The sequence below is a fragment of the Streptomyces monticola genome, from assembly GCF_042665355.1.
Classification (GTDB): Bacteria; Actinomycetota; Actinomycetes; order Streptomycetales; family Streptomycetaceae; genus Streptomyces; species Streptomyces monticola.
The window spans coordinates 1-57,671 of sequence record NZ_JBHTCF010000025.1 but is presented as its reverse complement, the minus strand read 5'-3'; the positions used below and the strand labels follow the sequence as shown (position 1 = coordinate 57,671).

The window sequence follows — 57,671 nt, the reverse complement described above, 5'->3', positions numbered from 1 at the left end:
GATCGAGAAGCGCGCGGACGGCCAGTACCTGGAGGCCCCGCAGCGGCTGCGCGGCACGAAGATCCGGCTGCCCTACCCCTCGGTGGGCGCCACGGAGCAGGTGCTCCTGACGGCCGTACTGGCCGAAGGCGTCACGGAGTTGTCGAACGCCGCGGTCGAGCCGGAGATCGAGGACCTCATCTGCGTACTGCAGAAGATGGGCGCGATCATCGCGATGGACACCGACCGGACCATCCGGGTCACCGGTGTCGACAAGCTCGGCGGCTACAACCACCAGGCGCTCTCGGACCGTCTGGAGGCCGCCTCCTGGGCGTCCGCCGCGCTCGCCACCGAGGGCAACATCTATGTGCGCGGCGCCCAGCAGCGCACGATGATGACCTTCCTCAACACCTACCGCAAGGTCGGCGGCGCCTTCGAGATCGACGACGAGGGCATCCGCTTCTGGCACCCCGGCGGCCAGCTCAAGTCGATAGCCCTCGAGACCGACGTGCACCCCGGCTTCCAGACGGACTGGCAGCAGCCGCTCGTCGTGGCTCTCACGCAGGCCACCGGCCTGTCCATCGTCCACGAGACGGTGTACGAGTCGCGCCTCGGCTTCACGTCCGCCCTGAACCAGATGGGCGCGCACATCCAGCTCTACCGCGAGTGCCTCGGCGGCTCCGACTGCCGCTTCGGCCAGCGGAACTTCCTTCACTCCGCGGTGGTTTCGGGCCCGACGAAGCTGCAGGGCGCGGATCTGGTCATCCCCGACCTGCGCGGCGGCTTCTCCTACCTGATCGCGGCCCTCGCCGCCCAGGGCACGTCCCGCGTCCACGGCATCGACCTGATCAACCGCGGCTACGAGAACTTCATGGAGAAGCTGATGGAGCTCGGCGCGAAGGTGGAGCTGCCCGGAGGCGCGCTGGTGTAGTACGTCGCGGTTCCTGAAGTCTCAAACGCCGGACGGGCTGACATTCAGCCCGTCCGGCGTTTGAGGACCGCCCGAAGGGGCGCGGGGAACTGCGCGACCAGCCACGACGCACCCGCAGGTGACCGGACTGCCCGCGGAGCGCCTAGCCGACGGCGAACGTCGTCAGCACGGCCGCATGATCCGTGGGCCACGCATTGTCCGCGTGATCCGGATACGGCTTCGGCGAACCCTCGACGATCACCGACGAGTCCCGCACGGACAACTTGCTCCCGGCGTAGTTGATGAAGTCGATCCGGTCCTGCGGCTCGACCTCCCCGGTGGAACCGTCATGCTTCGGATACACCGGCGACCACGTGGTGGCCGGATCCGACGCCGGATCCGGGTGCGCCTCCCGGTAGGAGTCCTTCAGACCGGCGTCCGCGACGATCTTCGTCGCGGGCCAGTCCACCTTCCCGTACCCGCAGTGCTTGTTCGCGTCCGTCCAGTCCAGATGCGAGGGCGAGTTGAAGTCGCCGACGACGAGCACCGGCGTCTCGTCCGCGTTCGCGATCTTGTCCTTGAGCTTGGCGGCCAGCTCCGTGGCCTGCCCCGTACGCCCGGACTCCGCCTCACGCTTCATGATCTCGTCGACCGGCATCTGGTCGAAGCAGGCGTCGTAGGGCCCGTACGGCGTGTAGCCGAGGTGGGCCGTCCACAGCTCGACCTCCTGGCCGCTCGACTCGTCGATCCGGATCCGGACCCCGGCGCCCGCGCCACCGCTGATCGTCTCCGCCTTGGAGGTGATCGGGAAGCGGCTGATGATGCCGAGGCTGCCGTTGGACTGCCAGTGGTCCCAGCCGAGCTTCGCCGCGAGGTCCTTGGCGGAGTGGCCGGAGGTCTCCTGGAAGCCGACCACGTCCGGCTGGTGCTTCTCGATGACGGCGAGCTGCTTGGTGAGCCCGTCGTTGACCTGCGCGCCCCCGTGCCACAAGTTCATGGACAGGACGCGCAGTTCGCCCGCGGCCTTGGGCGCGGGCGCCGGTGCAGGCCGGTCCGCGGGTCCCGCGAGGGCGGTCGCGGTGGTGGCCGCGGCGGCGACGGCGGTCGCCGCCAGGGCCAGGGTGATACGCCGTGTGACAGTCACGAGGTGGGTCACTCCTTGTGGACGGTGCGCTCGGCGATGAGCGCGGGATTGTCGTGCGGGGTGATCGCGCAGCGTGCTCCCGGCGTCAGCCCGGCCGCCTCCCAGCTGGGCAGGTCGGCCTTGAGGGCGACTCCGGAGTCCGTGGTCAGGTGCAGCCGGGTGGTGGCACCGAGGAAGGTGGCGACCCGTACGGTCGCGGGCTCGCCCTTCGCCTCGTCGGCGGCGACGGCGAACCCTTCCGGCCGCAGCAGTACGTCGACCTCGTCACCGGCGGCGAAAGCGGCGTCGCCGTGCACGGGCAGCCGGCGCCCGAACAGCTCGACGGTGCCCCCGTCCCGTACGACACCGGGCAGCCGGTTCATCGTGCCGACGAACTCGGCGACGAAGGGTGTGGCCGGACGGTCGTACAACTCGCTGGGCGCGGCGCACTGTTCGAGCCGGCCGTCCTTCATGACGGCGACGCGGTCCGCCATGGACAGCGCCTCTTCCTGGTCGTGCGTGACGAAGACCGTGGTGATGCCGAGCTCCAGCTGGATCCGGCGGATCTCCTCGCGCAGGGTGAGCCGCACCTTGGCGTCGAGGGCCGAGAGGGGCTCGTCGAGCAGCAGCACGCGGGGCTTGATGGCCAGGGCACGGGCGAGGGCGACCCGCTGCTGCTGGCCGCCGGAGAGCTGGTGCGGGTAGTGGCCGTCGCGCCCCGGGAGCCCGACCAGGTCCAGCAACTCCTTGGCCCGCTCGGCCCGTTCGGCGCCGGAGACACCCCGTACCCGAAGGCCGTACGCGACGTTCTCGGCGGCCGTCATGTTCGGGAAGAGGCTGTACGACTGGAAGACCATGCCGATGTCACGGCGGTTGGCGGGGGTGCCGGTGATGTCCTGGCCGTCCATGAGCAGTTCGCCGCTGTCGGCGGTCTCGAAGCCCGCGATGATGCGCAGGGCGGTGGTCTTGCCGCAGCCCGACGGGCCGAGCAGGGCGACCAGTTCGCCGGGGGCGATGTCCAGGTCGAGGCCGTCGAGGGCCACGGTGCCGCCGAACTCCCGGCGCAGTTGCTTGAGTTGCACGGGGACGGTCATGACGAGGAATTCCTTTGCTTACTTGACTGCTGCTTACTGGACCGCTTACGGGAGCGCCCGCCGGCGAGCGCGGTGAGGAGGAGCAGCAGCCCCCAGGTGAAGAGCAGGCTGAGCATCGCGGCGGCGACGGACAGCTGGGCCTCGCTGTCGCCGACGTTCACCATCCACACGGCGAACGGCTCGAAGCCGAGCACGGACGCGACCGAGTACTCACCGAGCACCATGGCGAGGCTGAGCACCGCGCCGCCCATCACGGCCTGGCGCAGATTGGGCACGATCACCTGCCACAGCGTCTGCACCCGGGAGGCGCCCAGGCTGCGCGAGGCCTCCACGAGGGTGCGCAGATCGACGCCGCGCAGGCCCGCGTCGAGCGAGCGGTACAGGAACGGCAGCGACATCACCGTGTAGACGATGACGAGGATCAGCGGGAAGTCCCGGTCGATGAGCGCCTGGAACGTGCCGTACAGCGGGGTCGCGGCCAGGTCCTGCTGCCAGGACAGCACGGTGGCGACACCCGCGACCAGGGCGATCGGCGGCACCACGAGCGGCATCATGCACAGGATCTCGACGGTCCGGCGGAGGCGGGGCATCCGCAGGGCGACGGCGACCATGGTGGGGACCATCAGGAGCAGTCCGAGCACGACCGTGGCGAGGCCGACGGTGACCGAGCGCAGCAGGCTGGCGGTCAGGCCTTCGGAGCCGAGGCCCTTGCTGTAGACGTCGAAGCTGATGCCGCCGGCGCCGTCGATCGTGAACCACAGGGAGGCCGCGACGGGCACGAGGAAGTAGAGGGCGGCGACTCCGAGTACGGGGCCGCGCGACGTCATCCGAGCCATCGGGCACTCCTGCGCTGCAGCGGTATCTGTACGGCCATCACGAGCAGCGCGATCAGGACCATGTTGAGGCTCATGGCGAGCGCCAGATTCTCCTGCCCGGCGAGGACGTTGCCGTTCAGGGCGTTGGCGATCTGGATGGTGATCAGCTGCACGGAGCCGCCGACGAGAACGGCCGCGGTGGCGTGCGAGGCGAAGGCCGTGCCGAACATCAGGACCGCGCCGCCGAGCAGTGAGGGCGTGAGCACCGGGATGCCGACATGCCGCCAGAACTGCCCGCGGGTCGCACCGCAGGAGGCGGCGGCCTCACGCCACTGGCTGCGCAGGCCGTCGAAGGCGGGCAGCACCGTGACGACCATCAGCGGGATCATGAAGTAGAGGTACGCGAGCACGAGCCCGGTGAAGGTGTAGACGCTGAACCCGGTGGACTCCAGGGAGAGCATCTTGGTGAGCGTGCCCGTGGTGCCGAGGGTCGCGATGAACGCGAACGCCAGCGGCGCACCGGAGAAGTTGGCGAACACCCCGCAGGCCGCGACGACGGCCTTGCGCAGCGCGGGCCGCCGCGAAGCGACCAGGGCCTGGGCGATCACCGCGCCGACGAGGGTCGCCAACAGGGCGGTGACCAGGGAGAGTTCGACGCTCCCCACGAGCCCTTCGGCATAGACACCGGACAGGGCCCCTGTGACGTTCTCGGTGGTGAAACGGGTCGCGCCGGTCGTCGGGTCGGTCGCCGTGAACGCGCCGTACGCCATGGTTCCCGCGGGCAGGCCGAAGCCGACCGCGAGGAACGCGAAGAACGGCACGACGGCGAGCCAGCGGGCCCGGCCCCGGCGCGCGGGGCGCCGGGTGGCGGGCGCCGCCGCGCGCGTCGTCGGCGGCGCTTCGGCCACCGCTTCCACTGCTTGCTCCGCCATGGTCAGCCGACCGCCTTGCCCCAGCCCTGCACGACCTTCTCCTTGGCCTTGGCCTCCTGCTCGGGCGTGGCCGACTTGGGAGTGCCGGAGACCTCGGGGAGCTTGGCGGCGGCGGCCTTGTCGGCGGTGCCGGCCTTCTCCATCCGGTCGAAGAGGGCGGGGCGCGAGTAGCCCTTGAGCCAGATGTTCTGGCCCTCCTCGCTGTAGACGAACTCCAGCCAGAGGCGGGCGGCGGCCGGGTGCGGCGCGTACTTGTTGACGCCCTGGTTGTAGTAGAGCGAGTACTGGCCGTCCTTCGGGACGGTCACCTTCCAGTCGACGCCCTGGGGCTTGAGCTTGTCGCCGTAGCCGAGGTTGAGGTAGTCCCAGTCGATGGAGATCGGGGTCTCGCCCTTCTGGATGGTGGCGAGCGTCGACTCGGCGGGCACGTAATTGCCCTTGCTCTTCAGCTCCTTGAAGAAGTCCAGGCCCGGCTGTACGTCACCGAGCGAGCCGCCGTTGGCGAGCGAGGCGGCGAAGACCGCGGACAGCGCGGAGCTGGACTCGGTGGGGTTGCCGTTGAGGGCGACCTTGTTCTTGTACTCGGGCTTGAGCAGGTCCTTGAAGGTCTCCGGGCACTTCTTGACGGCCTTGGCGTCACAGCCGATCGAGATGTAGCCGCCGTAGTTGTCCATGAAGGACCCGTCGGGCTGCTTCTGCGCGCCCGGCACCTCGTCCCAGCCCTCGACCTTGTACGGCGCGAGCAGCTGCTTGGCCTTGGCGTCCTGCATATAGGCGGTGCCGAGGTCCAGGGCGTCGACGGCGCGTGGCTGGCCCTTGCGCTTGGCCGCGGCGTTGAGCGCCTGCTGGCTGCTGCCGCCCGGGTTCTCGTTGTTGACCTTGATGCCGTACTTCTTCTCGAAGGCCTTGATCATCTCGCCGTAGTTCGCCCAGTCGGGCGCGAGGGCGTAGACATTCAGCTCGCCCTCCTTCTTGGCGGCGGCGACGAGCTTGTCCAGACCGCCGAGGTCGGCCGCGGAGGCCGCCTTGCCCGCCTTGCTGTTCTGGGCGTCGGCGGTGGGCGCGGAGCCGCAGCCGGTGGCCACGGCGGCGGTGGCGAGTGCGCAGACCGCGGCGGTCAGAGCGCGCCTCGAACCACGGGAACGGGATGCCTTCACGATGGGTACTCCTGGATGTTCGGCATGCCACCTGTCTGGACAAGCCACCGTCAGTAAGCCGGATGAAGATAACCGGCAAGTGACCGGCAGGTAAAGCTCGCGGAGAAGAAAAAGTGCAGGTCAAAAGCGTTATGAAGAGAGACGTTTACCTTCCGCAGAAGTGGTGAGACGAAGGGTTCCGCTCAACCACTGTGCGCACATCTGCGCACACCGTGGGGTGCGCGGACCGGGCTCCTGATGACATGATCGAGCCCTCTCACCAGCACGGCTCCACAAGGAGAGCAAGTGACCCGACGGCATGAGCACATCGCCGACGAGCTGCGCCGCGCCATCGCCGACGGCCGCTATCCGGTGGGCGCGGCCCTGCCATCGGAATCCGAACTGGCCGCCGCGCACGGTGTCTCCCGCGGCACCCTGCGCCAGGCCTTCGGCACGCTGCAGGCGGAGGGCCTGATCGGCTCGCGCCAGGGCGCCCGGCGCGTGGTGCTCGCGGCCACCCCCAGCCAGAGCTTCACGGAGCTGCGCAGCTTCGCCCAGTGGGCCAGGGCGGGCGGGCGCGCCCCCGGCGGCCGGGTCCTCACCTCACGCCGCGCGCCGGCCACCGACGCCGAGGCCGCGCAGCTCCAACTCGCCCCCGGTGACGAGGTGTTGCACATCCTGCGGATCCGCACCCTGGACGCCGAGCCGGTCCTTCTCGAACGCACGGTCTACGCGGGCTGGACCGCCGACGCCGTCGAACGCCTCCCGGACGACTGCGAGTCGGTCACCCAGAGCCTCTACGACGCCGTGGGCCTGGTCATGTCCAACGGCGAGCACCACCTGGACGCGGTCGCCGCGGGCACCACGGACGCAAGGGAACTGGCGGTACGCCGCGGCTCCCCGCTCCTGCGCGTACGCCGCACCACGACGACCGCCGAGGGCCGCCCGGTGGAGACCTCCGACGACCGCTACCGCCCGGGCTCCGTCGTCTTCACCGTCCGCAACTCGGTCCAGGCCAACCCCCTGGCCCGCAACACCCCCACACGCGCAGCCCTTTGAGCCGTCGCGGGCGCGGGCTGACCGAACCCCCGCCCCGCCACCACCCCGCCGCCCCCGCCAACACCCCCGTCCCCTCGAAGAGCCCCCCTCTCTTCGTGAAGCCCCGTCACTTGAGGAACTCCGCGATGCCATCCGCGCCGCTCACACTCGCCCGCCCCGCCGCCCTGCTCTGTGACATGGACGGCACTCTCGTCGACACGGAGCACGCGTGGCTCGACGCGGTCGCGGACTTCCTGCGCGCCCAGGGCTCCCCGGCGGACGCCGAGACCCTGGCACCGTTCGCGGGTGCGGCCGTGGGCGACGCGGCCGAGCACCTCGTACGCAGCGGCCTGACGGCCCTGACGGCCGCTGAGAGCGCCGAACTCCTCGACCGGGAGTTCACCGCCCGGGTGGCGGCGGGCGTGACCGTACAGCCCGGCGCCCTGCGCCTCCTGGACCGGGCCCGCGAGCTCGGCATCCCCACGGCGCTCGTGACGGCCTCCGAGCGCCATGTGGCGGAGCTCGTCCTGAAGACCCTGGGCCGGCACCGCTTCGACACCTCGGTCACCTCGGGCGAGTCGGACCGCGGCAAGCCCCACCCCGACCCCTATCTGGCGGCCGCCGCGGCGCTTGACGTGGCGCCGGCCGACTGCCTCGCGGTGGAGGACACCCCCACGGGCGCGGCCGCGGCCCTCGCGGCCGGCTGCCGGCTGCTCGCGGTGCCCTCGGTGCCGGGCATCGAGCCGGGCCCCCGCACCACGGTGGTCGGCTCCCTGGAGGAGATCGCTCTGTAGCCGGGCCCCGGCCCGGCCTCGGCCCCGTACGACACCCTCGTACGACACCGCACGGCCCCGTACTACGACGAAGGAGGGCGGCACCCGGGAAGTCCCGGGTGCCGCCCTCCTTGCTGACGTCGAGGCTTACTTGCCCTTCGCCGCTTCCTTCAGCTTCGAACCGGCCGAAACCTTCACGCTGTAACCGGCCGGGATGTTGATCGGCTCGCCGGTCTGCGGGTTGCGGGCGGTGCGAGCGGCACGGTGGGTGCGCTCGAAGGTCAGGAAGCCGGGGATGGTGACCTTCTCGTCGCCCTTGGCAACGATCTCGCCGACGGTCTCGGCGAACGCGGCCAGCACGGCGTCGGCGTCCTTGCGGGTCACCTCGGCGCGGTCGGCCAGCGCGGCCACCAGCTCACTGCGGTTCATGTTTGTACTCCCGTGTTCTTCTTGCCGTTGAGGCGTGCCACGCGGCGGAGGCCGCATGTTCAGCACAGCGAAGCCGATGCTGCCAGGGTCCTTCGAGGGTCCCCGGACCCGGGTCCGTCGTCAGACCCTCCCGCCTAGAAACGCATCCTGCCCCTACGAACGGCGGGAAAGCCAATCCGGCACCCTTGGGAGTCACACGAAAAGCGCCACTTCGCCGAAATGGTGACGAATAACGTGACGCTCCGTGCGTCTCCCGGCAGCGGACCGCAGGGATTTCAGGGCGTGCCGACGGCAACCCTAGGGGGCAGGGGCGCGCCAGACGCGCCGCGACGCGCCGTCAGCCGGGGCGTGGTACCGGTCACATCCGGCCACGGCACCCGCTCGCATCAGGACGCGGCAGCGGTCGCTCCGGAGCGCGCCGTCCGGTCACCTCAGGCCGAGGTGGTGGCCGTCACCGCAACTCCCGCCGCCTTCGCGGCGTTGCGCACCGCTCCGGCGACCGCGCCCGCGACCTTGTCGTTGAAGACGCTGGGGATGATGTAGTTCGGGTTGAGCTCGTCCTCGGTGACGACATCCGCGAGGGCGCTCGCGGCGGCCAGCATCATCTCCGTGTTGACCGTGCGCGACTGGGCGTCGAGCAGACCGCGGAAGACACCGGGGAACACCAGGACGTTGTTGATCTGGTTCGGGAAGTCGGACCGCCCGGTGGCCACAACTCCGGCCGTCTCACGGGCGATTGACGGGTCGACCTCGGGGTCCGGGTTCGCGAGCGCGAACACGATCGCGTCGTCCGCCATGGCCGCGACATCCTCGCCGCCGAGCACATTCGGGGCCGAGACACCGATGAAGACGTCGGCGCCGACGACCGCCTCCTTGAGCGTGCCGGTGACGCCTTCGGGGTTGGTGTTGTCCGCGATCCAGCGCAGCGGCGAGTCGGCCGCGGCATCCTTCAGGTCGTCGCGCTCGGCGTGCACGACACCGTGGATGTCGGCCACGACGGCGTGCTTGACGCCGGCCGCGAGCAGCAGCTTGAGGATCGCCGTACCGGCCGCGCCGGCGCCGGACATGACCACACGGACATCGCCGATGGACTTGCCGACCACACGAAGTGCGTTGGTCAGAGCGGCGAGTACGACGATGGCGGTGCCGTGCTGGTCGTCGTGGAAGACCGGGATGTCGAGGGCCTCACGAAGGCGGGCCTCGATCTCGAAGCAGCGCGGCGCGGAGATGTCCTCGAGGTTGATGCCCGCGAAGCCGGGGGCGATCGCCTTCACGATCTCCACGATCGCGTCGGTGTCCTGGGTGTCCAGGCAGATCGGCCAGGCGTCGATGCCGGCGAAACGCTTGAAGAGGGCCGCCTTGCCCTCCATCACGGGCAGCGCGGCCTTCGGGCCGATGTTCCCGAGGCCGAGCACCGCGGAGCCGTCCGTCACAACCGCAACGGAATTGCGCTTGATGGTGAGACGGCGGGCGTCCTCGGGGTTCTCGGCGATCGCCATGCACACGCGGGCCACGCCCGGGGTGTAGACCATGGACAGGTCGTCACGGTTGCGGATGGGGTGCTTGGACGCCATCTCGATCTTGCCGCCGAGGTGCATCAGGAACGTACGGTCGGAGACCTTGCCGAGCGTGACGCCCTCGATGCCGCGCAGCTCCTCGACGATCTCGTCGGCGTGCGCGGTGGAGGCCGCGGCGATGGTGACGTCGATACGGAGCTTCTCGTGGCCCGACGCGGTGACGTCGAGGCCGGTGACCGAGCCTCCGGAGGACTCCACGGCCGTGGTGAGCTGCGATACCGCGGTACCACTCGCAGGCACCTCGAGTCTGACCGTCATCGAGTAGGAGACGCTGGGCGCCGTTGCCATGCCGACTTCCTCTTTCACCTGTATGTCGCGTGCGTCATCCGATCGTCGCACCTACCGCTGGGTACGTGGTAGCCGCCCCGGATTGAGAACGTTTTGTTCTCAACCTTTTCGGAAAACGTCTTCCACCATACGAGAAGTGATCGTCCGCCGGAAGAGCTGCCCGGCAGCCCCGGAGAACTCTGTAGGGAACGACAAGAGGCCCGCGCCACTGTGGGTGACGCGGGCCTCTCGCAGCGTTCTGCTGAAGTTCAGTGACACCGACCCGCCATGCTCGCCTCGCGGCAAGTGGTCGCTCGTAGCGACGATGGTTGGGCCCGGGGGCTTGGATCGGGCCGGTGCCATGTCCAAGGTAACAAACGATCCCCGTAAGGCAATTCCCGTCCCGGGGGTCGCTTTTTCGCGGCGCGGCGACGGGCCCTGCGGACGCCCCCCACCGCGCCGGATCCGCCCCGCCGCCACACCGGATCCGCCCCGCCGCCACACCGGATCCGCCCGGCCGCCGCGCCGGATCAGTCGCGCAGAAGGTCCGGGACGCCGTCGGCGTTCGGTACGTCCGCCGTGCCCGAGACCACCGTCAGCTGCTGGGTGGCCCGGGTCAGGGCGACGTACAGGACGCGCAGGCCCGCGGGCGACTCGTCGGCGATCTCCGCCGGGGAGACCACCACCGTCGCGTCGTACTCCAGGCCCTTCGCCTCCAGGCTGCCGAGGGCCACCACGCGCTCACCCAGATCCGCGAGCCAGCGGGCGGCCTCCTCGCGGCGCCGCATCGCGACCACCACGCCGACCGTGCCGTCGACCCGGTCCAGGAGCGCCGCGGCCTCGGCCCGCACCGTCCGGCCGAGGCCGGCGTCGGAGACGACCGCGAAGCGCGGCTGTACGCCCGTGGAGCGGACCGCCTTCGGGGACTCGGTGCCGGGCATCGCGAGGGCCAGGACCTTGGCGGCGAGGTCCGCGATCTCGGACGGATTGCGGTAGTTGACGGTCAGCTCGAAGCGGCGGCGCGGGCGGGTGCCGAGGGCCTCGTCGCGTGCGGCCGCGGCCTCGTCCGGGTCCGACCAGGAGGACTGCGCCGGGTCGCCGACCACGGTCCAGGTGGCGTGCCGGCCGCGGCGGCCGACCATGCGCCACTGCATGGGGGTCAGGTCCTGTGCCTCGTCGACGATGACATGCGCGTACTCCACGCGCTCCTGGGCCAGACGCTCGGCGCGCTCGCGCTGGGTCTCCTCGCGTACCGGCATCAGCTCGTCCAGACCGGTCAACTGGTCCAGCGGGTCGAGTTCACGCTTCTTCTTGGGGCGGGCCGGGGTGCCGAGGATGGTCTGCAGCTCGTCCAGGAGCGCGATGTCGTGCACGGAGTAGCCCTCGCGGCGCAGGGAGCGGGCCACCTTGCGCACCTCGCCGGGGTTGAGGACCCGGCGTGCGAAGCGGCCGAGGCGCTTCTCGTCGGACATCGCGGCGAGCACACCGCGCGGCGTGAGCTCGGGCCACCAGGCGTCGAGGAACGCGATGAAGTCGTCCTCGCTGGTGACGTCCTCGTCGAAGGAGGAGCGCAGTTCCGCGGCCAGCTCCGGGTCGTTGTGCCGGGACGCCGCGCCGGAGCGGGCCCACAGGGCGTCGAGGAGGAGCTTGCGGGCGCGCGGGCGCAGAAGGTTGACGGGCGCGGTGCCGCCGAGTGCCGCGCGGCGGATCCGGCCGAGCTCCTCGGCCTCCAGCTCCAGGCGGCGTCCGAAGGCCACCACCCGCAGCCGGGTGGGCGGACCCGCGGGCTCCGTCGGCGGGCCCGCGGGCTCCTGCGGGTCCTCGCCGAACGCGAGTTGACCGCCGCCCGGACCACCGGAGCCACCGGAGCCACCGGCACGCCCCGCACCACGCGCACCACCCGCCGCGTCGCCCTGACGCGGCGGCCCCTCAAGGACGCCCCGAGCCGCCTTGCGCAGCACCTTGAGCATCCGCGAGGAACCTTTGACGCGGGACACCGCCGGCTCGTCGTACACCGTGGCCTCGGCGCCGTCGACCAGGGCGCCGACCGCGCGGATCGCCACCTGGCCCTCCTCGCCGAGCGAGGGCAGCACGCCCTCGGTGTAGGCGACCAGGAGCGGTGTCGGGGAGACGATCAGGATGCCGCCCGCGTACCGGCGGCGGTCCTGGTAGAGCAGATAGGCCGCGCGGTGCAGGGCGACAGCCGTCTTGCCCGTGCCGGGGCCGCCCTCGACATAGGTCACCGAGGCGGCGGGGGCCCGGATGACCAGGTCCTGTTCGGCCTGGATCGAGGCCACGATGTCCCGCATCGAGTGGCTGCGGGCCTGCCCGAGCGCGGCCATCAGGGCGCCGTCACCGAGGGCCGGGAGCTCTTCGCCGTTCAGGTACGCGGTCAGCTCGGGGCGCATCAGGTCGTCCTCGACGCCGAGGACCTTGCGGCCCTTGGAGCGGATGACGCGACGGCGTACGACCCGGCCCGGGTCGACCGGCGTGGAGCGGTAGAAGGGGGCGGCGGCCGGGGCCCGCCAGTCGATGACCAGCGGGGAGTAGTCGGCGTCGAGGACTCCGATCCGGCCGATGTGCAGGGTCTCGGCGATATCGGCGGTGTTGTCCTCGCGCACCGCGTCGTCGGCCGGCTCCACCGAGGTGTAGGCGCCGTCGGCACCCTTCTTGCCGTCCTTGCCGAGCAGCAGGTCGATCCGGCCGAAGAGGAAGTCCTCGAACTCGCTGTTGAGGCGGTTGAGGTGGATGCCCGCGCGGAAGACCTGCGCGTCCCGCTCGGCGAGCGCGCCCGGCGTGCCGACCTGGCCGCGGGTGGCGGCGTCCCGCATCAGGAACTCGGCCTCGTGGATCTTCTCTTCGAGGCGTCGGTAGACCTGGTCGAGGTGGTCCTGCTCGACACTGATCTCACGGTCGCGTACGTCGGCCACCGAGTTCCCCTTCTGCTGTACTGGGCAGCCGTCAACCGTACGCGAAGTTACGCATCGACCTCCACAAGACTCCTGCCATCCACGGTCCGGACCTCGAAGTGATCAATGTCGTTCCGGTCCAGGGCCGCGCCTCCGTGGACGTACAGCGGTGAGCGCGACCACTTGTCCGGGCTGTTCTCGATGCCGTACCCGGACTTCGGTACCGACCAGGACGTGACCGTCTCCCGCTCCCCGTCCTTGCCCACCGCCACGAGGGAGCACTTGAGCGGCCCCTTGACGTTCTTCAGCTCCAGGACGGTGTGCGTGCCCCAGGGCTTCTTCTCCATGCCGACCGTCGCGGTGACATCGGTGGCCGAGTCGGTGGCCGCGACCTTCTCCTCCATGTGGTGGAAGAAGGCGTCCTTGGCCGGGCTCGTCTCGTGGGCCTCGGGCGTCCTCGTACCGTCATCGCCGCCGGTGGCCGCCATGACCGCGAGCGGGCCGCCCACGATCAGCGCGGCCGCGGCCGCCACCAGATAGAGGGTGCGCCTGCGCCCGGCCGCCCGCCGGCGCTCGACCTCGTCGACCAGGCCGCCGAGCAGCCGCGGGCTCGGCTGCGACGGCGACAACGACTGCGACTGGGCCTGGGACTGGGACTGGGACTGGGACTGTGACGCGGACTGGGACTGGGACTGGGACAACGGCTGCGGCCGGCGCGGCAGCGAAGGCGTCGACGAAGGCGACGGCCCTGGTTCCTCGCGGCCCGCGAGCGCGGCGAGCATCGGCTCCATCGGGGAGAGTTCGGCCAACTCCCGGGCGCAGGAGTCGCATCGGGCCAGATGCCGCTCGAAAGCCGTGGCCTCGGCGCCGTCCAGGATGCCGAGCGCATAGGCCCCGACCGCGTCGTGCACGGACTCGCCACCCTGATGGTCCCGGAACCCCTGGGATTCGTAGCCGCTCACGCCGTCACCCCCCGCTCTTCGAGCGCCAGCTTCATGGAGCGCAGCGCGTAGAACACCCGTGAGCGGACCGTGCCCGGTGGGATGCCGAGCGTCTCGGCCGCCTCATTCACCGTACGGCCCTTGAAGTACGTCTCGACGAGGACCTCGCGGTGCGCGGGGGTCAGGTCGTCGAGCGCGTCGGAAAGCGTCATGAGCCACAGCGCCTTGTCGATCTCGTCCTCCGCGGGGATGACCTCCAGTGGCGACGGGTCGACCTCCTGCGGCCGGGCCTGCCGGCTGCGGTGGCCGTCGATGACGATACGCCGGGCCACCGTCACCAGCCAGGGCCGTACCGAGCCCCCGGCGTGATTGAGCCGACCGGCGTTCTTCCAGGCCCTGATGAGCGTCTCCTGGACGACGTCCTCGGCCCGCTGCCGGTCTCCGGCGACGAGCCGCAGCACATAGGCGAGCAGCGGACCCGCGTGCTCCCGGTAGAGCGCGCGCATCAACTCCTCGTCGGGCGCGGGCACTTGCGGACGACGGGGCAACCGATGCCGCGCCCGGGGCGGGCGGTCGTCTGCCACGACGGAATCCTTGCGCACGCGTACCTCCGCTGTCCCGGGTTCTTCCGGTCGCCGGTTCGAGAGGTCGTACGTACGCCGACTGCCGTGCGTTCAAGGTGAGTTCAAAGTGCCTTGGCCATGCTGCGGCGGCGGTGCCTCGCCACCCGTTCCCGGTTGCCGCAGACCTCGCTCGAACACCAGCGGCGCCTGCGCCCCCTGGAGGTGTCGAGGTAGATCAGCGGGCAGTTGTCGCCCTCGCACTGCCGGACGCGGGAGCGTGCCACCGGGTCGGTGAGCAGATCGACGGCGTCCCTGGCGACGGCCGCCAGCAGGGCGGGGCAGCCGGGTTCCGGGTACAGCGCCCGCACCAGGCCGCCGTCCTCGGTGCGTACGGCGCGGGGCGCGGGGGGCGCGTCGGCGGCCAGGGCGTTGACGCGACCGAGCGCGGAGTCGAAGGCGTAGGGGTCGCGGCCCGGCTCCCCGGTCGTCAACTGCCAGAGGTCGGCGCGCAGTTCACGGAAGGCGGCGACACATGCAGGACCGATTCCGCCGAGCCGGGTACCGGCCGGGACGAGGCCCGCGCCGGTGAGCCAGGCGCGCAGCGTGTCCGGGTCCTCGAGATGTTCCTGGGGGTGGGCGGTCGCCAGGAGGTCCAGGCAGACCCGCCCGGAGTCGAACCGAAGCTCGTACGTGGCCACACCTGCCGCCATGCGCCTGTCACCGCCCTGTGGGGTTACCGGAGCTCGCCCTATCAGAGTGCCTGGGCATGGCGGTTGCCGGAAGGGGTGGCGCCGCAAGGGGTGGTACGGCCCGTGGAGTTCCCGGGAGGGGTGGTGCCGGAAAGGGTGGTACGGCCCGTGGAGTTCCCGGGAGGAGTGGTGCCGGAAAGGGTGGTACGGCCCGTGGAGTTCCCGGGAGGGGTGGTGCCGGAAAGGCTGGTACGGCCCGTGGAGTTCCCGGGAGGAGTGGTGCCGGAAAGGGTGGTACGGCCCGTGGAGTTCCCGGGAGGGGTGGTGCCGGAAAGGGTGGTACGGCCCGTGGAGTTCCCGGGAGGGGTGGTGCCGGAAAGGGTGGTACGGCCCGTGGAGTTCCCGGGAGGGGTGGTACGCGGCCCCGGGAGTTCCCGCAGCGGGTCAGACGTCCGCGTACTTGGCGTCCGCCGCCGGATCGAGCGCGAGCCTGTACCCCCGCTTCACCACCGTCTGGATCAGCTTCGGCACCCCAAGTGCCGTACGCAGCCGGGCCATCGCGGTCTCCACCGCGTGTTCGTCACTGCCCGCGCCCGGCAGCGCGCGCAGCAGTTCGGCACGGGCGACGACCCAGCCGGGGCGCCGGGCTAGGGCCCTGAGCAGCGACATGCCGGCCGGCGGTACCGAGCGCAGTTCGTCGTCGACGAGTACGGCGTGGCCGCGGATCTCCACGCGGTGCCCGGCGATGGGCAGCGTACGGGCGCGGGAGGGCAGTTCGAGGCAGAGCAGCTGCACCAGCGGGCCGAGCCGGAACCGCTCGGGCTGGACCGTGTCGAGGCCGTGGGCCTGCAGCGGCAGCGCGGTGACCGGGCCGACACAGGCGGGCAGCACGTCGTGGTGCAGGGCGGCCAGGAGTTCGTCGAGCTGGCCGCGGTCGGTGGCCCGGGTGAGCAGGGACGCGGCGGCCGGTGCGCTGGTGAAGGTGAGCGCGTCCACGCCGCGGGTGAGGGTGGCGTCGATGAGGCGGTCGAGGGGGGCCAGGTCCTCGGGCGGCATCCAGCGGTAGACGGGCACGCCGACCACCTCCGCTCCCCCGGCACGCAGCGACTCCACGAAGCCGGGCAGCGGCTCGCCGTGCAGCTGCAGGGCGACCCGGCGGCCGTCGACGCCCTCGGCGAGCAGCCGGTCGAGCACCTCGGCCATCGACTCGGACGACGGCGACCACTCCTCGGTGAGGCCCGCGGCGCGGATGGCGCCCTTCACCTTGGGCCCGCGGGCGAGGAGTTCCACGCCGCGCAGCCGCTCGATGAGAGCTTCGCCGAGGCCCCAGCCGTCCGCCGCCTCGACCCAGCCGCGGAAGCCGATGGCGGTGGTGGCGATCACCACGTCGGGGGCGTGGTCGATGAGTTCCTTGGTCGCGGCGAGCAGTTCCCCGTCGTCGGCGAGCGGCACGATCCGCAGTGCGGGAGCGTGCAGGACCGATGCGCCGCGCCTGGCAAGGAGCGCACCGAGCTCGTCGGCGCGCCTGGCCGCGGTCACACCGACGGTGAATCCCGCCAGGGGTCCGTGCTGTCCGTCTTGTGTGGGGTGCATGAGTTCCCGCCCGCGCTGGGGTAGTCGTCCGGTAGGTGACCGAGCCTGTCAACGGGCGATGACAGGCTCGGATCACCTCGATGTCGTACGTGTTACGTCCTGACCCAGGGGCCCGCTGCCGCAGCGGCTCACACTTCGGCGTAGCTGAGCTGCGGTTCGTTCTCCTGAGTGGCCTTCGACGGCGCTGCCGCGGGGGCCGGACGGCGAAGGTATACGGCCCAGGTGACCACGAAGCAAGCCGCGTAGAAAGCGAGGAACCCCACAAATGCTCCGGTGCCGGAGCCCGCGGTCTGGAAGGACTGCCGGAAGGCCAGGTTGATGCCGAGCCCGCCGAGCGCGCCGACGGCGCCGATGAGCCCCATCGAGGCCCCGGAGAGCCGCCGCCCGTAAGCCGCGGCGGCCTCGCCCGTGAGGCCGCGTGCGAGGGCCTTGGCCTGGAAGATGCCGGGGATCATCTTGTACGTGGAGCCGTTGCCGAGCCCGGTCAGGACGAACAGGGCGATGAACGCGGTGGTGAACATCGGCAGCGACTCCTGCACGGAGGCGATGACGATGACGGCGGTCGCCGCGCCCATGGCCACGAAGTTCCACAGCGTGATGCGGGCGCCGCCGAAGCGGTCGGCGAGCGAGCCGCCGAGGGGCCTGATCAGGGAGCCGAGCAGCGGCCCGAGGAAGGTGATGGAGGCGGCCTGCAGCGGCGTACGGCCGAACTGGGTCTGCAGCACGAGGCCGAAGGCGAAGCTGTAGCCGATGAACGAGCCGAACGTGCCGATGTAGAGGAACGCCATGATCCAGGTATGCGGGTCGCGGACCGCCTCCTTCGCGGCGCCGGTGTCGTTGCGTACCGGCGCGAGGTTGTCCATGAAGAGCGCGGCGCAGATCGCGGAGATCGCGATGAGCGGGACATAGATCCCGAGCAGCACCCGCGGGCCGCCCGCGGCGCCGATCACCGCGAGCGCGACGAGCTGGACGACGGGGACGCCGATGTTGCCGCCGCCCGCGTTCAGACCGAGCGCCCAGCCCTTCTTGCGCAGCGGGAAGAAGGAGTTGATGTTGGTCATGGAGGAGGCGAAGTTACCGCCGCCGACGCCGGTGAGCAGCGCGCAGAGCATGAACGTCGTGTAGGACGTGCCCGGTTCCATCACCACGAACGCCGCGACCGTCGGGAGCAGCAGCATCCCGGCCGCGAAGACCGTCCAGTTGCGGCCGCCGAAGCGGGCCACGGCGAAGGTGTACGGCACCCGCGCCACGGCCCCGACCAGGGTGGCCATGGACACCAGGAAGAACTTCCCGGCCGGGTCGATGCCGTACTCGGGTCCCATGAACAGGACCATGACCGACCAGAGGGTCCAGATCGAGAATCCGATGTGCTCGGAGAGCACGGAGAAGATCAGGTTGCGCCGGGCGACCCGCTCTCCCTTCTCCTGCCAGAAAGCCTCGTCCTCCGGGTCCCACTGCTCGATCCAGCGGCCTCCCTTACGCGGTGATGCGGTGGTGCTCGGGGCTGTCATCACGCCTCCACTGATGCGTCGGGTCGTGAGGCCGACGCTAGGGATGGCGCATTTCAGCCCTGTGCCGCCGGGTGACCGTCGCGCAACCTTGCTCTCACCCGGCGCGCGGGCGAGGTGTGAGCCACCGGCTCAGCGCCGGTGCGAGCCGCCCCTGCCGGCGACCCTGCTCCCACCCCTGCCCTTGCTCCCGCTCCTGGCCTTGCTCCTGCTCCCGCTGCCGCTGCCGCCCTTGCTCCCGCCGGACGGCCGTCTGCCGTTCGGCCACAGCCTCGGGCTGCGCTTCGCCGCCAGGTCCTCCACCCATCCGGTGCCCAGGACGACGAGCCCGATCAGCGGCCAGACGAGGACGAACATCCAGATCATGTACGTCGTCTCCAGGGCCTCCGACAGATGGGCGTCCACGAACGGGATGTCCCACAGGCGGTCCAGGATCGGCACCGTGGCCATGATCAGCAGGTTGTGCCAGAGGTAGATGGTGACGGCGCGGTTGTTGGAGAGGGTCACCAGCTTGTCGAACCTGGCCAGCTTTCCCGGCAGTTGCTGCCATGCCGGGGCGTACTGCAGCAGGATCACCACGAAGCCGAAGGACCAGGTGGCCTGGGCGAGCGGGATGTCGTTGAGGTCCCAGCCGTCGGGGCCGAGGTGGCCCGAGGCCCACCACAGGCCGAAGGCCATGACGAGCGAGGCGCAGGAGACCGCGAGATAGCGGGGTATCCGCTTGAGCAGACCCTCGTGGTGGGCGAAGCCGAGCACCCAGCAGGAGCCGTAGGCCGCGAAGTCGGTGACGGCGTTCCCGGTCTCGCCGGGGATCTTGACGAGTCCGGTGCCGACGGCGGCGGTCAGGGCGAGCGGCGCGAGCAGCGTCGCCCAGGGCAGCCTGCGGAACGCCCACAGCAGCAGCGGTGAGGCGATCACGAACCACAGGTACGCGCGGATGTACCAGAGCGGCCCGACCGCCTGTACCGCCCAGGTGTCCTCCAGGAGCCCGGCCTTGTCGCCGAGGTGCCAGGGGAAGGGCGGGGCGCCCACGGGGACGAGGTAGTTGAGCAGTTCGACGGCCCAGGTCCCGGTCCGGGTGGGCTGCCAGCCGCCCAGGAACATCAGCGGCAGCACGACGGCGCCGAACAGCCAGACCGGCGGCAGGAGCCGTCTGATCCGGCCGCGGATCACGCTCCACGCGGGCCGCTCGAGCGAACGCGCCATGAGGGCGCCCGCGAGCGCGAACATCACGCCCATGGACGGGAAAAGGACGGTCAGCCAGGCCCAGCCGAAGATGTGGTAGATCACCACGCGGACCAGGGCGAGCGAGCGCAGCAGGTCGAGATAGCGGTCACGGCCCGGCTTGTTCTCCGGTGCCGCGGGCGCCCAGCTGGGCACGGCAGTCGTGGACGTCACGCGACCGGCCTCCGCTCACGGCCGCGCTGCCCGGGTATCGCCCCGCCGGGCGCCGCCCCCACCACGCCGGTTCTGCGCAGCTTCTGCCAGCGCAGACGGCCGCCGGTCAGGGCGGTGATCCAGGACTGCAGCAGCACGACGTACATCAACTGCCGGTACAGGAGCTGCTGGAGCGGCAGCGAGACCAGGTGGATCATGCGCTCCCGGTCGAGCCTGAAGGCGTACGCGGCACACACCGCCTGGATCGCGAGGACCCCGAGCCAGGCGGCGACGGTCTTCTGCGTGGGCCCGAAGACCAGGCCGTACAGCAGGAACACATCGATCAGCGGGGCGAGCAGCGGCGCCAGGACCATGAACAGTGACACCAGGGGCAGGCCGACCCGGCCGAACCGCCCGGAGGGGCCGCGCTCGATGAGGGCGCGGCGGTGCTTCCAGATGGCCTGCATCGTGCCGTACGACCAGCGGTAGCGCTGGGACCACAGCTGCTGCACGGTCTCCGGGGCCTCGGTCCAGGCGCGCGCCTTCTCCGCGTACACCACACGCCAGCCGTCGCGGTGCAGGGCCATGGTGATGTCGGTGTCCTCGGCGAGCGTGTCGTCGCTCATGCCGCCGACGCGCTCGAGTGCGCTGCGCCTGAAGGCGCCGACGGCTCCCGGGATGGTGGGCATACAGCGCATCACGTCGTACATCCGGCGGTCGAGGTTGAAGCCCATCACGTACTCGATGTGCTGCCAGGCGCCGATCAGGGAGTCCTTGTTGCCGACCTTGGCGTTGCCCGCGACCGCGCCGACCCAGGGGTCGCCGAAGGGCTGCACGAGTTCCCGCACGGTGGACGGCTCGAAGACGGTGTCGCCGTCCATCATCACGATGATGTCGTAACGGGCGTTCGCCAGGCCTCTGTTGAGCGCGGCCGGCTTGCCGGCGTTGTGCTGGCGCACCACGCGTACGCCCGGAAGGCGCAGATTCTCGACGATGCGCGCGGTGCCGTCGCTCGAACCGTCGTCGATGACGATCACCTCGACGGGTTGATCGCTGCTCATCAGCGAACGCACGGTGTTCTCGATGCACTTGGCCTCGTTGTACGCGGGCACGAGCACCGTCACCGGCTCGATCACCGGCGGCCCCCAGCTGAAGCCGCGCTGCCGCACCCGCCGGGCGTGCACACCGGAGAGCAGCAGCATCAGGCCGAACCGCGCGAAGACCAGGACACCGATCACGGCCAGACCCACGACGAGCACACCGGTCGCCTTCTCCGACACGCCCACCGCGGACACGAACGCGCGGCCCTTCCACAGGTCGAAGCCGGTGACCGGTGTGTGCGCGCCGGGAGCGTCCATGGCCTCGGTGAGGCCGGCGAACTCATAACCCCGCGACTGCAGTTGCGGAATGAAGCGGTCCAGTGCGGCGACGGTCTGCGAGCGGTCGCCGCCGGAGTCGTGCATCAGGACGATGGCGCCCTTGCCGCCGCGCGGAGTGGCCCGCTCGATGATCTTGTCGACACCGGGGCGCTTCCAGTCCTCGCTGTCGGTGTCGTTGACCACGGTGATGTAGCCACGGCCGCCGATGTACGCCGTGACGGGCCAGGACGCGTTGTCGAAGGCGTCCGGGAACGAGGAGTACGGCGGGCGGAACAGGGACGTCCTGATGCCCGCGGCGCCCGCGAGCGAGAGCTGGTTCTGCGAGAGCTCCCAGTCGATCCGGCGCTTGGACTGGTAGGAGAGATCGGGGTGGTTGAAGGTGTGCAGACCCACTTCGTGGCCCTCCTTCACCATCCGCTCGACCAAGTCCGGGTGGCGGGCGGCCATGGTCCCGGTGACGAAGAAGACGCCGTGCGCGCGGTGCTTCTTCAGCTTGTCGAGGACCTTCGGGGTCCACTTCGGGTCGGGACCGTCGTCGAAGGTGAGAACGAGCTTCTTGCGGGGCACACTCAGCGCCTTGGCGGGCTTGCCGCGGTCACGGGCGTCGATGACCGGGCCGCCCTTGATGATCTCCTCGGGCACCTTGTCGGCGGCCACGGGCGGGCGCACCCGGTGGTCGGCGAGGATCTCGCTGTGCACATACCCGCGCAGCATCAGCATCGCGAGCAGCGCCACGAGCAGCAGCGAGGGCAGCAGATAACGCATGGGAAGGCGACGGCGCGGCTTGGGTGCCGCCCGCCGTCCGGAACGGGAGGTCATAGCGCGGCGCCCTCCGGGGCGCCGGCCGCCGCCGCGGCCGAAGTGACGGGAGCACCCGGGGTGTTGTCGGGAGAGCCCGAGGGCGCGGGAGCGTCCGCGGACGTCGCGGGAGCGCTCGCGGTCGTGGCGGGAGCGCCCGATGAGCCCACGGGAGCGCTGCTCTGCGTCATGGTCTGCCCGCCTCCCGCACCGGCCGCTTCGGCGGGTGTCGAGGCGGTCGGATCCACCGGTGGCGGCGAGGAGTCGGACGGCTCGGGCCCCGGCTCTGTCGGGTCCGGCGGGCCGGTGGGGCGGGTCTTGGTGGGCTTGGGGTCCGGCTGGTCGTCGCCGTCGTCGGTGGGCCGGGGCGAACTGCCCGGCGAGGTCGGGGCGTCGGGGCTCTCGCTCACGCTCGGCGCGGTGCTGCCGGTGGGTGCGGGCGGCGTGCCACCCTCACTGTCCGTCGGAGTCGGGGCGGGCGAGTCACCGGGCGAGGCCGTGGGGCTCTCCAGGACGCTCGGGGTCGGTGAGGTGTCGACCTTGCCCGCGGGCTTGTCGTCGTCCTTGCCGAGGCCCGGCATCCAGGGCGCCGCCGAGTTCCCGGACAGCAGGGAGACGCCGAGTACCATCGCGTACACCGCGCAGGCGATGCCGAGGACCCAGCCGACACGGCGGAGTCTGCGGCCGCGGCTGCCCGATTCGTCCACGAACACCGGTCCGTCCGAACCGTCCTGGCCGTCCTGCGCCGCGACGGGTCCCTGCAGCTGACGGCCGACGCCGTCGATCTGGACCGTCACTTCGTTCGGATCGTGTGTATGCCCTGACAGGGCACCTTCTCGCCAATGCTCCACTGTCGTACGCCCATCCCCCAGTGACTGAATCGGGCGCACGCGCGAGACCGGGCACTCGCCGCCGGACCGGGCCCCCACCCGGCCCGAGCGCCCCCCTTGACCCACTGCGCCCGGAGCAAAGAATGTAGCGCACGGCGGTGACAGCCGTATTTCTCGGTCAGTCCTGACTCATCATGATGCGTGTATCTGTGGCCGGAATCCATGCTTCTGCAGGCCGTCTGAGCCATCCTTCCTCCTCACCCATCTCCCGGCAGACGGCCCTCAACGCGTCAAGTCCCGGATGCCTGAGCCCCTTGCGCCACACCAGCGACACCGGTGACAGGGGCACCGGCGAGACCAGCGGCCGGAGCACACACCCGGGCATGGCCGGAAAGCCGAGGACGGTGAGCACCGGGTGACGGGTCTTGGCCATGATCCGCCGGAACTCCTCCACGCCCACGGCGAGCGGCGCGGGCGGAGCGACCAAGATGCCGCGCCCGTCGAAGAGTTGGCGGGCCAGGTCGGTCCACTCCAGGGTGCGGTCGTTGCCTGCGCCCGCGTACACGGTCTCGCCCGCGAGCGCGCCGAGCGGCACCTCGGACCGCCCCGCCAGCGGATGGTCCACGGGCAGCATCACGCCCATCGGCTCGTACCGCACCGGCTGCTGCGCCAACTGCGCCCGCACGGCGGGGGCCAGGCCCGCGTACCGCCCGAAGGACGCGTCGAGGCGTCCGGCGGCGAGCCCGGCCGCGGCGCCGGTGAGCCCGCTCTCGTAGCGGGTCATCAGCTCGCACTCGGGGGTGCGTTCGCGGGCCCGCGCGAGGATCCGCTCGCCGACGAGGCCCGGGCTGTTCACATCCACGAGCAGCGGCCGCCCGGCGCCCGTGGCGGCGAGCAGCGCCTCCTGCGCGTCGAGGACCCCACGCGCATACGGAACGAGCCGCTCCGCATCGGCGGTGAGAGTCACCTGCCGCGTCGTCCGTACGAACAGCTCGACCCCCAACTCCCGCTCCAAGCGCCGCACATCACGGCTCAGGGCCTGCTGGGCGACGAAGAGCCGGGCCGCCGCCCGGGTGAAGTGCAGCTCGTCCGCGACGGCGAGGAAGGCGCGCAGGAGGCGGGGGTCTATGTCACGCGGCATGGCCGGAACTTACAGCGCAGGCGCGTGAATTGCTCATCGCTCAGGTACGCATGCCACGCACGGCACTGATGCATGTCCTGCGCACGGCACTGATGCATGTCCTGCGCACGGCACCGGCGCACACGCCACTCACAACCCAGGTGCGTGAATGGGCGCTCACCAGGTGTTGGACGGGCCGATGCGGCCGCGCCGAACCTTGATCCATGGCCAATCCGTACGCCCGCCTCTTCGAAGTGCCCGGCACCCGGGCCTTCACCCTCGGCAACCTCGTCGCCCGCCTCCCCATGGGCATGTTCAGCGTCAGCGCCGTCATCATGATCGCCGGCGGCTATGGCTCCTACGCCCTCGCCGGCGCCGTCACCGCGACCGGCCTCGCCGCCACCGCCGTGGTCGCCCCGTACACCGCGCGCCTGGTGGACCGGCACGGCCAGGCCCGGATAGCCGTACCCGCCACGGCACTCGCGGCGCTCGGCTCGCTCACCCTCGCCCTGTGCGTCCGCCTGGAGGCGCCCGCCTGGACCCTGTTCGCCGCCTACGCCCTCACCGCCACGACGCCCAACACCGGCGGCATGTCCCGCGCCCGCTGGCAGCACCTCTACAAGGGGGACCCGGACCGGCTGCACACCGCCAACTCCTTCGAGCAGGCGGCGGACGAGCTCTGCTTCATGCTGGGCCCGGTCGTCGCGGCGCTCCTGTGCACCTCGCTCTTCCCGGAGGCGGGCACCCTCACCGGCGCGGTCCTCCTGCTCACCGGCGTGCTGCTCTTCGCCGCCCAGCGCTCGACGGAACCGCCGCCCCACCGCCGTACCCCCACCACCCGCTCCCCCATAGGGGCGCCCGGAATGCTGCCCCTGCTGACCGTCTTCCTCGCCACCGGCGCCGTCTTCGGCTCGATGGAGGTGGTGACGGTGGCCTACGCCGACGAGCGCGGCCAGGCGTCGGCCGCGGGTCTCGTCCTGGCCCTGCAGGCGGCGGGGTCCTGTGCGGCGGGCCTCCTCTACGGCGCCCTGAAACCCGCGGGCCCCGCGAACCGCCGCTTCCTGTACTGCCTCGCCGCGATGACGGCCCTCATGACGCTGCCGCTGCTCGCCGCCTCGACCGGCGCGCTGCTCGCCCTCGCCGGGGCGCTGCTGCTCGCCGGGATGGCCACCGCGCCGACCATGGTGACCGGTATGACCCTGGTGCAGGCCCGCACCCCCGAGGGGCGGACCAACGAGGGCATGACCCTCGCCGTGACCGGCCTGCTCGGGGGCATCGCCTGCGGCAGCGCGGGCGGCGGCTGGACGGTGGAGCGCTTCGGGGCGGGCGCGGGCTACCTCGTCCCGGTCGCCGCGGCCGCCCTCGCCCTGCTCCTGTTCAGCATTGCTGCGGCTTGCGCCAGGAACACTCGACGTCGGCGCCGCCGGAATCAGCCGCACGTTCCGTACGTGACGGTGACTGTGCCTGCTGAGGCCGCGTCAAAACCGTCTCCTTAGAGGTCGATTTCGCGAGCGTCACCACGATCGCGTCCTCGATGCTCTTCACGGACGAGGCGAGGTAGTTGTTCAGGACGACGCTGAAGACCAGCTCACGTCCGTCGGCGTCCTTCACGTAGCCGGAGAGCGCCGAGGCACCCGTCAACGACCCGGTCTTCGCACGGGCGTTGAGCGCCGCGGGGGTGCCGCACATCCGTGAGCGCAGGGTGCCGCCCACGAACCGGTCCGGGTCGCAGGCCACCGGGAGCGAGCGGTGCCAGTCCGCGAACCAGGGCGCGTCCCGCACCGACAGAAGCAGCTTCGCCAGCTGATCGGCCGGGAAGTTGTTCATCCGGGAAAGCCCCGATCCGTCCACCTGCCGCAGCTTGCCCGAGTCGACGCCCTCCTTCTTCAGGAACCCGTCGATGGCGGCGAGGCCCGCGCTCCAGCTGCCGCTGCCGGTCGCCTCGTACCCCATGGCCTTGGTGAGCGCCTCGGCGTGCATGTTGTTGGAGAGCTTCATGAACGGCACCAAGAGGTCCTTGAGCGGCATGGAGCGGTGCCCTGCGAGCGGCTTCGCCTCCTTGGGCGTGGCCTGGCCGAGCCGGGTACGGCCCACCACCCGCACCCCGTGGTCGGCGAGCGCGTCCCGGAAGACGGCGGCCGCGTACCCGGTGGGCTCCCAGACGGTCACCCACTCCTTGGTGGGGTCGGCGCCGACGGGGATGTTCCCGGTGACCGCGATGGTGTTGGTGCCGTGCACCCGCTCGACGGCGAGGGTGTCGCGCTCCCCCGCGGCGACGGTCCTGGCCCGGTTGTCGATCTCGACGTAGCCCGTCCTCGGTGAGAGCGCGATCCGCGGCCGCTCGCCCGCGGCGGCGCCCGGGAACGCCTCCACGATCACCGTCCCCGAGTCGTAGTCCGTATCGGGTGCGACCGTCAGCGCGGAGATCTGCGCCGAGTAGTACGAGGACTCGTCGTCGGCCGCCCAGGACCGGCCGAGCCGCTGGTCGTCGAACCGGGTGTCGTCGGCGACGAGGCGTCCGGTCACCGTCCTGACCCCCGACTTCGCGACATCGGCCGCGAGCCGGTCGTAGTCGGCGGCGAGTGCGGTCGGATCGCCGCTGCCGCGCAGATACAGGTCACCGGCGAGCACGGAGCCCTGCCGCTTGCCGTGGGCGAGGGCGTCGGTGGAGAAGCGGTAGTCGGGGCCCAGCAGGGCCGCCGCCGCGGCGGAGGTGGGCAGCTTGGTGTTGGAGGCGGGCATGAGGCGCCCGCTCGGCTTGTGCCGGTAGAGGGTCTCGCCGGTCGTGGCGTCGGCGATCACGACACTCGCCGCCCCGCCGTCCATCCGCGGGTCGGCGAGGATCGTGTCGATGGCCTCGGGTAGGCCGGCGCGGACGGCCTCGACGTCCGCGCCGGCGGGGGAACTCCAGGTGAGGGTGGCCGCGAGGCCGATGAGGGCGGGCCAAACCGCGGCGCGCGCACGGAAGTTGGTTCTCCCAGGTCTGCTCATGGCACGGGAGGATCCCGGAAAGCCGCCCGCCGCGACAGACGCCCCACCGAACCGTTTCTCCTACGGTTCTTCCACGGCCCTTCCACGCTCCCCGCCTCAGCCGAGACCCCACCCCTTCCCGAGCCGGTAGGCCGCGCACAGGTCGACGTCCAGGAGATACGCCCCGGCCGTCCCGCACTGCTCGGCGCCCGTGCCGGGGTCGACGGGCTGCCCGTGCCCCATGCCGGTGATGCTGTACGTCTCCACGACGCCGCTGCCGTCCGGGCCCTTGAACACCTGGTGGGGATGGCCGCCGACGGTGTCACTGACATCCGGGCGCTGGTCGGCGCCGTGCACATCGGTCCACTGCTCGACGAGATCGCCCATATTGACCGGCTTGACCGTGGTGTCGGCGCTGCCGTGCACGACGGTCAGACGCGGCCAGGGCCCGGTGTGGCCGGGGTACGCGGCCCGCACCCGGTCGCCCCACTGCTTCGGCGTCTGCGTCGCGCCCACGGACAGGCACACGAACGGCGATCCGGCGGCCTGCGCGCAGCCGTACGGAATCCCCGCGACGATCCCGCCCGCGGCGAACTTGTCCGGGTAGGCGGCCATCATCACGGCCGCCATGGCGCCGCCCCCGGAGAGCCCGGTGACATAGACGCGGCCGGCGTCCCCCGAGGCGTCCGCGAGCTGCCGGTCGACCATCTGCGCGACGGACGACGCCTCCCCCTGACCCCGTGAACTGTCGCCCGTCTGGAACCAGTTGAAGCACCTGCTCGCGTTGTTGGCGGACTGCTGCTCGGGCACGACGACGGAGAACCCCCAGCGGTCGGCGAGCTCGGTCCAGCCGCTGCCGGGCCCGTATCCGGCGGCGTCCTGGGTGCAGCCGTGCAGTACGACGACCACGGGCCGCCCGGCGGGCAGCCCCTCGGGGGCGTAGCGGTACATCTTCAGCGCTCCGGGGTTGGACCCGAAGCCGGTCACGGGCTCCAGGGACGCGGCGGCGCCGGCGCTCGGCGCGGGCAGCAGCACCGCGCCGACGGCTGCCAGGGCGGTCAGGACGGTGAGAAGCGCGACTCTGATCGATGTCATGCGGAGGGACCGTAGGACCGCCCCCGGGCCCCCGATATGGCTGCGGACACCACAACGAGACCCCCTCGGAATGGGAGCGCCGCACAAGCGCAGGAGTTTCGTTACGAATCATCCGTATCGCCGTGAATAACCGCCCCTAATGTGGAAAGCGAAATCAGGGGGAGAGCAGTACGGAGTCATTCACGTGACCACATCCACACCCACCACCACGGGCGTGAGCACAGAGCCCGCCGCTGTCCGCGCGATGCCCACCACCGGCGCACTGTTCAGCCATCTGTCACACGTCCTGTGCCTGATCACCGGTTTTCCGTATCTGGCCTGGATCCCGGCCCTGTGCATCAAGGTGTCCGCGAAGGACGAGCACACCCGCAGCCACGCGACCACGGCTCTGAACTTCGTACTGACCCAGCTCATGGTCTGGCTCGCCGGCTTCGCCGCCTGGCTCGCCCTGACGGTGCTCTCGGCGGGCACCGCGGACTGGGCGGTCGTCGCCGTCCTCGTGACGGCGGGCGTCGCGGCCCTCGCCTATCTGGCTCTCGGCGCCGCGTACAGCATCGCCGGCATGGTGAAGGCCGGCCGCCTGGAGCCGTTCCGGTATCCGAAGTATCTGGCGTTCCCGATCGTCAAGTGAGCGCGCCCCAGGGCGAGAAGACATGAAAAGGCCCCCGCCACTGAGTGGCGGGGGCCTTTCCCATCACATGGGATGAACCGTGGAGATGGCGGGAATCGAACCCGCGTCCAACGGTGTGGAATCAGGGCTTCTCCGTGTGCAGTTCGCTGCGATTTTCTCAGCCCCGGAGATCACGCGAACAAGTCTCCGACGGGCTCAGCCACTGTTTGATTTCCCGCTATGCCCCGTGACCGGGCGTAACGGTTTAGTTCCCTAGATTATGCCAGGATCCGGGTCGGGAACATCCCCGGGCTGACACCCTTTTAGGGTCCTTCAGTCACTGCTTATTAGGCAGCGAGGGCGAAGGACTGGGAATCGCTCTTGGTGTTGGCGATTATTGGTTGCGACATATGGTTAACGAGATCATTGCCGCTTCCTCGACACGCTTCCCCTGCTTCGACATCCGCTGTCGAAACCGATCATCCCCATGTTGATTTTTCAAAGTGGACCGTGAGCTTGAGCTCGGAGTCCGGGTGCTCCGTCACCAGCGGAGCGTGCTCCATCGTACGTGAACAACGCACGACGGTGCCAGCTTATTTCCCGCGGCCGGCACGGTGGCACGGCCCGCGTCACGGGCTCAGGCCCGCTGCCGCCGCTTCACCGCGGCGATCGCCCGGTCCGTCTCACGCCGGTCCTGCTTCTCGCGCAGCGTCTGCCGCTTGTCGTACTCCTTCTTGCCCTTGGCCAGAGCGATCTCGACCTTGGCCCGGCCGCCCTTGAAGTAGAGCGCCAGCGGCACGATGGTGTGCCCCGACTCCTGCGACTTGGACTCGAGCTTGTCGATCTCCGCGCGGTGCATGAGGAGCTTGCGCTTGCGCCGCGCGGCGTGGTTGGTCCAGGTGCCCTGGGTGTACTCCGGCACGTGCACGTTGTGCAGCCAGGCCTCGTGGCCGTCGATCTGCACGAAGCCGTCCGCGAGCGAAGCCCGCCCCTGGCGCAGCGACTTGACCTCGGTGCCGGTCAGGACGATGCCGCACTCGTACGTGTCGAGGATGAGGTAGTCGTGCCGGGCCTTCTTGTGCTGGGCGATGATCTTGCGACCGTCGCCCGTGTCCTTGTCCTTGCCCTTTTTCTTGGTAGCCATAGTGCGGCCATTTTCGCACTACGAGGGGGTGCCGAGGCCACTCAATACTGTGCGGGCCCTGGACTCCGCGCCCTCGGCCACCTCGAGGTCGGGGGTGATGCCACGGCCGTCGACGACCCGGCCGGACGGGGTGCGGTAGTGGCCGACGGTGAGTTCGGCGACCGAGCCGTCGGGGAGTCTGCTCGGCATCTGCACCGAGCCCTTGCCGAAGGTCCGGGAGCCCACGACCACCGCACGACCGCGGTCCTGCAGGGCTCCCGCCAGGAGTTCGGCCGCGCTCATCGTGCCGCCGTCGACGAGCGCGACCAGCGGTCTGTCCGTGTCGCCGCCGGACTCCGCGTGCAGGGCACGCTGCTCTCCCCGTACGCCGTACGTCGCCACGAGGCCGCCGTCCAGGAAGGCGGACGCGGCGAGCACGGCCTCCGCGACCAGGCCGCCCGCGTTGCCCCGCAGGTCGAGCAGGACTCCGGTGCCGTGCGGGGCCGAGCGGACCGCCTCGCGCACCCGCTCCCCCGATCCCTTGGTGAAGGCGGTGACCTTGATCAGCAGGGTGCCGCCGTCGAGGTTCCTGACGGTGACCGAAGGGGACGCCAGGCGGGCCCGGCGCAGTTTCTGGGTCCACGCGCGCGTGCCGCGCTGCAGGCCGATCTCCACTTCGCTGCCCGGGTCGGCGGCGTCACCGCGCAGGCGGTGGACGACCTCACTGACGGGACGGCCCTCTATGCGGTGGCCGTCGATGGCGCGCACCCGGTCGCCCGCGCTGATCCCGGCGCGGTCGGCGGGGCCGCCACGCTGCACCCGGGTCACCTCGATCGACCCGCTCCCGGTGCGGCGGGTCCACAGGCCCACGCCGATGTACTCGCCGTCGAGCTCGTCCTCGAAGGCGCGGTACTCGGCCTCGTCGTAGACCGCGCCCCAGCGGTCGCCGCTGCGGCTGACCGCCTCCTCGGCGGCCTCGCTCGGCGACTTGCCGTCGGCCATCGCCTCGGCGGCGGCGTCGGTCACCCGGTCGTCGCTCGCCGCGGCTGCCGAACGGACGGACAGATCAGGGGCTTTCCGGCCTTGGTCACTCCAGGAGCCGGTCGCGGCACCGGTCGCGAGAACACTCGCGAAGACCAATGTCAGGGCCGCCCCGCGGCGGATGCGGCGGGGCCGGGAGAACATATCGGGGCCCGACATGACGGTGAGTCTAGGACAACGCAGGGCGCCGCACGGCCGGTTGACCGCACGGCGCCCTGGACATGTGTCACACCTTGAGGTACTTGCGCAGCGCGAGGAACGCTGCCATCGCGGGCATCAGCAAACCGATCACAAGGATGTACGGCAGGGTGGCGATCACCTGGTCCCAGCCGACGAACTGGATCAACTGCAGCTTGTCGGCGAGCGCAAGGCCGTGGTCGATCAGGAAGTAGCGGCCGATCACCAGCATCACGCAGGCGACACCGGCACCGAGCAGCCCCGCGAAGGCGGCCTCCAGGATGAACGGCATCTGGATATAGAAGCTGGACGCGCCGACGAGCCGCATGATGCCGGTCTCACGTCTGCGGCTGAACGCCGAGACGCGCACGGTATTGACGATCAGCATCAGGGCGACGATCAGCATCAGGGCCATCACCGCGAGCGCCGCGTAGTTCATGCCGTTGAGCAGCTCGAAGAGGTTGTCGACGGTCTTGCGCTGGTCCTGCACGGACTGCACACCCGGCCGGTCCGAGAAGGCACTGGCGATCACCTGGTACTTCTCGGGGTCCTTCAGCTTGATGCGGTACGACTCCTGCATCTGGTCCGGGGTGAGCGAGTTGACCAGGGGCGAGTCGCCGAACTGCTCCTTGTAGTGCTTGTACGCCTCGTCGCTCGACTCGTGGATGACGTTCTCGACGACCGGCATCTTGTCCAGATCGGATTCGATCGTCTTCTTCTGCTCCGCGGTGACCGCGCCCTTGGTGCACTTCGGGTCGGTTTCGGCATCTCCCTTGTTGCAGAAGAAGATGGCGACGTTGACCTTGTCGTACCAGTAGCCCTTCATGGTGCTCACCTGGTCGCGCATGAGCAGCGAGCCGCCGAACAGAGCCAGGGAGAGGGCGACGGAGACGATGACCGCGAAGGTCATCGTGAGATTACGGCGGAGACCGACGCCGATCTCCGACAGGACGAATTGGGCGCGCATGGCGTCCTTTCAGTGCTTCTCGTAGCTGCCCGCTACTGCTTGGGGCTCGTGCTCAGTGCTGGTAGCCGTAGACGCCGCGCGACTGGTCGCGGACGAGGCGGCCCTTCTCCAGCTCGATGACGCGCTTGCGCATCTGGTCCACGATCTGCTGGTCGTGGGTGGCCATCACCACGGTGGTCCCGGTCCGGTTGATGCGGTCGAGCAGCTTCATGATGCCGACGGAGGTCTGCGGGTCCAGGTTGCCGGTGGGCTCGTCCGCGATCAGCAGCATCGGCCGGTTCACGAAGGCGCGGGCGATGGCCACGCGCTGCTGCTCACCGCCGGACAGCTCGCCGGGCATCCGGTCCTGCTTGCCGCCGAGCCCGACCAGGTCGAGCACCTCGGGGACCGTCTTGCGGATGGTGCCGCGCGGCTTGCCGATCACTTCGAGCGCGAAGGCGACGTTCTCGCCGACGGTCTTGTTGGGCAGCAGCCGGAAGTCCTGGAAGACGGTGCCCAGCTGGCGGCGCATGTGCGGCACCTTCCAGTTGGACAGGCGCGCCAGGTCCTTGCCCAGGACGTGCACCTGGCCGTGGCTGGCCCGCTCCTCGCGCAGGATCAGCCGCAGGAAGGTGGACTTACCGGAGCCGGAAGACCCCACCAGGAAGACGAACTCGCCCCTCTCGATCTCGAGGGAGACATCCCTCAGAGCAGGACGGGTCTGCTTGGGGTAGGTCTTGGAGACGTTGTCGAATCGGATCACGGATGCACCACGGGTCGCCGGGGGTAGGTGAGCGAGACCCTACGCGAAGCGGAGTGCGCGGCGCAGTCGGCGTCCTTGGTTGCGCGTTTTCTCACGGATCTGACCCTGGTGCGACCGAGAACACATCGGGCGGAATCAGACGACTTCCGGCGGGGCGCGCCGAAATCCGGGGAAGCTGGCACAGTGGTAGGGGGAACGGTTGCGTTTCCCTGAGCGTTGTGCGGAGCAGACTCATGCATTGCGGCGCGAGCAGACTGCATTGCGGCTTCGCCGCGCGGGAGGAGGAGGCGGCATGACCTTTGACAGGTTGGTGTGCGCGAACTGCGCGGCACCGGTGAGCGAAGGGCGCTGCCCCGTATGCCGGGCGAACCGCGAGCGGATGCAGCAGGGCGGCCTTTTCGCCGGCCTCAACCCCGTCGCGTTGATAGCGCTTCTGGTGATGCTGATCGGCGCCATGGCCCTCCTGGCCCACCAGGCGGCCTGAGCCCCGCCTGCACGACCTGCATGACCTGCATGACCTGCATGACCGCCTCCAGACACCAGGCACACCCCCCTTCGGACAGCACGAAAGGGCCCGGAGCTTTCGCTCCGGGCCCTTTCGCTTACCGCTGGTACCGCTTGGCTACTGCCAGTGATCAGGCAGCGGCGTTACGGCCGGCGACCACACGCGGCAGCATGCGGAAGCCGATACCGCCCGCGATCATCGTGGCGGCACCGATCAGCAGGTAGGTGGTCTCGGCCGCGCCCGTCTCGGCGAGCTCGCCCTTGTCCTTGCCCGTGTCGGCGGGGGTCTGCGGAGCGGTGTCCGTCAGGCCCTCCTTGCCCTGGCCCTGCTCGACCGGCTGGTTGCCGCCGTCAGGGTTGGTGTTGTCGTTGCCGCCGCCGTTGTTGCCACCGTTGCCGTTGCCGTTACCCGGGTCGGTGGGCTCGTCGGTCGGGTCCGTGGGCTCCGTCGGGTCGGTGGGCTCGTCCGTCGGGTCCGTGGGGTCCGTCGGCTCGTCCGTCGGGTCCGTGGGGTCCGTCGGGAGGTCGGTCGGCGGGTCGGTGGGGAGATCGGTCGGCGGGTCCGTCGGGAGGCCCGTGGGCGGGTCCGTCGGCTCGTCGCCGTCATCGCCGCCGGGGAGTTCGACGCCGACATTCGCGCCGTCCTCTCCGACGCCCACGTTGACACCGCCGCCGCCCGGAAGGTCGACATCGATGCCCACGGCGGAAGCGGCGCCGGCCGCGGCCAGCGAAGCACCGGCCGCGATCACCGCACCGGCGGCTATCCGCGCAACGCGGATCCGCGTCTTCTTCGTCATCTGCTGCTACCCCCAGTAGCTGTTTCGTCAGTGGAGCAGCGCCCAGGGCGAAGGCTGTTGGGAGTAGTCATCCGGCCCCCGTCACACGCGCCCCAGTAATACGCATGCCGCGCGCCAGCTTTCCCAGAATTAAAGGCAGCGTCAAGGCCGTTGCGGGTGGGATGTCCGTTATGAAGTGAGTTGACCGTAGTAGGGAGATGCGACTGTGACGCAAAAGGCAACTGCCGCCCGAGAAAGCTCTCTTGGGCGGCAGTTGCCTTGTCGATAAAGGGCCGCTGTGCTGCGGCTTTCGCCGACTACTTCTCCTGCTGCTTACGCCAGCGGATACCGGCCTCAAGGAAGCCGTCGATCTCGCCGTCGAGCACGGACTGCGGATTACCGACCTCGAACTCGGTGCGCAGGTCCTTCACCATCTGGTAAGGGTGCAGAACGTACGAACGCATCTGGTTTCCCCAGGAGTTGCCGCCGTCGCCCTTGAGGGCGTCCATCTTGGCCTGCTCCTCCTGACGGCGGCGCTCCAAGAGCTTGGCCTGCAGGACGTTCATCGCGCTCGCCTTGTTCTGGATCTGCGAGCGCTCGTTCTGACAGGAGACCACGATGCCGGTCGGGATGTGGGTGATGCGGACCGCGGAGTCGGTGGTGTTGACGCCCTGGCCGCCGGGGCCCGAGGCGCGGTACACATCGATGCGCAGCTCGGACTCGTCGATCTCGACGTGGTCGCTGGACTCGACGACCGGCAGGACCTCGACGCCGGCGAAGGAGGTCTGACGGCGGCCCTGGTTGTCGAACGGCGAGATCCGCACGAGGCGGTGGGTGCCCTGCTCGACGGAGAGCGTGCCGTAGGCATAGGGGGCCTTGACGACGAAGGTGGTCGACTTGATGCCGGCCTCTTCTGCGTACGACGTCTCGTAGACCTCTGTGCCGTAGCCGTGGCGCTCGGCCCAGCGCAGGTACATGCGCTGGAGCTGCTCGGCGAAGTCGGCGGCGTCCACGCCGCCCGCCTCCGCGCGGATGTTGACCAGGGCCTCGCGCGCGTCGTACTCACCGGAGAGGAGGGTACGGACCTCCATCTCGTCGAGGGCCTTCTTGACCTCGGTCAGCTCGGCCTCGGCCTCGGCGCGGGTGTCCGGGTCGTCCTCCTCCTCGGCCATCTCGAAGAGCACGCCCAGGTCGTCGATCCGGCTGCGCAGGGCCTCCGCCTTGCGGACCTCGGCCTGCAGGTGCGAGAGCCGACTCGTGATCTTCTGGGCCGCCTCCGGGTCGTCCCACAGGGACGGTGCCGCGGCCTGCTCCTCGAGCACGGCGATATCGGCCCTCATCGCGTCCAGGTCCAGGACCGCCTCGATGGACGACATGGTGGACGTGAGGGACTTGAGCTCTTCGGAAACATCGACGACTGCCACGACACCAGCGTAACGGCTCGGCGAACCGCCGCTATCCCCCTGTGGACAGCCGCCTTTCCGAGAGCCTCTGGACGCCCTCGGTGCCGCTCGCCTCAGGGGTTCGCCGGGGCCGTGGGGTTGCTGCCGTCGTCGTCCTTGGGGGTCGCGTCCGCGTCGTCACCGCTGGTCGCGAGCCAGCTGCCGACACCGACCGCGGCGACGAGCGCCACCGCGGCGGCGCCCAGGGTCAGACGCCGGCGCCGGGCCTCGGCGCGATGGCGGGCCGAGCCGGGGCGCGGCGAGCCGGCCGCCCTGGGGGCACGGGCCGTGCCGCGGGCACCGCCGGCCAGCTCGTCGGGGCCCGGCACCCGCATCGACGTATGGGTGTCGCGGTTGGAGTCCGTCGCGGTGCCCGGCACGAGCGGGACGGCGCCGCGCCGCGGTGTGCCGGGAGCAGGGTCGTACGGCTCCTGCTCCGCGTACGAGGAATCCTCCTCCTGCTCCGCGTCCGGCTCGTCGACTTCCAGGGGCCCCATGCCTGTGAGGAGCGGCAGCTGATCCCGCAGCCGCGCGCCCAGTTCCGACGCGCGCAGGCGGGACGCGGGTGCCTTGGCGAGGCACTGCACGAGGAGCTGCCACAGCTCGTCGGGGATGCCCGGAAGCGGAACCACCGTCTCCGTGACATGCCGGCGCAGCACCGCTCCGGGGTGACCGCCGCCGAACGGCGTGAATCCGGCGAGGAGTTCGTAGAGCACCGTCGCCAGGGCGTAGATGTCGACCGCCGCCCGTGGCGGCAGGCCCTCGATGATCTCGGGGGCCAGATAGTCCGGGGTGCCGATCACCTTCGTCGCGCGCGTGCGGCGGGGTGAGTCGACCAGCTTCGCGACGCCGAAGTCGGTGAGCAGCGCCGGGTGCGCGCCGCCGGGGCCGAGCGGGCCCTGCATGTCGAGCAGGACGTTCTCCGGCTTCACGTCGCGGTGCACGATGCCCGCGGCGTGCGCGGCGGCCAGGCCGTCGGCGACATCCGCCGCGATGGCGACCGCCGCCGCGGGGGCGAGCCTGCGCTCCCGCTCCAGGCGGGTCCGCAGATCCGTGCCCCGTACGAGGTCCATCACCAGAGCGAGGTCGTTGCCGTCGACCACCAGGTCGCGCACGCCCACCACATGAGGGTCCTCAAGGCTGAGCAGCGCGGTGCGCTCCTGCACGAAGCGGCCGACGAGCTCCTGGTCGGAGGCGAGGTCCTCGCGCAGCAGCTTGATGGCGACGGGCCCCTCGGGTCCCTCGCCGAGCCACACAGTGCCGGCGGAACCGCGTCCCAGAATCTGGTGGGCGGTGTACCGGCTGCCGATTTTCCGTGCCAAAACTGCTCCTACGGGCTCCTGTTGACGACAAAGCTACGCGGCTGAGTCGGCAACCTTCACTTCCGTGGGAGAAATCACCCTGCAGACGTCGACAAATCTGCAGGGCGGGCGGGAACTTGGGGTTTTCGCGCGGGATAGGTCACCAGAAGCGCGGGACGGGTTCATCCAACGCACTCCCGCGCGGGCCCCGTTCTCCGGGGTCCCGCGCGGGAATCGTCACTTGGAGTTGCCGCCGAGATCGCCGACCCAGCCGGACACCGTGGAGACCCAGTCGGTCAACTGCTCCCAGTAGCCCTTGGTGGTGCCGATCCAGCCCTGCAGGGGGCTGAACTCCCAGACGAGCCAGCCGGCCACGAAGAGGATGACGATCGTGAACAGGCAGCCCTTGAGGCAGCCGAGGCCCGGGATCCGCATCGGGTTGGCGCTGCGGCGGCGCGGCTCGCGCGGCGGCCGCGGCTGCTGGGGCGGCGGCTGCTGCGGAGGTGCGTAGCGCTGCGGCGGCTGCTGGGGCTGCGGCGCGGGTGCGTAGCGCTGCGGCTGGTGCTGCTGAGGCTGCTGCTGCGGGTAGCCGTAACCGCCCTGCGGCTGCTGGGGCTGGCGCTGCGGGCGGCGGCGCAGCGGGTCCTGGCTCGGGTCCAGGTACTGCACCTGCGTCTGGTCGTTGCGGTCGCGGGCGGCCCGCAGCTGGTTCTGCCACGGGTGCGGGTCGTCGGACTGCGGCGGGCCGTCGGGGCGCGGCGGCACGGGCGGCAGCACCGCGGTCGGGTCGGCCCCCTGGCCCCCGCCGTCACCACCGGTGTGCTGCATGACGCTGGTCGCCGCGTTGGGGTCGTACGAGCCCGCGTTGTTCGGCAGGACCTGCGTCGGGTCGGCGGCGCCCGGGGTGTCGGGGACATGGGCCGGCGCCGGGTCCGGGGCGAGCAGGGCGCCCACGCCTTCGGCGGCGGCGATCTGCGCCGAGTTGGCGTGCACGCCGGTGCCGTCGGCGACCGTACGCAGACCACGGGCGAGGTTCTCGGCGCTGGGCCGCTCGTCGGGGTTCTTGCGCAGGCAGCGCTCTATGACCGTCCACAGCGGTTCGGGGATGGTGGTCGGACGGCGCGGCTCCTCGCTGAGGTGCCGGTGCAGGACTTCGAGCGCGGTGCCGCCGGCGAACGGCGGACGGCCCGTGACCAGCTCGTACAGCAGGATGCCGGCGCCGTAGATGTCGACGGCGGACGTCTGCGGGCGGCCCTCGGCGGACTCGGGCGCCACATAGGCGGGGGTGCCGACGAACTCATGGGTGCGGGTCAGGCCCGGGGAGTCGGCGAGGCGCGCGATGCCGAAGTCGGTGAGCATCGGACGCATACCGCCCTCGTCGTCCTTCAGGAGGACGTTCGCGGGCTTGAGGTCCCGGTGCACGACACCGTCGGCGTGGCTCGCGGCCAGGGCGTCGGCGATCTGCGCGGTGAGCAGCGCGGCCGCGACCGGGGTCATCGGCCCGCTGTCACGGATGTAGCGGTGCAGGTCGGGGCCCTCGACGAGGTCCATGACGAGGGCGAGGAGATCACCTTCGACGACCAGGTCGCGGGTGCGGACGATGTTCTCGTGCGTCAGGCGCAGCAGAACGGAGCGCTCGCGCAGGAAGCGCATCACCACGTCCGCGTCGTTGGCCAGCTCCTCCTTGAGGACCTTGATCGCGACGGTCTCGCCGGGCTGCCCGGCCACTGCGGCCTCAGCACCCGCGGTCTCGCGCTGGCGGGCTCGCCAGACGGTGCCCGTGGCGCCGCGTCCGAGCGGCTCCTCGAGCAGATACTTGCTGCCTACCGGCCGCACGTCATGCGCTCCCTGTCGATCTGGGTCGATCTGGTCCTGAGGTCGGCACGGACACCCGGGCGTCCTGGTGATTTCCGGGAACGTCCTGATGTCCCGACCCGCTGTCCGCCTGGCTTTCCGACCGGCTGTCTCTTCGGTGTTCCGATCCACTGTAGTGGGGCCGAACAGGTCGCCGGTCTGGCGTCGCCTGCCCCGGCTCAATACCGGTACACCTCACCGGCACACATCGGTTCGAAGGAAAGACGCGCTCTCGCGGCCGTTGGTTGCCGGGACCCGGAACGTGATCTTCGGTCACCCTTGGCCGCCGATCTTCAGCAGTACTTCGCGGGACCTTCAACAACGATCCCAACCAGGCCTGTGCAGGCACTTTTGCGAGCAGACCCAGCCAATCAAGATCACTTACCGGTGGGTGGCGGGCGTGTTGTCAGTGCCAGGTGCGAGGATGCACAGCAGCACGGAGCCATGCCGTGTGCGGTGGGGGGAGTCACATGGGCCGTCCCCCTGCCGGGCACCCGCGCAGAAGGGACCGCTGACGGCGATGCAGATCCGGCTGACCGTCCTCGGGCCGCTCAGCGGCCGGACACCGCAGTCCGCTCAGGGCGCGCTGCCCCGTGCCTGTGACGTGCTCGTCACCGCCCCCGCGGGGACCGCGCTCTCGGCCGTGGCCTCCGGCCTGGCCACCGCGGTCGGCATCCCGGAAGGCCCCACTGTGGTGTACGCGGGCACGGACCGCCTGGACGCCAGGGAGGCCACCCTCGGTGAGCCCCCGCTGCTCGACGGCGCGGTGCTCTCGCTGCAGGGTCCGGCCGAGCCCGCCCCCTCCGCCGAAGGCGCCGCGGCCCGGCTGCATGTCGTCGCGGGACCCGACGCGGGCGGCGTTCATCTGCTGCACGGCGGCCGGATCAGCATCGGCCGCTCCGCCGACGCGGACGTGCCCCTCGACGACCCGGATGTCTCCCGGCTGCACTGCGCGGTGACCGTCGGCCCCGACGGCCGCGTCTCGGTAGCCGACCTGAACTCGACGAACGGCACGGCGGTGGACGGCCGCCCGGTCACCGAGCAGGCCGTGCGCCTCTCCCCCGGAGCACTGCTGCGGATCGGCGAGTCCACACTCCGCCTGAGCCCCGCACAGGACACGTCGGAGGCACTGCCCGCGGTCGCGGACGGCGAAGGGCATCTGCGGGTCGGGGCCGATGAGGCGGCCTCTTACTTGGGGGCGGCTTCTCCTGCGGGGACGGGGACGGGACTGCCGGGTTCCGGTCCGGGAGCCCCCGCGGGCTCCCCCGCGACGTCCCATGCCGGAGGCGCCGCACCGAGCACGTCCTCCCTCGGAGAATTCCTGGCCCCGCCCATAGGGACGACGGTGAGCGGGTACGGCGACGGCGGCACCCCGGCCACGGCCGGCGATCCGACCTACGGCCGCGGCGCACCCCTCGCCCCGTCCGAGGCCTACGAAGGGCCGCACGGCCAGGACCACGCATACGACCAGGGCCAGGAAACCCAGGACCAGGGGCACCCCCAAGGCACCGCACCCCAGCGCGCGGGCACGCCCGCGCGGGGCACCACCGTGCCGCGGCAGGTCCGCAGGCGCGGCGGCCTGAGCGCCTGGGCGAGACGGCTGACCGGCGGGCGCGGTGAGCAGCCGCCGCCCGCCGCCGGCCCGGTGGCGCACGCTCCGGCCGCCGAGGCACCCGCACCCGAGGCCTGGCCCGACCCGTCCACACTGCTGCTCACCGCACTCGGCCCCGGGCCCCGTCTGTGGGAGCGCGATCCGGCGCACCCTGAGGCGCTCGCCGTGCGTCTGGGCACCGCGGACCGGACGGCGCCCGACGGCGCGGGCCTGCTCCCGGCCGTGCCCGTGACGGTCGGCCTTCGCGAGGCCGGCGCCCTGGGGCTCGCCGGACCGCGGCCGCGCCTGGCCGGGCTCGCCCGCGCGGTGCTCGCCCAGCTCGCCGCGCTGCACGCGCCCACAGACCTGGAGATCGTGCTGCTCAGCACCGACCGGGGCCGCAGCACCGAGGAGCGCGTCGAGCAGTGGGCCTGGCTCGGCTGGCTCCCGCATCTGCGGCCCGGGCACGGCCAGGACTGCCGGCTGCTCCTCGCGTACGACCGCGACCAGGCCGCCGCCCGCACGGGTGAGCTCCTTCGCCGCCTGGAGGAGCGCCAGCAGGACAGGCTCTCCGCCCAGCCGGGCACGGTCACGGCACAGCCGGGCGGCTCCGCCACCCAGCCGGGCCCGCTCACCGCACAGGCGAACGCCGCACAGTCCGGCACCGTCACCGGACCGCCCGACGAAGCTCGGCCCCCCGCGCAAGGCACCACGCTGTCCGCCGCACAGGGCACGGACGCCAGGGACACGGACTTCGGGAACACCGACTCCAGGGACACGGACTTCACGAACACCGACTCCAGGGGCACGGACGCCAGGGGCACCGGCTTCACCGGCCCCTTCACGGTGCTCGTCGTCGACGGCGACCCCGGTTCGGCCGGGCTGCGGGAGGCGACCGTGCGGCTCGCCGCCGAAGGACCCGCGGCCGGGATCCACGTGGTGTGCCTCGCCGAGACGCCCGCCGCCTCACCCGCGTCTCCGGTCGCCGCCACCTATGAAGCGGCCTGTGCCTCCTCGCCCGCCTTCCGCGCGTGCGGTGCCGTCGCCCTCCTGAGCGGTGATGTGGCCACGGCGCTGCGGCTCCTGCGTACGTCCCAGGGCCGCCCTGTGGGCCATGGCACCGTCGCCTCGGTGGACGCCGTGTCCGCCGCCTGGGCGGAGCGCTTCGCCCGCGCACTCGCACCGCTGCGGGCCGCGGACACCGCCGGCGAGCGGCACACACGCGTGGCCGCCCCGCTCCCCCAAGCGGCCCGTCTGCTCGACGAGTTGGGCCTCGCCAGGGCCACCCCGGCGTCCCTGATGGCCCGCTGGGCGGCCGCGGCGGACGACCCTGAGGCGCTCGGCGGCCGCGCCCAGGCCGTGCTCGGGGCGGGCCCCCGCGGCCCCGTGTGCGCCGACCTGGTGACATCGGGCCCGCATCTGCTGGCCGAGGGCCCGCCGGGCAGCGGCAGGACGGAGCTCCTGCGCTCCGCCGCGGCCGCGCTCGCCTCCGCGGAGCGCCCGGACCGGCTGGGGCTCATCCTGGTCGACGGCGCGGGCGGCGAGCGCGGCGACGGCCTGCGGGTCTGCACGGATCTGCCGCATGTCACCACCCATCTCGCGGCCAACGACCCGGTGCGGATGCGGGAGTTCGCCCAGGCGCTGAGCGCCGAGCTGAAGCGCCGCGCGGAGCTGCTCGGCCGGATCGGCTTCGCCGAGTGGCACACACAGCGGGCGGTATCGGGCCGGATAGTGGCCCAGCGCAGCCGCTCGGGCGGCGGCTCCACCGGGGCCGCGCCGACCTCCGCCGCCCAGGATCCCGGCGGGCTCTCCGGGGGCTCCGGCGACCTGGACACCCCGCCCAGCACCACCCTCAAGTTGCGTACGAAATCCGCGAGTTCAGGCCAGACTCAGGAGCCGGGACCCGACGCGTCCCTCCCCCGTCTCGTCGTGCTCGTCGACGACATCGACGCCCTGGTGGCGCCCGCGCTCGGAGCGCCGGGGCGGCCGTCGGCGGGCTCGGTCGTCCGCGCTCTGGAGGCCGTCGTCCGGGACGGCGAGCGGCTCGGCGTGCATCTGATGGCGACCACCGGCCGCCCGGAGCGCACCGCCGACACGGAGTTCGCCCACCAGGCGGCCCTGCGCATCGTGCTCGACGCCCCCTCGGCCGCCCCGGAGGACCCGGCACCGGGCCGGGGCCGGCTGCACACGGCGGACGGCCCCGCGGTCCCCTTCCAGGCAGGCCGTGTCACCGGCCGCATCCCGCGTACGTCGACGCTGCGTCCCACGGCCGTCCCCCTGGAATGGCAGCGCATGGGCGACCCGCCGGCCCGCCGCCCGGTGCGCGAGCTGGGGAACGGCCCGACGGACCTCGCGCTCCTCGCGAGTGCCCTTGAGCGGGCAGCTGCGAGCGTCCCGTCCGGCACCGGGGCACCATCCGCCTAGCGCTCCGCGGGAAGTCCGGTAGAGCACCTGCGGGTGCGTCGTGGCTGGTCGCGCGGCTCCCCGCGCCCCTTCGGGGGCGCCGGGAACCGCCCCCGACTTCGCCAAGCCCCCAGCACCCCACCCCAGCCCCGAACTCAAGTCACTCAAGGGGCAGTTGAGCAACATCACCACTCACTCGGCGACAACTTCCGAGCGTGCCGTCCGCCCTCCCACGCCAACCGCGTATCAGCCGCATGCCCGCACGTCACGAGCCGGTCACGATCGCCCACTTGACTCGGCAGGCGCTATTGCCGGGCCTCGGGCGCCGGGCGTAGACCTGTGCGCACGGGACAGCGCACCGCGCAGCATGTCCGCATGGGACAGCGCACCGCACGCGCAATGGGAGAGACGGGGCAGTGATGCGCACAACTCTTCACACACGCAGAGGCACACGCCGAGGCACACGCAGGGCCGCCATAGCGATCGTCGCCGCGGGCGCTCTCGCTCTCACCGGCTGCGGCGGCGACGACAAGGACGACGGAAAGAAGGGCGGCGGCACGGACGAGGGCAGCAAGCCCACCGTCCAACTGCCCAAGCTGGACGGCGAGAAGGTATCCGTCTCCGCCGTCTGGGGCGGCGCGGAGCGCAAGGTCTTCCTGCAGGTACTCGACGAGTTCGAGAAGCGCACCGGGGCCCAGGTGTCCTTCGTACCCGCGCAGGACCCGATCATCGGCTTCCTGGAGTCGAAGGTGGCGGGCGGCGAGCCGCCGGATGTCGCGATGCTGCCGCAGGTCGGCGCGATCGAGCAGGCCGTGGCCAACAAGTGGGCCAAGCCGGTGGGCGCGGAGGCACAGGCGCAGCTGGACAAGAACTACGCGGACGGCTGGAAGCAGCTCGGCGCGGTCGACGGCAAGCAGTACGGCGTCTACTTCAAGGCCGCCAACAAGTCCCTGGTCTGGTACAACACCGCGGTCATGAAGAACGCCGGCGGCCAGGAGCCGAAGACCTGGAAGGACTTCCTGCAGACGGCGCAGACCATCTATGACTCGGGTATCGCCCCGGTGTCGGTCGCCGGTGCCGAGGCGTGGACCCTCACGGACTGGTTCGAGAACATCTATCTGTCACAGGCGGGCCCGGAGAAGTACGACCAGCTCGCCCAGCACAAGATCAAGTGGACGGATCCGTCCGTGAAGCAGGCGCTGACCACGCTCGGTGAGCTCTTCGGGAAGAAGGACTTCGTCGCGGGCGGCGCCAAGGGCGCGCTCGGCACGGAGTTCCCCGAGTCGGTCAAGCAGACCTTCGTCGGCGGCGACCAGCCCAAGGCGGGCATGGTCTTCGAGGGCGACATGGTCTCGCTCGCCATTTCGGAGACCAAGGCCAAGGTCGGCACGGACGCCAAGGTGTTCCCGTTCCCCGCGGTCGGCGACGAGTCGCCCGCGGTGGTCGGCGGTGACGCGGCCGTGGCCCTGAAGGACAGCAAGGGCGCACAGGCCCTGCTCACCTTCCTGGCCTCGCCGGACGCCGCGGCGATCTGGGCGAAGGCGGGCGGCTTCATCTCGCCGAACAAGAACCTCGACGTCGCCGCGTACCCCAATGACGTCCAGCGCGATATCGCCAAGGCACTGATCGCGGCGGGCGACGACATCCGCTTCGACATGTCCGACCAGGCCCCGCAGGCCTTCGGCGGTACGCCGGGCAAGGGCGAGTGGAAGGCCCTGCAGGACTTCCTGAAGAACCCGAAGGACGTCGCCGGCACCCAGACGACCCTCGAAGCCGCCGCCGCCAAGGCCTACAAGGACTGACGCGGTGTCAACGGCCACGGCCGGGGGCGCCGCCAAGGCGTCCCCGGCCCCGCAGCAGCGCAAGAGCGTCACCGGCACCCGCAAGCGACTGGCAGTGGCCTTCCTGCTGCCCGCGCTCGTGCTGCTCGGGGCGCTCGTGGTCTACCCGATCGGGTACTCGATCTACCGCAGCTTCTTCGACAAGTCGGGGGACTTCTCGGGGTTCGCCAACTACGGGGAGCTGTTCACCGACGACACGATCCTCACCGCGATCAAGAACAACGCGATCTGGGTGGTGCTCGCCCCCGCCATCGCCACGGCCCTCGGCCTGATCTTCGCGGTGCTCACCGAGCGGGTCCGCTGGGGCACCGCCTTCAAGCTGCTCGTCTTCATGCCGATGGCGATCTCGATGCTCGCCGCGGGCATCATCTTCCGCCTGGTGTACGAGCAGGACCCGGACCGGGGTGCCCTGAACGCCGTCTGGGTGGGGGTGCACGACACCTTCGCGGAGTCCTCGGCGTTCCCGAAGGCACATCCGGGCCAGGAGTCACCGCTCAAGGCGGGCGGTGGCGGCAGCTTCATCACGCGTACGACGGTCAAGGCCGGTGAACCCGTGGTGCTGCCACTGCTCGGCGTGCCCAAGGAGAAGATGCCGGACGGCGCCGAGCCGGCGAAGCCCGCGCAACCCGATCCGGCCAAGGTGACCGGGACGGCCTGGCAGGACTTCACCCTCGGCAAGGGCGTGGGCACGCGCAACGCCCCGGACACCACGGAGTCCGGCTACCCGGGCATCACGATCGAGGCCGTCAAGGACGGCAAGGTCGTGGAGTCGACGAAGGCGGCAGCGGACGGCACGTTCGCGCTCTCGGACGAAGCTGACGGCGCCCAACTCCGCTTCCCGGCAAGCAACTTCCGCGAGCCGTACAACGGCGTGGACTGGCTCGGGCCGGAGAAGGCGATCCCGTTCATCGGGCTCAACTTCGTGACCCTGTCGGTGATTCTGAGCTACGTGTGGATGTGGGCGGGCTTCGCCATGGTGCTGATCGCGGCCGGCCTCGCCGGTATTCCGCGCGAACTCCTGGAGGCGGCCCGCGTCGACGGCGCGAACGAGTGGCAGGTCTTCCGCAGAGTGACGGTGCCGCTGCTCGCCCCGGTGCTCGCGGTGGTCGCGGTCACCCTGATGATCAATGTCCTGAAGATCTTCGACCTGGTCTTCATCATCGCGCCGGGCGATGTCCGCGACGACGCGAACGTCCTCGCGCTGCAGCTCTACAACTCCTTCGTGGACCGTGATTCGGGCGTCGCAAGTGCCATCGCCGTCCTGCTCTTCCTCCTGGTCATCCCCGTGATGGCCTTCAACGTACGACGGCTGCGCAGGGAGGTGCGGCGATGAGCGCCGACAGTGGTACCCCCGGTGCCGCGGCCAGCGGCGCAGGCCCGGGCACAGGCACAGGCACAGGCCCCGGCCCCGGCCCCGGCCCCGGCACACCCGACGGACCCCACGGGGCCGTGAAGGCCAAGCAGACCGTCGGCTCCCGTATCGCGGAGGCCGTGAGCGGCGGGCTGCTGCGGGTGTTCCTGCTGGTCGTCGGCCTGATCTGGCTGGTGCCGACGATCGGCCTCGCGCTGTCCTCGCTGCGCGACCCCGCCGACATCAGCGCGAGCGGCTGGTGGAAGGTCTTCACCGTCCCCTCGCAGATCACCTTCGAGAACTACTCGCATCTCCTCGACGACGAGACCATCACCAACTCCCTGCTCTCCACGGTCTCGATCACGGTGCCGGCGACGCTGCTCGTCGTCGTGATCGGCTCGCTCGCCGGATACGCCTTCGCGTGGATGGAGTTCCCGGGGCGCGACTGGTGGTTCCTCGGCGTCGTGGGACTGCTCGTGGTGCCGGTGCAGGTGGCGCTGCTCCCGGTCTCGAAACTCTTCGGCACGCTCGGCATCTTCGAGACGACCCTCGGCGTGATCATCTTCCATGTCGCCTTCGGCCTGCCCTTCGCGATCTTCCTCCTTCGGAACTTCTTCGCGGAGATCCCGAGGGAGCTCCTGGAGGCCGCCCGTCTGGACGGAGCCGGTGAACTCCGGTTGTTCTTCCGGGTCGTGATGCCGCTCGGCGGACCCGCGATCGCCTCGCTCGGCATCTTCCAGTTCCTGTGGGTCTGGAACGACATGCTGGTCGCGCTGATCTTCGCCGACTCCAAGAACCCGCCGATCACGGTCGCCCTGCAGCAGCAGGTGCGGCACTTCGGCGACAACGTCTCCATCCTCGCGCCGGGCGCCTTCATCTCGATGGTGATCCCGCTCGCGGTGTTCTTCGCCTTCCAACGCCAGTTCGTGTCGGGCGTGATGGCGGGCGCGGTGAAGTAGCGCACTTCGCGGGCGCACTTCGCGGGCGCACCTCGCGCGGGCCGAAGTCCCCGTATTCGTACGTAGTTTGAGTACGCCACCCATGAGGGCGGTCCTCCGGAAGGCTCCGGAGACCGCCCTCACCCCTTTGCCGCATTCGGCGTAACCGCCGGGCCCCGTCGGCCGTTTCCGGGCAGTATGCCCGCGCCGACCCATGGATGTGCCTTGCCCCGGTTCAGTGTCATCGTTCCCGCATACAAGGTGCAGGCATACCTGCACGAATCCCTCCAGTCCGTACTGAGACAGTCGTTCACGGACCTGGAGCTGATCGCGGTCGACGACTGCTCACCGGACGCGTCGGGCGACATCATCGACGAGCTCGCGGCCACCGACGCGCGGATCAAGCCGGTGCACCTCAAGGAGAACGTGGGCCTCGGGCGCGCCCGCAACGCCGGCATGGAGCACGCCACCGGCGACTATCTGCTCTTCCTCGACAGCGACGACACCCTCACTCCGGGCGCCCTGCAGGCCATCGCCGACCGCCTCAAGGAGACCGGCTCCCCCGACGTCCTGGTCCATGACTACGCCCGCACGTACTGGACCGGCGAGACGGTGCGCAACCAGCACTCCGCGCAGCTCACCGAGGAGGGCGAGGCGCCCTTCCAACTCGCCGAGCGGCCGGGCCTGTTGAAGGTTCTGATGGTGGTGTGGAACAAGGCGTATCGCCGGGAATTCATCGAGCGGGAGGGCTTCCTGTTCCCTCCCGGTTACTACGAGGACACCCCCTGGACCTATCCAGTCCTGATGGCAGCGGAAACGATCGCCACCCTTGACCGGGTGTGCGTGCACTACCGGCAGCGCCGCCAGGGCAACATCCTCGGCACGACCAGCCGGAAACACTTCGACATCTTCGACCAGTACGACCGGGTCTTCGCGTTCGTCGACGCCCGGCCGGAGCTCGCCAGGTGGCGGCCCGTGCTGTTCCGGCGCATGGTCGACCACTACTCCACGGTGTTCACCCGGCGCGGCCGGCTGCCGCGCGGCAGCCGGGCCGAGTTCCTGCGCAAGGCCCGCGCCCAGTACCGCCGCCATCACGTCAAGGGCGCTCAGGTGCAGCCCCGCACCCGCCTCCGGCACGGGCTCGTCAAGTTCGCCGCCCACCGCACCTACCGCGCACTGTGGGCCGTCAGGGCCGTGAAGAACCGTCTCGGCGGCCTCACCACGGGCATCCGCCGGGCACTGCGCGGAGGCCTGCTCCAGCTGCACTACCGGATCCAGCTGCGACTGCCGGTACGCGACAACTACGCGGTGTTCTCGGCCTATTGGGGACGAGGACACAGCTGCAACCCGGGAGCCATCGCGGAGAAGCTGCACGAGCTCGCCCCGCAGATCCGCACCGCCTGGATCGCCGAGAGCGCCCACCACCACACCGTGCCGACCGCCAGCAGGAAGCTGACGCCCGGCACCGCCGCGTACTGGACGGCCCTGGCCCGTGCCAAGTACCTGGTGAACAACGTCAACTTCGACCGCCGCCTCAAGAAGCGCCCCGGGCAGGTGCTGATCCAGACCCAGCACGGCACCCCGCTCAAGCACATGGGGCTCGATCTGCAGGACCGCCCGGCCGCCGCTCGCGACATGGACTTCGGCGCCCTGATGGCCAATGTCGACAAGTGGGACTACGTCCTGTCGGCCAACCGCCACTCCACCCTGATCTGGGAACGCGTCTTCCCTGGCTCGTACAAGACACTTGAGTACGGCTATCCGCGCAACGACCTCTTCCAGCGCGCCACTTCGAAGGATGTCGCCCGCATCCGCGAGGGCCTCGGCATCCCGCGGGGCACCGTCGCCATCCTGTACGCCCCGACCTACCGCGACTACCGCCGCACCCAGCGCACCTCCGTCGACCTGGAGCGGATGCTGCGCGCGCTCGGCCCCCGCTTCACGGTCCTGACCCGCGCCCACCACTCCTACGACGCACCCCTGAGCCGCGCGGACTCCGCCCGGCTCATCGACGTATCGGACCATCCGAGCGTCGAGTCGCTGTGCCTGGCGAGCGACGCGCTCATCACCGACTACTCCTCGCTGATGTTCGACTATGCCAACCTGGACCGCCCGATCGTCGTGTACGCCGACGACTGGGAGGCCTACGAAGCGGCCCGCGGCACCTACTTCGACCTGCGGGCCTGCCCGCCCGGCACCGTCGCGCGCAGCGAGGACGAGCTGATCGACATCTTCGCGACCGGGCACTGGCGGGGCTCCCGCTCCACCCAGCTGCGCACCGCGTTCCGTGAACGGTTCTGCGGCTGCGACGACGGCCGTGCCGCCGAGCGCGTGGTGCGCCATGTGTTCCTCGGCGAGAGCGCGGGCCTGCCGGCCGTCGTGCCGCTCGCGGAACGCCGCCCCGTACCGGCCCCGGCAACCGGCGACCACCTCCCCGAGCAGTACCAAGGGCTTACCGCCCTGCTCCCCAGCGAGCACCCCTGAGTTGCCATCCCCCACACGCAACACGCCCATATGAACGCACCTGACCCCAGGAGCACCCATGAGCACCGCATCAGCCACCGAGGCCCTCCCACGCCCCACCAGGCTCGCCGATGTGAAGGGCTGGTTCTTCCCCGCCGACCAGCTGCTCTTCGACTGGATCCTCAGTCGCCAGGCCGAGCGCGAGGAACACGGCGATCTCCTCGAACTGGGCGCCTACCTCGGCAAGAGCGCCATCTTCATGGGCTCCTACCTGCGTGCCGACGAGACCTTCACGGTCTGCGACCTCTTCGACTCACCCGCCCCCGACGACTCCAACTCCAAGGAGATGAACCGCTCCTACTCCACCCTGACCCGGCGCGCCTTCGAGGCCAACTACCGCTCGTTCCACGACGAGCTGCCGGTGATCCTGCAGGCCCCGTCCTCGGTGATCGCCGACGAGGTCCCGGCGGCCAGCTGCCGCTTCGCGCACATCGACGCCTCGCACCTGTACGAGCACGTGCACGGCGACATCGCCGCCACCCGTGACATCCTCGGCCCCGACGGCATCGTGGTCCTGGACGACTTCCGCGCCGAGCACTGCCCGGGCGTGGCCGCCGCCACCTGGGGCGCGGTGGCCACCACGGGCCTGAAGCCGCTGTGCATCACGGCCACCAAGTTCTACGGCACGTGGGGTGCGTACGACGAGATCCACGCGGAGCTGCTCGCCATGCTGGGCGGCCGCGACGACCTGTGGCACGGCGCCGAGCAGGTCGCCGGGTACCCGATGATCCGGATCGACGGCAAGAAGGCGAAGGCACCGGCGCAGCCTGCCTCCCGGCACACCTCGGAGGCACTGCCGAACGTGCCCTCACAGCCGGCCCGCAGTGGCCTTGCCCGCCTGCTCAAGGGCCGCCGCTGAAGGGCTCCACCAAGCGGCTTGAGGGAAGTCCGGCGTGGTTCCCCGTGCCCCAAAGGGACGCGGGGAACCGCGCGACCAGCCACGACGCACCCGCAGGTGCCCTACCGGGCTTCCCGCGGAGCGCCTAGCGCTCAAGCAGCGCGAACAGGTCCTCCCAGCGCCGCAGGATCTCCTCCTCGGAGAACCGCTGCACGTTCTGCCGGGCCCGTTCCCCCATCGCGTCCCGCATCCGCGGGTTGCCCGTGAGGCGAAGCAGGCGGTCGGCGAGGGCGCCGGTGTCGCCGGGCGGGGCGAGCAGTCCGTCCTCGCCGTGCTGGACGATCTCGCGTACGCCCGGCGCGCAGTCGAAGGCCGCGCACGGCACTGCGCTGGCCATCGCCTCCATCAGGGCGAGCGGAAAGCCCTCGCCGCGTGAGGACTGCACGAACACCGAGGCCCCGGCGAGCGCGCCCGGTACGTCGTCGGTGCGGCCCATCCAGCGCACCGAGCGGTTCAGGCCGAGCAGAGTGCACTGCCGCTTGCGCTCGTCCTCCTCGACCCCCGCGCCGTAGACGCGCAGCGTCCAGTCGGGCCGGTGCGGCGCCACCTGGGCCCAGGTGTCCAGGAGCATGTCGATGCCCTTCTGGTCGTGCAGGCGGCCGATGGAGGCGACCACCTTCTCGCTGCGGGGCGAGGGCACCGTGGGCAGATGGGCGAGGGCGTTGGGCATGAAGCCCACGTTGTGCATGCCGTCGGCGATCCACTGGTCGGCGTCCTCCTGGGTGAGGGTGAGCCAGCGGTCGACGTGCGGGTAGTTGTGCCTGACCCAGCGGTAGCGGTGGCAGGCCTTGGTGTACGCGTACGACTCGTGGCTCATGCCGATCACGGTCAGGCCCGCGGTGTCCGCCGCGCGCAGCCACTCCATGGGCCAGACCTGGGTGACCACGATGACGCCGCCGGGCCGGGCCGTACGGAAGATCTCCGAGAGCTGGTCGACGGCCCTGCGCTTGGCGGCGAGCCGGGCCGACTCGCGGCGCCTGGCCACCGGGTGCAGCCGGCGAAGACCCGTCATCGGGCGCACGGTGGGCGGGTGTTCGGCGTAGAGGCTGGTGACCGGGTAGCCCAGGTCGTCGGGCAGGGAGAGCTTCAGGTCGGCACGGTGGACGCCGATGGCGTGCACACGGTGGCCGTGCCGCTTGAAGAGGCGGGCCATCTGGTGCATCCAGGCGGTGACACCACCGAGCTCGTCGGTGGTGTTGGAGACGAGAAAGACATCGCGGGCCGTGGTGGCCGTCGCGGTCGCGGTGCTCACTTGCAGGTCCTCCTGACGAAGAGGGCGTCCACCACGGCGCGCGCGGAGTCCCCGTTGTCGTAGGCGCCGAACTCCTCGGCGAAGGCTCGGCGTTGCTCGGCATGGCCGGTGTCGGCGGGCTTGAGGTCGGCGAAGGTGCGAAGGAGCTCCTCCTCGCTCTCCACGACCGGTCCCGGTGCGCGCCCGCGCAGGTCGAAGTAGCTGCCGCGCTCGGCGGCGTACGCGTCGAGGTCCGGGGCGAACAGGACCACGGGACGGTCGAGGAGCGCGTAGTCGAACATGATCGAGGAGTAGTCCGTGATCAGTACGTCGGCGAGGCAGAGGAGTTCGCTGACGTCATGGTGGTCCGACACGTCGAAGAGCGTGCCGGGCGCGCACACCGGGAGTTCGGCGCGCTCCATGTAGTGGGGGCGCACCAGGAGGGTGTAGCGGTCGCCGAACTTCTCCGTGAACTTCCTCACGTCCAGCTGGAGTTGGAGCTTCTTGTCCTTCTTGAGGGCGCCGCGGAACGTGGGTGCGTAGAGCACGACCTGCTTGTGGTCGGGGATGCCGAGCTTCGCGGCGAGCGCGGGGCGCGGGAAGCGGCCCTCCGCCTCGTCCCTGGCCCGCGCCGCGACGAGACGGTCGTTACGCGGATAGCCGAGCCGCAGCAGCCGCTCGTCGGGGATGCGGTAGGCGCCGCCGAGGGTGCGTACATCGTGTTCGGAGCGGACCAGGAACCGGTCGAAGCGGTCCACGGCGCGCTGCAGCCGCTCGCGCTGCGGCAGGTTCTGCATCCGCACCCCGGTCTCGTCGAAGCCCATGCGCTTGTACGCGGTGCCGTGCCAGGTCTGCAGATACGTGGTGCGCGGGCGCTTGCCGAGCGCATGCGGGAAGCCCTGGTTGTCGACCCAGAACTCGGCCCTGGCCAGGGCCCACAGATACCGCCAGGACCAGCGGCGCACCAGCTTCGCGTCGTCGGGGAAGCCGGCGGGCGAGCTCGCGTAGGCCCAGGTGCAGCGCGTCTTGAGCCCCTGCTTGCGCAGCTCCTCGTAGATCGCGCGCGGGCTGTCGCCGTAGCACTTGCCCATGTGGCTCTCGAAGACGGCGGAGTTCCTGCGCACCGGCAGCTTGAGCAGCAGCCGGTTGTAGACGCGGGTCTTGACGGGTCCCGAGTGCAGCCGGTCGCGCTGCTTCTTCAGGGACTTCAGGAACGCCTTGAGCTTGCGTGCGGGCCTGAAGTTGGTCGCGTAGTGCGCGAGCCGGTGGGCGGTGCGGGCGGGGCGGCGGCAGGCCTGAAGTTCCAGGGCGAGATGCCCGCCCGCGGTGGCGTACGGCAGCCAGGTGTCGGCGCGCAGCCGGCCGAGCGCGCCGAAGCGGGGCCTGGCGGGGAACCGCCGTCCCTTGCCGACCACTTCGCGCTCGGCGAAGACATCGGCGACCGCCCGCTGCCCCTCGGCCGTGACGATGACCCGGGTGTCCCAGACCCGCTCGTTCATCCCGCGTACCGGCAGCAGGCGCGGGTCGAGCCGGAGCCGCCAGGTCAGGGCATCGCCCTGGTGGGCGGCCTCCTCGACGGGCAGCCGGAAGACCCGGCCGCCGCCGCGCAGGCGCAGCTCCAGGTGGACGGCGACGGGCGTGGCGGCGGGCAGCGCGTCCAGGGGCAGCACGATCCGCCCGGTCAGTTCCAGACGGCCGGCCTCGACGGTGCACCGGGTGAGCCGGTTGAACAGCCGCAGCTGCCCGAACGAGCGGTGCTGGTGGCCGAGTTCGGTGACATCGGTGACCGTGCGCGTCTCGGGGTCGTCGAGCCCTTCGCCGCTCCAGTGGATCCGCCCGTCCCGTTCGGCCAGGGCGGAGACGACGGTGCCGGGCCTTGCCAGGGCGTACGCCGCGGCCTGTACGCCGTCCGCGTCCCCGGCGGCGAGCAGGCGCACGCAGTTGCGCTCGACGGGTGGCAGACCGGTCCAGCGCCTGGGGTCGATCCGGTCCGTGAGGCGGGCGGCGACCTGCGCGGCGAGCTCGGTGCGCTCGGCCCGTGGCAGCCGCAGGAAACTCTGGGCGAGCGGAAGGAGCTGGTCGGTGACGAAGGCCCGGTCGCGTTCGTCGCGCAGCGCGGTCAGGCCCTGGCGCACCAGGAGGTAGCCGATCCGGCCCGAGGCGTCGAGCAGGGCGCCGATGTCGCGGCGGTGGTCGGCGGCGGCGCGGTGGGTGACGATCAGATTCGGGACGAGGGCGATCCGCCGGGCGGCGAGCGCGGCCCTGGCGCCGAAGTGCACCTCGCTGCGGGTGAGGTCCTCGGCATGCCGCAGGGCGCTCCGGTCCATCGCGTCCCGGCGCAGACAGAACCCGCTCACCAGGCTGTCCCTGACGACGAGTTCGGGTGCTTCGGCGATGTCCTCGACGGTGCGGGTGCGCGCGTGCAGGCCGTCCTGCCAGCCGGGTGCCTGCTGCTTCTTGCCGTCGGCGGTGAACTGGGTCCAGCGCCCCGCGACCAGGTCGGCGCCGGTGGTCCTGGCGGCCTCCCACAGGTTGCGGCAGGCGTGCGGCTGCAGTCGTTCGCCGGGCTCCAGGAGGAGTACGTAGCGGCCGTGGGCGGCGTCGAGGCCGAGGTTGCGCAGGGCCGCTGTGCCGCGCACCTCGTGGGGAGAGGCGAGGGAGCGCACCCGCTCGGGGTGGCGGGCGGCGAGCGCGGCGGCCGCCTTGCGGGCCGGCTCGTCGGTGCCGTCGCCGACGAGTACGACCTCCACGGAGCGCAGGGTCTGCGCCAGCGCGGAGGCGGCGGACGCCTGCAGGGCGGCAGGGGCTGCGCCCGTGGTGATGATGACGCTGAACTCCGGGGTGTTCATGCCTGGCCTCCGCTCAGCACGAGGTCCGCGACGCGGGCCGCGGCCTGTCCGTCGTCGAGATCGCAGTACGTCTCGCGGAATCTCTGGTATGCGCCCGCGTGCTCGGCGGTCGCGGCGTGCGGGGCGCGCACCGCTTCGAACAGCCGCTCCTGGTCGGCGATGAGCGGCCCGGGCGCCTTGGCCTCGAAGTCGAAGTAGAAGCCGCGCAGGGTGTCGCGGTAGTGGTCGAGGTCGTAGGTGTGGAAGAGCATCGGGCGCCCGGTCTGCGCGAAGTCGAACATCAGCGAGGAGTAGTCGGTGATGAGGACATCGCTGATCAGCAGGAGCTCGGCGACGTCCGGGTAGCGCGAGACGTCGCGGACGAACGCCGTGCGCGGCACGGAACCGCCGACGAGGTAGTGGCGGCGCACGAGCAGCACATGCCCGTCGCCGAGTTCGCGTTCGGCGGCGGCGAGGTCGAGCTGCAGGTCGAGGCCGTAACGCCCGTTGCTCTTGGGCTGGTTCTCGCGCCACGTGGGGGCGTAGAGCACGATCTTCTTGCCCTCGGGGATGCCGAGGCGTTCACGGACGGCGGCCGCGACCTTGCCGCGATCGACGGCGTGCAGCAGGTCGTTGCGCGGATAGCCGCACTCCAGGACGCGGCCCTCGTAGCCGAAGGCACGGCGCAGGATGGAGGTGGAGGCGCGGTTCGGGGTGACGAGGGCGCTCCACTGGGCGGCGCGGGCGGGGAGCGTCGCGATGAAGCCGGGGTCGGCGGAGATGCTGCCCGTCACGTCACGGCCGATGCGCTTGAGCGGTGTGCCGTGCCAGGTCTGGACGACGGTCTGGCCGTCGGCGCGCTCGAACCACTGCGGCAGATGGGTGTTGGTGACGATGGCCCGGCAGCGCGCGAGGGCCTCATACCACTCGGCGCTCCACAGCACCACGGGCCTGGCGGTCGGGGGCACCACGGCCTGCTGGTCACGGACGATCCACAGGTGCTCCAACTGGGCGCCCCTGCGGGCGAGTTCCTCGTGTACGGCGCGCGGCGAGTCGGAGTACTGGCGGCCGTCGAAGCTGCTGTAGAGCACGGCCTCGCGGCGGGGTTCGGCGCGCAGCGCCTGGTAGCGCTTGCGCAGTTCGCGCTGGCGCGGGTTGCCGCGGTCGGCGGCGGGCAGGGCGTTGCCCGAGGTCAGCAGGAGCCGGTCGTGGGAGCGGCGCTCCAGGGTGAACTCACGTCCGCCGAGGGTGCGTACCACCGGGAGTGCCTGGTGCTGCCCGGGGGCGACGTGCATGGGCACTGCCTCAGGGAGGGCACCGGTGGGGAGCACACCTGCCGCGGCGACCGTCTCGCGGAAGAAGAAGTACCAGCGCCCCTCGGCCATCGGCAGCACCCCGGCGAGCCCGTCGACCGCCGCGGGGCTGAGCACCGCGCGGAAGCGCCCGTCGGCCTGCCGCACGGGCAGCGTGAGCTCTTCGTTGTGACCGCTGTGCCGCAGGACGAGCTCGACATCGCGGACGCCGGGCGCCGGATAGCTGCCCTCGACGGTGAGTTCACCGTCATCGGTCCAGGTCAGCGCGTCGGCGATGGGCCGCACGGTCTGGTCGCGCAGCTCCAGGTTGCCGGCGGCGTTCGCGGTCAGATACAGCTCGCGGCCCGGCCGCAGCGGATAGCGGCCCGCGGGCAGTGTGTCCCGTGCGCCCACCGGCACCCGGCTGCCGTCGGCGCGCACCAGATAGGCGCCCCACGGCTCCGCCTGCCGGGTCTCCTCCTCGCCCTGGGGCCGGAACACGGTGAGCGGCACGACCGCCGAGAAGCTGCGGCCCTCCGCTCGCAGCGGGATGTCGAGGCCCTCCTTGGAGTGCCAGTTCTCCACCCGCAGCGTCATGTCACGGACCGGTTCGCGCAGGGTGCCCTCGACCAGGACCGACGCTCCTTCGGACCGGTGCCCGGTCAGCTGGGCCAGGGTGCGCTCCACCCGCAGCTGGAGGCGTCCCCGGCTCAAAGTCGGCACCACGCGCGCGTGGTCTTCGAGGTAGTGCACGGCGATCGGCGTCGACGATCCGGGCATCCGCAGCGGGCCACGGCGCAGCATGCCCCCGCCGAGCACCGCGGTCTCGGCCTGCCAGGTGGCGCTGCGCCGCTTGGTGAGCAGCCGCTTGGGGTTGATGACGGTCTCGAACCCCGCCCAGTCGTAGCGGTGCAGCCCTTGCTTGGAGGCGTAGGTCGCCTCGCGCAGGTACTTGGTGCGGGTCAGCAGCGGCGTCAGGCGCCGCTTGCCGAGCCGGAGCCAGGCGAACTTGATCCGTCCCGTGAAGCGGCCCGCGGGCAGGTTGCGGCGGTAGGCGAAGCCCGTCAAGTGCAGCCGTCCGTCGCGCCATTCGGCGTGCGTGATCTGGGAGACCAGCGGGATCTCGGAGCGCTTGAGCGTGGTCGTCGCGCGCGGCAGCGGCCCGCGCAGGGGCGGGTACTCGGCGCGTCTGCGGCGCAGTCCGCGTACCCGGAAGGCGTTCGGGTTGCCCTTCTCATAGGCGAGCAGATCGAGGAGTTCGGGCATCCGCCGCTCCCTGACCAGCTGCCACTTGACGCGCAGATGCAGCGGCAGGCCCGCGAAGACGGAGCGTTCGACGCCGCCCGCATAGGAGTTGGTGTACCGCAGGAACGCCTCGTGATACTCGGCGTCTCCCTCGGCCAGGACATCGAGGAAGTACCAGAGGTCGGCGCTGAGCACGGAGGCGTCGTAACGCCTTTTGCCCTCCTGCCACTTGGCGGACTCGGCGCCGGACGCGGCCTGCTCGGCACGCTCCGCGAGGAAGGCGCCCACCTTGGCGCAGGCGGCGGTGCGCTCCTTGACCGCGCGCGGTGTCGTACGCCGGTTGGTGATCGAGCCGTCCCGGTCGCGCCAGAGGTAGACGGTGTCCTTGAGGATGTCCACGCTCTGCGCGAGGAAGTGCGCGGGCACGATCACCGGCGTGTCCTCGAAGAGCACACCTTGAGGGAAGGACAGGGAGTGCCGGTCCCAGAAGTCCCTGCGGAAGACCTTGTTGCAGGCGATCCGGTCGGCGAGCAGCGTCCAGTCGCGGGTCACATGGGTGGCCGAGCGCGTGGACCGCATGGGCTTCTTGAACATCCAGGACTGCTCGGTCCTGCCGCCGGGCCGCAGCCGCAGCACATTGCCGCTCACGAAGTCGGAGCCGGACTCGTCGAGGGCCGCCAGCATCTTCTCGTACGCGTCGGCCGGCACCAGGTCGTCGCTGTCCACGAAGGCGAGGTGGCGGCCCCGCGCATGCCGCACGCCCGCGTTCCGCGCCGCACCGAGGCCCGCGTTCTCCTGCTCGACGAGTCTGAACCGGGGGTCGTCCGCCGCGTATCCCCGGGCGATGCGCGCGCTGCCGTCCGTGGAGCCGTCGTCGACCATGACGACCTCGAGGTCCTCCATGCTCTGGTCCGCAAGCGACTGCAAGCAGTCGTCGAGATACTCCTCGACGTTGTAGATGGGGACGACGACGGTGAGGCGGGGTGCCATGCGGTGCACACGATCCTTCCGGGCGGCCGGACATACACTTCGGCCCCTTTGAGGGGCCTACGGGTTAACAACAGATGGCGCTTCGCACGGTCACCCCAGGGCGGCCATTCGGGTGAACAAGAGGCCGGGCCCCCGCCCGCCGCACTCGGGCGGCGGGC

Annotated in this window: 42 protein-coding genes and 1 other RNA gene (1 of these 43 running past the window's edge); 12 read left to right on the top strand and 31 right to left on the bottom strand. The window is 70.9% G+C overall.

Annotated elements, in window-relative coordinates; translation table 11 throughout:
* Nucleotides 1–910 carry the 3' portion of a UDP-N-acetylglucosamine 1-carboxyvinyltransferase gene (murA, locus tag ACFQVC_RS37220; protein ID WP_381839247.1) on the top strand. 437 nt of this gene lie to the left of the window's left edge, so the window shows 910 of its 1,347 coding nt (coding positions 438–1,347); its start codon lies off the left edge, out of view; it ends in the stop codon at nt 908–910.
* A gap of 142 nt (nt 911–1,052) precedes the next feature.
* On the opposite strand, the gene ACFQVC_RS37215 is transcribed toward murA, so the two are convergent.
* The 5 genes from ACFQVC_RS37215 to ACFQVC_RS37195 are packed head-to-tail and all read right to left on the bottom strand — an operon-like array spanning nt 1,053 to nt 6,010.
* Nucleotides 1,053–2,033: an endonuclease/exonuclease/phosphatase family protein gene (locus tag ACFQVC_RS37215; RefSeq protein ID WP_381839244.1), complete on the bottom strand. Its 981-nt coding sequence runs from the start codon at nt 2,031–2,033 to the stop codon at nt 1,053–1,055.
* An 8-nt stretch (nt 2,034–2,041) separates the two neighbouring features.
* Nucleotides 2,042–3,106 carry an ABC transporter ATP-binding protein gene (locus ACFQVC_RS37210; RefSeq protein ID WP_381839241.1) on the bottom strand — a complete coding sequence of 355 codons (1,065 nt, stop codon included), beginning with the start codon at nt 3,104–3,106 and terminating at the stop codon, nt 2,042–2,044.
* Nucleotides 3,103–3,942, bottom strand: coding sequence for an ABC transporter permease (locus ACFQVC_RS37205; protein ID WP_381839238.1), 840 nt, complete (start codon nt 3,940–3,942; stop codon nt 3,103–3,105). The genes ACFQVC_RS37210 and ACFQVC_RS37205 overlap by 4 nt, the downstream gene beginning before the upstream one ends.
* Entirely contained in the window at nt 3,930–4,853 is a 924-nt protein-coding gene (locus ACFQVC_RS37200; protein WP_381839235.1) for an ABC transporter permease, read from the bottom strand. The genes ACFQVC_RS37205 and ACFQVC_RS37200 overlap by 13 nt, the downstream gene beginning before the upstream one ends.
* A 2-nt stretch (nt 4,854–4,855) precedes the next feature.
* Nucleotides 4,856–6,010 (bottom strand): extracellular solute-binding protein, encoded by a 1,155-nt coding sequence (locus ACFQVC_RS37195; protein ID WP_381839232.1) that lies wholly within the window; start codon nt 6,008–6,010, stop codon nt 4,856–4,858.
* A gap of 285 nt (nt 6,011–6,295) precedes the next feature.
* Here ACFQVC_RS37195 and ACFQVC_RS37190 point away from each other — a divergent pair, with 285 nt between their 5' ends.
* Together ACFQVC_RS37190 and ACFQVC_RS37185 are read left to right on the top strand one after the other, a co-directional pair.
* Nucleotides 6,296–7,048, top strand: coding sequence for a GntR family transcriptional regulator (locus ACFQVC_RS37190; protein ID WP_381839229.1), 753 nt, complete (start codon nt 6,296–6,298; stop codon nt 7,046–7,048).
* 125 nt (nt 7,049–7,173) lie between these two features.
* Nucleotides 7,174–7,821 (top strand): HAD family hydrolase, encoded by a 648-nt coding sequence (locus ACFQVC_RS37185; protein WP_381839226.1) that lies wholly within the window; start codon nt 7,174–7,176, stop codon nt 7,819–7,821.
* 126 nt (nt 7,822–7,947) lie between these two features.
* On the opposite strand, the gene ACFQVC_RS37180 is transcribed toward ACFQVC_RS37185, so the two are convergent.
* From ACFQVC_RS37180 to ACFQVC_RS37125, 12 genes are all read right to left on the bottom strand, one after another.
* Nucleotides 7,948–8,229, bottom strand: a complete 282-nt coding sequence (locus tag ACFQVC_RS37180; RefSeq protein WP_016645140.1) for an HU family DNA-binding protein — start codon at nt 8,227–8,229, stop codon at nt 7,948–7,950.
* A 431-nt stretch (nt 8,230–8,660) separates the two neighbouring features.
* On the bottom strand, nt 8,661–10,094 hold the full coding sequence (locus ACFQVC_RS37175) for an NAD-dependent malic enzyme (RefSeq protein WP_381839222.1): 1,434 nt from the start codon (nt 10,092–10,094) through the stop codon (nt 8,661–8,663).
* Between the two features lie 509 nt (nt 10,095–10,603).
* A complete protein-coding gene (locus ACFQVC_RS37170) occupies nt 10,604–13,003 on the bottom strand; it encodes a HelD family protein (protein WP_381839219.1) in 2,400 nt (799 codons plus the stop codon).
* A gap of 47 nt (nt 13,004–13,050) precedes the next feature.
* The gene (locus tag ACFQVC_RS37165) at nt 13,051–13,944 is read right to left on the bottom strand and encodes a zf-HC2 domain-containing protein (RefSeq protein ID WP_381839217.1); all 894 of its coding nucleotides are present in this window, start codon (nt 13,942–13,944) and stop codon (nt 13,051–13,053) included.
* Nucleotides 13,941–14,525: a sigma-70 family RNA polymerase sigma factor gene (locus ACFQVC_RS37160; RefSeq protein ID WP_381839214.1), complete on the bottom strand. Its 585-nt coding sequence runs from the start codon at nt 14,523–14,525 to the stop codon at nt 13,941–13,943. Before ACFQVC_RS37160 ends, ACFQVC_RS37165 begins: the two co-directional genes overlap by 4 nt.
* Nucleotides 14,526–14,608: 83 nt before the next feature.
* Nucleotides 14,609–15,196: a CGNR zinc finger domain-containing protein gene (locus ACFQVC_RS37155; protein ID WP_381839211.1), complete on the bottom strand. Its 588-nt coding sequence runs from the start codon at nt 15,194–15,196 to the stop codon at nt 14,609–14,611.
* Between the two features lie 423 nt (nt 15,197–15,619).
* On the bottom strand, nt 15,620–16,768 hold the full coding sequence (locus ACFQVC_RS37150) for a uroporphyrinogen-III synthase (RefSeq protein ID WP_381839208.1): 1,149 nt from the start codon (nt 16,766–16,768) through the stop codon (nt 15,620–15,622).
* Nucleotides 16,769–16,896: 128 nt separating this feature from the next.
* Nucleotides 16,897–18,279, bottom strand: a complete 1,383-nt coding sequence (locus ACFQVC_RS37145) for a nitrate/nitrite transporter (protein ID WP_381839205.1) — start codon at nt 18,277–18,279, stop codon at nt 16,897–16,899.
* A gap of 129 nt (nt 18,280–18,408) precedes the next feature.
* Complete coding sequence (locus tag ACFQVC_RS37140; RefSeq protein ID WP_381839202.1) at nt 18,409–19,674, bottom strand: acyltransferase family protein; 1,266 nt, start codon at nt 19,672–19,674, stop codon at nt 18,409–18,411.
* Entirely contained in the window at nt 19,671–21,851 is a 2,181-nt protein-coding gene (locus tag ACFQVC_RS37135; protein WP_381839199.1) for a bifunctional polysaccharide deacetylase/glycosyltransferase family 2 protein, read from the bottom strand. The genes ACFQVC_RS37140 and ACFQVC_RS37135 overlap by 4 nt, the downstream gene beginning before the upstream one ends.
* Complete coding sequence (locus ACFQVC_RS37130) at nt 21,848–22,627, bottom strand: hypothetical protein (protein ID WP_381839196.1); 780 nt, start codon at nt 22,625–22,627, stop codon at nt 21,848–21,850. Before ACFQVC_RS37130 ends, ACFQVC_RS37135 begins: the two co-directional genes overlap by 4 nt.
* 211 nt (nt 22,628–22,838) lie before the next feature.
* Nucleotides 22,839–23,801, bottom strand: a complete 963-nt coding sequence (locus ACFQVC_RS37125; protein ID WP_381839193.1) for a LysR family transcriptional regulator — start codon at nt 23,799–23,801, stop codon at nt 22,839–22,841.
* A 203-nt stretch (nt 23,802–24,004) separates the two neighbouring features.
* Between ACFQVC_RS37125 and ACFQVC_RS37120 the strand changes: the two genes are divergently transcribed.
* On the top strand, nt 24,005–25,276 hold the full coding sequence (locus ACFQVC_RS37120; protein ID WP_381839190.1) for an MFS transporter: 1,272 nt from the start codon (nt 24,005–24,007) through the stop codon (nt 25,274–25,276).
* Here ACFQVC_RS37120 and dacB read toward each other — a convergent pair.
* Together dacB and ACFQVC_RS37110 are read right to left on the bottom strand one after the other, a co-directional pair.
* A complete protein-coding gene (gene dacB, locus ACFQVC_RS37115; RefSeq protein WP_381839187.1) occupies nt 25,158–26,771 on the bottom strand; it encodes a D-alanyl-D-alanine carboxypeptidase/D-alanyl-D-alanine endopeptidase in 1,614 nt (537 codons plus the stop codon). The genes ACFQVC_RS37120 and dacB overlap by 119 nt on opposite strands.
* 96 nt (nt 26,772–26,867) lie before the next feature.
* The gene (locus ACFQVC_RS37110) at nt 26,868–27,845 is read right to left on the bottom strand and encodes an extracellular catalytic domain type 1 short-chain-length polyhydroxyalkanoate depolymerase (RefSeq protein WP_381839184.1); all 978 of its coding nucleotides are present in this window, start codon (nt 27,843–27,845) and stop codon (nt 26,868–26,870) included.
* Between the two features lie 184 nt (nt 27,846–28,029).
* Here ACFQVC_RS37110 and ACFQVC_RS37105 point away from each other — a divergent pair, with 184 nt between their 5' ends.
* Nucleotides 28,030–28,476, top strand: coding sequence for a magnetosome magnetite crystal formation protein family (locus ACFQVC_RS37105; RefSeq protein ID WP_381839181.1), 447 nt, complete (start codon nt 28,030–28,032; stop codon nt 28,474–28,476).
* Between the two features lie 77 nt (nt 28,477–28,553).
* On the opposite strand, the gene ssrA is transcribed toward ACFQVC_RS37105, so the two are convergent.
* From ssrA to ftsE, 5 genes are all read right to left on the bottom strand, one after another.
* Nucleotides 28,554–28,942, bottom strand: a transfer-messenger RNA (tmRNA) gene (gene ssrA / locus ACFQVC_RS37100).
* 150 nt (nt 28,943–29,092) lie between these two features.
* Nucleotides 29,093–29,599 carry an SsrA-binding protein SmpB gene (smpB, locus tag ACFQVC_RS37095; RefSeq protein WP_381839178.1) on the bottom strand — a complete coding sequence of 169 codons (507 nt, stop codon included), beginning with the start codon at nt 29,597–29,599 and terminating at the stop codon, nt 29,093–29,095.
* Between the two features lie 18 nt (nt 29,600–29,617).
* Nucleotides 29,618–30,778 (bottom strand): S41 family peptidase, encoded by a 1,161-nt coding sequence (locus tag ACFQVC_RS37090; RefSeq protein WP_381839175.1) that lies wholly within the window; start codon nt 30,776–30,778, stop codon nt 29,618–29,620.
* A 67-nt stretch (nt 30,779–30,845) separates the two neighbouring features.
* Nucleotides 30,846–31,763, bottom strand: a complete 918-nt coding sequence (gene ftsX / locus ACFQVC_RS37085) for a permease-like cell division protein FtsX (RefSeq protein ID WP_381839172.1) — start codon at nt 31,761–31,763, stop codon at nt 30,846–30,848.
* Between the two features lie 52 nt (nt 31,764–31,815).
* Nucleotides 31,816–32,505 (bottom strand): cell division ATP-binding protein FtsE, encoded by a 690-nt coding sequence (gene ftsE / locus ACFQVC_RS37080; protein WP_381839169.1) that lies wholly within the window; start codon nt 32,503–32,505, stop codon nt 31,816–31,818.
* A 292-nt stretch (nt 32,506–32,797) separates the two neighbouring features.
* Here ftsE and ACFQVC_RS37075 point away from each other — a divergent pair, with 292 nt between their 5' ends.
* On the top strand, nt 32,798–32,989 hold the full coding sequence (locus tag ACFQVC_RS37075) for a hypothetical protein (protein ID WP_381839166.1): 192 nt from the start codon (nt 32,798–32,800) through the stop codon (nt 32,987–32,989).
* Nucleotides 32,990–33,140: 151 nt separating this feature from the next.
* Here ACFQVC_RS37075 and ACFQVC_RS37070 read toward each other — a convergent pair whose 3' ends face one another.
* The 4 genes from ACFQVC_RS37070 to ACFQVC_RS37055 form a co-directional block, all read right to left on the bottom strand.
* A complete protein-coding gene (locus ACFQVC_RS37070) occupies nt 33,141–33,806 on the bottom strand; it encodes a hypothetical protein (protein ID WP_381839163.1) in 666 nt (221 codons plus the stop codon).
* A 296-nt stretch (nt 33,807–34,102) separates the two neighbouring features.
* A complete protein-coding gene (gene prfB / locus ACFQVC_RS37065) occupies nt 34,103–35,209 on the bottom strand; it encodes a peptide chain release factor 2 (protein ID WP_381839160.1) in 1,107 nt (368 codons plus the stop codon).
* A 92-nt stretch (nt 35,210–35,301) separates the two neighbouring features.
* Nucleotides 35,302–36,549: a serine/threonine-protein kinase gene (locus ACFQVC_RS37060; RefSeq protein ID WP_381839157.1), complete on the bottom strand. Its 1,248-nt coding sequence runs from the start codon at nt 36,547–36,549 to the stop codon at nt 35,302–35,304.
* A 216-nt stretch (nt 36,550–36,765) separates the two neighbouring features.
* Nucleotides 36,766–38,364, bottom strand: coding sequence for a serine/threonine-protein kinase (locus ACFQVC_RS37055; protein ID WP_381839154.1), 1,599 nt, complete (start codon nt 38,362–38,364; stop codon nt 36,766–36,768).
* A gap of 538 nt (nt 38,365–38,902) precedes the next feature.
* On the opposite strand from ACFQVC_RS37055, the gene ACFQVC_RS37050 reads away from it, so the two are divergent.
* From ACFQVC_RS37050 to ACFQVC_RS37025, 6 genes are all read left to right on the top strand, one after another.
* Nucleotides 38,903–42,397 carry an FHA domain-containing protein gene (locus ACFQVC_RS37050; RefSeq protein WP_381839151.1) on the top strand — a complete coding sequence of 1,165 codons (3,495 nt, stop codon included), beginning with the start codon at nt 38,903–38,905 and terminating at the stop codon, nt 42,395–42,397.
* Nucleotides 42,398–42,795: 398 nt separating this feature from the next.
* Nucleotides 42,796–44,178, top strand: a complete 1,383-nt coding sequence (locus tag ACFQVC_RS37045) for an ABC transporter substrate-binding protein (protein WP_381839148.1) — start codon at nt 42,796–42,798, stop codon at nt 44,176–44,178.
* 4 nt (nt 44,179–44,182) lie between these two features.
* The gene (locus ACFQVC_RS37040) at nt 44,183–45,550 is read left to right on the top strand and encodes a carbohydrate ABC transporter permease (protein ID WP_381839145.1); all 1,368 of its coding nucleotides are present in this window, start codon (nt 44,183–44,185) and stop codon (nt 45,548–45,550) included.
* A complete protein-coding gene (locus ACFQVC_RS37035; RefSeq protein WP_381839142.1) occupies nt 45,547–46,527 on the top strand; it encodes a carbohydrate ABC transporter permease in 981 nt (326 codons plus the stop codon). Before ACFQVC_RS37040 ends, ACFQVC_RS37035 begins: the two co-directional genes overlap by 4 nt.
* Before the next feature lie 204 nt (nt 46,528–46,731).
* The gene (locus ACFQVC_RS37030) at nt 46,732–48,990 is read left to right on the top strand and encodes a bifunctional glycosyltransferase/CDP-glycerol:glycerophosphate glycerophosphotransferase (RefSeq protein WP_381839139.1); all 2,259 of its coding nucleotides are present in this window, start codon (nt 46,732–46,734) and stop codon (nt 48,988–48,990) included.
* 58 nt (nt 48,991–49,048) lie between these two features.
* The gene (locus ACFQVC_RS37025; RefSeq protein WP_381839136.1) at nt 49,049–49,888 is read left to right on the top strand and encodes a class I SAM-dependent methyltransferase; all 840 of its coding nucleotides are present in this window, start codon (nt 49,049–49,051) and stop codon (nt 49,886–49,888) included.
* Nucleotides 49,889–50,012: 124 nt separating this feature from the next.
* Here ACFQVC_RS37025 and ACFQVC_RS37020 read toward each other — a convergent pair whose 3' ends face one another.
* From ACFQVC_RS37020 to ACFQVC_RS37010, 3 genes are read right to left on the bottom strand one after another with little or no spacing between them, the layout of a single operon-like run.
* A complete protein-coding gene (locus ACFQVC_RS37020) occupies nt 50,013–51,179 on the bottom strand; it encodes a glycosyltransferase (RefSeq protein WP_381839133.1) in 1,167 nt (388 codons plus the stop codon).
* The gene (locus tag ACFQVC_RS37015) at nt 51,176–54,007 is read right to left on the bottom strand and encodes a CDP-glycerol:glycerophosphate glycerophosphotransferase (protein WP_381839130.1); all 2,832 of its coding nucleotides are present in this window, start codon (nt 54,005–54,007) and stop codon (nt 51,176–51,178) included. Before ACFQVC_RS37015 ends, ACFQVC_RS37020 begins: the two co-directional genes overlap by 4 nt.
* Nucleotides 54,004–57,513 carry a bifunctional glycosyltransferase/CDP-glycerol:glycerophosphate glycerophosphotransferase gene (locus ACFQVC_RS37010; protein WP_381839127.1) on the bottom strand — a complete coding sequence of 1,170 codons (3,510 nt, stop codon included), beginning with the start codon at nt 57,511–57,513 and terminating at the stop codon, nt 54,004–54,006. Before ACFQVC_RS37010 ends, ACFQVC_RS37015 begins: the two co-directional genes overlap by 4 nt.
* Between the last annotated feature and the right edge of the window lie 158 nt (nt 57,514–57,671).

What these genes read in the sequence shown, in the direction of transcription:
- ACFQVC_RS37210 (WP_381839241.1), bottom strand. Translation starts at nt 3,106, where the DNA reads ATGACCGTCCCCGTGCAACTCAAGCAACTGCGCCGGGAGTTCGGCGGC.
- ACFQVC_RS37205 (WP_381839238.1), bottom strand. Translation starts at nt 3,942, where the DNA reads ATGGCTCGGATGACGTCGCGCGGCCCCGTACTCGGAGTCGCCGCCCTC.
- ACFQVC_RS37200 (WP_381839235.1), bottom strand. Translation starts at nt 4,853, where the DNA reads ATGGCGGAGCAAGCAGTGGAAGCGGTGGCCGAAGCGCCGCCGACGACG.
- ACFQVC_RS37185 (WP_381839226.1), top strand. Translation starts at nt 7,174, where the DNA reads ATGCCATCCGCGCCGCTCACACTCGCCCGCCCCGCCGCCCTGCTCTGT.
- ACFQVC_RS37180 (WP_016645140.1), bottom strand. Translation starts at nt 8,229, where the DNA reads ATGAACCGCAGTGAGCTGGTGGCCGCGCTGGCCGACCGCGCCGAGGTG.
- ACFQVC_RS37175 (WP_381839222.1), bottom strand. Translation starts at nt 10,094, where the DNA reads ATGGCAACGGCGCCCAGCGTCTCCTACTCGATGACGGTCAGACTCGAG.
- ACFQVC_RS37155 (WP_381839211.1), bottom strand. Translation starts at nt 15,196, where the DNA reads ATGGCGGCAGGTGTGGCCACGTACGAGCTTCGGTTCGACTCCGGGCGG.
- ACFQVC_RS37150 (WP_381839208.1), bottom strand. Translation starts at nt 16,768, where the DNA reads ATGCACCCCACACAAGACGGACAGCACGGACCCCTGGCGGGATTCACC.
- ACFQVC_RS37145 (WP_381839205.1), bottom strand. Translation starts at nt 18,279, where the DNA reads ATGACAGCCCCGAGCACCACCGCATCACCGCGTAAGGGAGGCCGCTGG.
- ACFQVC_RS37135 (WP_381839199.1), bottom strand. Translation starts at nt 21,851, where the DNA reads ATGACCTCCCGTTCCGGACGGCGGGCGGCACCCAAGCCGCGCCGTCGC.
- ACFQVC_RS37125 (WP_381839193.1), bottom strand. Translation starts at nt 23,801, where the DNA reads ATGCCGCGTGACATAGACCCCCGCCTCCTGCGCGCCTTCCTCGCCGTC.
- ACFQVC_RS37120 (WP_381839190.1), top strand. Translation starts at nt 24,005, where the DNA reads ATGGCCAATCCGTACGCCCGCCTCTTCGAAGTGCCCGGCACCCGGGCC.
- dacB (WP_381839187.1), bottom strand. Translation starts at nt 26,771, where the DNA reads ATGAGCAGACCTGGGAGAACCAACTTCCGTGCGCGCGCCGCGGTTTGG.
- ACFQVC_RS37110 (WP_381839184.1), bottom strand. Translation starts at nt 27,845, where the DNA reads ATGACATCGATCAGAGTCGCGCTTCTCACCGTCCTGACCGCCCTGGCA.
- smpB (WP_381839178.1), bottom strand. Translation starts at nt 29,599, where the DNA reads ATGGCTACCAAGAAAAAGGGCAAGGACAAGGACACGGGCGACGGTCGC.
- ACFQVC_RS37090 (WP_381839175.1), bottom strand. Translation starts at nt 30,778, where the DNA reads ATGTCGGGCCCCGATATGTTCTCCCGGCCCCGCCGCATCCGCCGCGGG.
- ftsX (WP_381839172.1), bottom strand. Translation starts at nt 31,763, where the DNA reads ATGCGCGCCCAATTCGTCCTGTCGGAGATCGGCGTCGGTCTCCGCCGT.
- ACFQVC_RS37075 (WP_381839166.1), top strand. Translation starts at nt 32,798, where the DNA reads ATGACCTTTGACAGGTTGGTGTGCGCGAACTGCGCGGCACCGGTGAGC.
- ACFQVC_RS37070 (WP_381839163.1), bottom strand. Translation starts at nt 33,806, where the DNA reads ATGACGAAGAAGACGCGGATCCGCGTTGCGCGGATAGCCGCCGGTGCG.
- ACFQVC_RS37050 (WP_381839151.1), top strand. Translation starts at nt 38,903, where the DNA reads ATGCAGATCCGGCTGACCGTCCTCGGGCCGCTCAGCGGCCGGACACCG.
- ACFQVC_RS37045 (WP_381839148.1), top strand. Translation starts at nt 42,796, where the DNA reads ATGCGCACAACTCTTCACACACGCAGAGGCACACGCCGAGGCACACGC.
- ACFQVC_RS37035 (WP_381839142.1), top strand. Translation starts at nt 45,547, where the DNA reads ATGAGCGCCGACAGTGGTACCCCCGGTGCCGCGGCCAGCGGCGCAGGC.
- ACFQVC_RS37025 (WP_381839136.1), top strand. Translation starts at nt 49,049, where the DNA reads ATGAGCACCGCATCAGCCACCGAGGCCCTCCCACGCCCCACCAGGCTC.
- ACFQVC_RS37015 (WP_381839130.1), bottom strand. Translation starts at nt 54,007, where the DNA reads ATGAACACCCCGGAGTTCAGCGTCATCATCACCACGGGCGCAGCCCCT.
- ACFQVC_RS37010 (WP_381839127.1), bottom strand. Translation starts at nt 57,513, where the DNA reads ATGGCACCCCGCCTCACCGTCGTCGTCCCCATCTACAACGTCGAGGAG.